53 protein-coding genes and 1 other RNA gene (1 of these 54 running past the window's edge) are annotated in these 57,671 nt (G+C 38.9%); 35 read left to right on the top strand and 19 right to left on the bottom strand.

The genetic code is table 11. From position 1 onward, the window contains the following. Window positions 1-582: the 5' end (the start) of a methionine synthase gene (gene metH, locus KIT27_05235; protein ID MCW5589051.1), read on the bottom strand. It extends 3,081 nt beyond the left edge of the window; the window shows 582 of its 3,663 coding nt (coding positions 1-582); the start codon lies at window positions 580-582; its stop codon lies beyond the left edge, outside the window. A gap of 203 nt (window positions 583-785) precedes the next feature. Between metH and KIT27_05230 the strand changes: the two genes are divergently transcribed. After that, entirely contained in the window at window positions 786-1,544 is a 759-nt protein-coding gene (locus tag KIT27_05230; protein MCW5589050.1) for an outer membrane beta-barrel protein, read from the top strand. A 129-nt stretch (window positions 1,545-1,673) separates the two neighbouring features. Further along, window positions 1,674-2,375, top strand: coding sequence for a hypothetical protein (locus tag KIT27_05225; GenBank protein MCW5589049.1), 702 nt, complete (start codon window positions 1,674-1,676; stop codon window positions 2,373-2,375). Window positions 2,376-2,631: 256 nt separating this feature from the next. Here the strand turns inward: KIT27_05225 and KIT27_05220 are convergent, their stop codons facing one another. The 3 genes from KIT27_05220 to KIT27_05210 form a co-directional block, all read right to left on the bottom strand. Continuing rightward, window positions 2,632-7,503 (bottom strand): hypothetical protein, encoded by a 4,872-nt coding sequence (locus KIT27_05220; protein ID MCW5589048.1) that lies wholly within the window; start codon window positions 7,501-7,503, stop codon window positions 2,632-2,634. A gap of 252 nt (window positions 7,504-7,755) precedes the next feature. Beyond that, a complete protein-coding gene (locus tag KIT27_05215; protein ID MCW5589047.1) occupies window positions 7,756-10,533 on the bottom strand; it encodes a hypothetical protein in 2,778 nt (925 codons plus the stop codon). Between the two features lie 165 nt (window positions 10,534-10,698). After that, window positions 10,699-11,817: a (Fe-S)-binding protein gene (locus tag KIT27_05210; GenBank protein ID MCW5589046.1), complete on the bottom strand. Its 1,119-nt coding sequence runs from the start codon at window positions 11,815-11,817 to the stop codon at window positions 10,699-10,701. Between the two features lie 20 nt (window positions 11,818-11,837). On the opposite strand from KIT27_05210, the gene KIT27_05205 reads away from it, so the two are divergent. Then, on the top strand, window positions 11,838-12,179 hold the full coding sequence (locus KIT27_05205) for an NAD(P)H-dependent oxidoreductase subunit E (GenBank protein MCW5589045.1): 342 nt from the start codon (window positions 11,838-11,840) through the stop codon (window positions 12,177-12,179). Here the strand turns inward: KIT27_05205 and KIT27_05200 are convergent. Continuing rightward, the gene (locus KIT27_05200) at window positions 12,176-13,297 is read right to left on the bottom strand and encodes a hypothetical protein (protein ID MCW5589044.1); all 1,122 of its coding nucleotides are present in this window, start codon (window positions 13,295-13,297) and stop codon (window positions 12,176-12,178) included. The genes KIT27_05205 and KIT27_05200 overlap by 4 nt on opposite strands. A gap of 222 nt (window positions 13,298-13,519) precedes the next feature. Between KIT27_05200 and rplM the strand changes: the two genes are divergently transcribed. The 7 genes from rplM to KIT27_05165 all read left to right on the top strand — a co-directional run bounded on the left by rplM (window position 13,520) and on the right by KIT27_05165 (window position 18,447). Further along, complete coding sequence (gene rplM / locus KIT27_05195) at window positions 13,520-13,957, top strand: 50S ribosomal protein L13 (protein ID MCW5589043.1); 438 nt, start codon at window positions 13,520-13,522, stop codon at window positions 13,955-13,957. A 2-nt stretch (window positions 13,958-13,959) separates the two neighbouring features. Next, complete coding sequence (gene rpsI / locus KIT27_05190) at window positions 13,960-14,406, top strand: 30S ribosomal protein S9 (GenBank protein ID MCW5589042.1); 447 nt, start codon at window positions 13,960-13,962, stop codon at window positions 14,404-14,406. 180 nt (window positions 14,407-14,586) lie between these two features. After that, on the top strand, window positions 14,587-15,216 hold the full coding sequence (gene petA, locus KIT27_05185; GenBank protein ID MCW5589041.1) for a ubiquinol-cytochrome c reductase iron-sulfur subunit: 630 nt from the start codon (window positions 14,587-14,589) through the stop codon (window positions 15,214-15,216). After that, window positions 15,213-16,427: a cytochrome b N-terminal domain-containing protein gene (locus tag KIT27_05180; protein ID MCW5589040.1), complete on the top strand. Its 1,215-nt coding sequence runs from the start codon at window positions 15,213-15,215 to the stop codon at window positions 16,425-16,427. The genes petA and KIT27_05180 overlap by 4 nt, the downstream gene beginning before the upstream one ends. Window positions 16,428-16,471: 44 nt before the next feature. Further along, window positions 16,472-17,203 carry a cytochrome c1 gene (locus KIT27_05175; protein MCW5589039.1) on the top strand — a complete coding sequence of 244 codons (732 nt, stop codon included), beginning with the start codon at window positions 16,472-16,474 and terminating at the stop codon, window positions 17,201-17,203. A 210-nt stretch (window positions 17,204-17,413) separates the two neighbouring features. After that, complete coding sequence (gene sspA, locus KIT27_05170; GenBank protein MCW5589038.1) at window positions 17,414-18,052, top strand: stringent starvation protein A; 639 nt, start codon at window positions 17,414-17,416, stop codon at window positions 18,050-18,052. Window positions 18,053-18,063: 11 nt separating this feature from the next. Further along, window positions 18,064-18,447, top strand: coding sequence for a ClpXP protease specificity-enhancing factor (locus KIT27_05165; GenBank protein MCW5589037.1), 384 nt, complete (start codon window positions 18,064-18,066; stop codon window positions 18,445-18,447). 36 nt (window positions 18,448-18,483) lie between these two features. Here KIT27_05165 and KIT27_05160 read toward each other — a convergent pair whose 3' ends face one another. After that, the gene (locus KIT27_05160) at window positions 18,484-20,616 is read right to left on the bottom strand and encodes a hypothetical protein (GenBank protein MCW5589036.1); all 2,133 of its coding nucleotides are present in this window, start codon (window positions 20,614-20,616) and stop codon (window positions 18,484-18,486) included. A gap of 345 nt (window positions 20,617-20,961) precedes the next feature. Between KIT27_05160 and KIT27_05155 the strand changes: the two genes are divergently transcribed. Genes KIT27_05155 through KIT27_05130 form a run of 6 tightly spaced genes read left to right on the top strand, consistent with a single transcriptional unit; the run spans window position 20,962 to window position 25,183 of the window. Beyond that, window positions 20,962-22,401 (top strand): oligopeptide:H+ symporter, encoded by a 1,440-nt coding sequence (locus tag KIT27_05155; protein MCW5589035.1) that lies wholly within the window; start codon window positions 20,962-20,964, stop codon window positions 22,399-22,401. Next, window positions 22,401-22,895, top strand: a complete 495-nt coding sequence (locus KIT27_05150; protein ID MCW5589034.1) for a GyrI-like domain-containing protein — start codon at window positions 22,401-22,403, stop codon at window positions 22,893-22,895. The genes KIT27_05155 and KIT27_05150 overlap by 1 nt, the downstream gene beginning before the upstream one ends. A gap of 16 nt (window positions 22,896-22,911) precedes the next feature. Further along, window positions 22,912-23,259, top strand: coding sequence for an Abi family protein (locus KIT27_05145; protein MCW5589033.1), 348 nt, complete (start codon window positions 22,912-22,914; stop codon window positions 23,257-23,259). Beyond that, entirely contained in the window at window positions 23,235-23,561 is a 327-nt protein-coding gene (locus KIT27_05140) for a hypothetical protein (GenBank protein MCW5589032.1), read from the top strand. The genes KIT27_05145 and KIT27_05140 overlap by 25 nt, the downstream gene beginning before the upstream one ends. A 21-nt stretch (window positions 23,562-23,582) precedes the next feature. Further along, window positions 23,583-24,500 (top strand): class A beta-lactamase, encoded by a 918-nt coding sequence (bla, locus tag KIT27_05135; GenBank protein MCW5589031.1) that lies wholly within the window; start codon window positions 23,583-23,585, stop codon window positions 24,498-24,500. Further along, entirely contained in the window at window positions 24,497-25,183 is a 687-nt protein-coding gene (locus tag KIT27_05130) for a hypothetical protein (protein ID MCW5589030.1), read from the top strand. The genes bla and KIT27_05130 overlap by 4 nt, the downstream gene beginning before the upstream one ends. 92 nt (window positions 25,184-25,275) lie before the next feature. On the opposite strand, the gene KIT27_05125 is transcribed toward KIT27_05130, so the two are convergent. Then, window positions 25,276-25,557 carry a HigA family addiction module antidote protein gene (locus KIT27_05125; protein ID MCW5589029.1) on the bottom strand — a complete coding sequence of 94 codons (282 nt, stop codon included), beginning with the start codon at window positions 25,555-25,557 and terminating at the stop codon, window positions 25,276-25,278. Between the two features lie 65 nt (window positions 25,558-25,622). Between KIT27_05125 and KIT27_05120 the strand changes: the two genes are divergently transcribed. The 7 genes from KIT27_05120 (at window position 25,623) to KIT27_05090 (ending at window position 33,195) form a co-directional block, all read left to right on the top strand. After that, entirely contained in the window at window positions 25,623-27,293 is a 1,671-nt protein-coding gene (locus KIT27_05120; GenBank protein ID MCW5589028.1) for an STAS domain-containing protein, read from the top strand. Beyond that, window positions 27,283-28,323, top strand: coding sequence for a GrpB family protein (locus KIT27_05115; GenBank protein ID MCW5589027.1), 1,041 nt, complete (start codon window positions 27,283-27,285; stop codon window positions 28,321-28,323). Before KIT27_05120 ends, KIT27_05115 begins: the two co-directional genes overlap by 11 nt. Window positions 28,324-28,385: 62 nt before the next feature. After that, window positions 28,386-29,510, top strand: coding sequence for a hypothetical protein (locus tag KIT27_05110; GenBank protein ID MCW5589026.1), 1,125 nt, complete (start codon window positions 28,386-28,388; stop codon window positions 29,508-29,510). Between the two features lie 337 nt (window positions 29,511-29,847). Continuing rightward, window positions 29,848-30,684, top strand: a complete 837-nt coding sequence (locus KIT27_05105) for a hypothetical protein (GenBank protein ID MCW5589025.1) — start codon at window positions 29,848-29,850, stop codon at window positions 30,682-30,684. Window positions 30,685-31,158: 474 nt separating this feature from the next. Beyond that, window positions 31,159-31,686, top strand: coding sequence for a hypothetical protein (locus KIT27_05100; protein ID MCW5589024.1), 528 nt, complete (start codon window positions 31,159-31,161; stop codon window positions 31,684-31,686). Continuing rightward, window positions 31,676-32,392 carry a hypothetical protein gene (locus KIT27_05095; protein ID MCW5589023.1) on the top strand — a complete coding sequence of 239 codons (717 nt, stop codon included), beginning with the start codon at window positions 31,676-31,678 and terminating at the stop codon, window positions 32,390-32,392. Before KIT27_05100 ends, KIT27_05095 begins: the two co-directional genes overlap by 11 nt. Continuing rightward, the gene (locus KIT27_05090) at window positions 32,389-33,195 is read left to right on the top strand and encodes a metallophosphoesterase (protein MCW5589022.1); all 807 of its coding nucleotides are present in this window, start codon (window positions 32,389-32,391) and stop codon (window positions 33,193-33,195) included. Before KIT27_05095 ends, KIT27_05090 begins: the two co-directional genes overlap by 4 nt. A gap of 196 nt (window positions 33,196-33,391) precedes the next feature. Here KIT27_05090 and ssrA read toward each other — a convergent pair. Beyond that, window positions 33,392-33,805, bottom strand: a transfer-messenger RNA (tmRNA) gene (ssrA, locus tag KIT27_05085). 131 nt (window positions 33,806-33,936) lie between these two features. Here ssrA and KIT27_05080 point away from each other — a divergent pair. Then, window positions 33,937-34,455 (top strand): hypothetical protein, encoded by a 519-nt coding sequence (locus KIT27_05080; GenBank protein MCW5589021.1) that lies wholly within the window; start codon window positions 33,937-33,939, stop codon window positions 34,453-34,455. Between the two features lie 8 nt (window positions 34,456-34,463). Here KIT27_05080 and smpB read toward each other — a convergent pair whose 3' ends face one another. Then, window positions 34,464-34,943 (bottom strand): SsrA-binding protein SmpB, encoded by a 480-nt coding sequence (smpB, locus tag KIT27_05075; protein ID MCW5589020.1) that lies wholly within the window; start codon window positions 34,941-34,943, stop codon window positions 34,464-34,466. Window positions 34,944-35,033: 90 nt separating this feature from the next. Between smpB and KIT27_05070 the strand changes: the two genes are divergently transcribed. Both KIT27_05070 and KIT27_05065 read left to right on the top strand, forming a co-directional pair. Next, the gene (locus KIT27_05070; GenBank protein ID MCW5589019.1) at window positions 35,034-35,483 is read left to right on the top strand and encodes a type II toxin-antitoxin system RatA family toxin; all 450 of its coding nucleotides are present in this window, start codon (window positions 35,034-35,036) and stop codon (window positions 35,481-35,483) included. Continuing rightward, on the top strand, window positions 35,476-35,745 hold the full coding sequence (locus tag KIT27_05065; protein ID MCW5589018.1) for an RnfH family protein: 270 nt from the start codon (window positions 35,476-35,478) through the stop codon (window positions 35,743-35,745). The genes KIT27_05070 and KIT27_05065 overlap by 8 nt, the downstream gene beginning before the upstream one ends. Window positions 35,746-35,847: 102 nt before the next feature. Here KIT27_05065 and KIT27_05060 read toward each other — a convergent pair whose 3' ends face one another. The 4 genes from KIT27_05060 to phoB form a co-directional block, all read right to left on the bottom strand. After that, a complete protein-coding gene (locus tag KIT27_05060; protein ID MCW5589017.1) occupies window positions 35,848-36,174 on the bottom strand; it encodes an outer membrane protein assembly factor BamE in 327 nt (108 codons plus the stop codon). A gap of 59 nt (window positions 36,175-36,233) precedes the next feature. Beyond that, window positions 36,234-37,067, bottom strand: a complete 834-nt coding sequence (gene ttcA, locus KIT27_05055; GenBank protein ID MCW5589016.1) for a tRNA 2-thiocytidine(32) synthetase TtcA — start codon at window positions 37,065-37,067, stop codon at window positions 36,234-36,236. Window positions 37,068-37,426: 359 nt separating this feature from the next. After that, on the bottom strand, window positions 37,427-38,425 hold the full coding sequence (gene phoR / locus KIT27_05050; protein ID MCW5589015.1) for a phosphate regulon sensor histidine kinase PhoR: 999 nt from the start codon (window positions 38,423-38,425) through the stop codon (window positions 37,427-37,429). Further along, window positions 38,415-39,152, bottom strand: coding sequence for a phosphate regulon transcriptional regulator PhoB (phoB, locus tag KIT27_05045; protein ID MCW5589014.1), 738 nt, complete (start codon window positions 39,150-39,152; stop codon window positions 38,415-38,417). Before phoB ends, phoR begins: the two co-directional genes overlap by 11 nt. Window positions 39,153-39,875: 723 nt before the next feature. On the opposite strand from phoB, the gene KIT27_05040 reads away from it, so the two are divergent. Further along, window positions 39,876-42,365: a hypothetical protein gene (locus tag KIT27_05040; GenBank protein MCW5589013.1), complete on the top strand. Its 2,490-nt coding sequence runs from the start codon at window positions 39,876-39,878 to the stop codon at window positions 42,363-42,365. Between the two features lie 142 nt (window positions 42,366-42,507). After that, window positions 42,508-43,020 carry a hypothetical protein gene (locus KIT27_05035; GenBank protein ID MCW5589012.1) on the top strand — a complete coding sequence of 171 codons (513 nt, stop codon included), beginning with the start codon at window positions 42,508-42,510 and terminating at the stop codon, window positions 43,018-43,020. A gap of 381 nt (window positions 43,021-43,401) precedes the next feature. Here the strand turns inward: KIT27_05035 and KIT27_05030 are convergent, their stop codons facing one another. Continuing rightward, a complete protein-coding gene (locus KIT27_05030; GenBank protein ID MCW5589011.1) occupies window positions 43,402-43,674 on the bottom strand; it encodes a hypothetical protein in 273 nt (90 codons plus the stop codon). A 248-nt stretch (window positions 43,675-43,922) separates the two neighbouring features. Here KIT27_05030 and KIT27_05025 point away from each other — a divergent pair, with 248 nt between their 5' ends. Further along, window positions 43,923-45,263, top strand: coding sequence for a hypothetical protein (locus tag KIT27_05025; GenBank protein ID MCW5589010.1), 1,341 nt, complete (start codon window positions 43,923-43,925; stop codon window positions 45,261-45,263). A 65-nt stretch (window positions 45,264-45,328) separates the two neighbouring features. Here KIT27_05025 and KIT27_05020 read toward each other — a convergent pair whose 3' ends face one another. The 3 genes from KIT27_05020 to KIT27_05010 are packed head-to-tail and all read right to left on the bottom strand — an operon-like array spanning window position 45,329 to window position 46,972. Beyond that, complete coding sequence (locus tag KIT27_05020; GenBank protein MCW5589009.1) at window positions 45,329-46,198, bottom strand: SDR family oxidoreductase; 870 nt, start codon at window positions 46,196-46,198, stop codon at window positions 45,329-45,331. Continuing rightward, the gene (locus KIT27_05015; GenBank protein ID MCW5589008.1) at window positions 46,195-46,425 is read right to left on the bottom strand and encodes a helix-turn-helix transcriptional regulator; all 231 of its coding nucleotides are present in this window, start codon (window positions 46,423-46,425) and stop codon (window positions 46,195-46,197) included. The genes KIT27_05020 and KIT27_05015 overlap by 4 nt, the downstream gene beginning before the upstream one ends. A 13-nt stretch (window positions 46,426-46,438) precedes the next feature. Next, window positions 46,439-46,972: a DUF2975 domain-containing protein gene (locus KIT27_05010; GenBank protein MCW5589007.1), complete on the bottom strand. Its 534-nt coding sequence runs from the start codon at window positions 46,970-46,972 to the stop codon at window positions 46,439-46,441. Between the two features lie 204 nt (window positions 46,973-47,176). Between KIT27_05010 and KIT27_05005 the strand changes: the two genes are divergently transcribed. From KIT27_05005 to KIT27_04990, 4 genes are all read left to right on the top strand, one after another. Continuing rightward, window positions 47,177-49,069: a sulfatase-like hydrolase/transferase gene (locus KIT27_05005; protein ID MCW5589006.1), complete on the top strand. Its 1,893-nt coding sequence runs from the start codon at window positions 47,177-47,179 to the stop codon at window positions 49,067-49,069. Window positions 49,070-49,182: 113 nt separating this feature from the next. Further along, on the top strand, window positions 49,183-49,428 hold the full coding sequence (locus KIT27_05000; GenBank protein MCW5589005.1) for a hypothetical protein: 246 nt from the start codon (window positions 49,183-49,185) through the stop codon (window positions 49,426-49,428). Window positions 49,429-49,526: 98 nt separating this feature from the next. After that, window positions 49,527-49,877: a type II toxin-antitoxin system RelE/ParE family toxin gene (locus KIT27_04995; protein ID MCW5589004.1), complete on the top strand. Its 351-nt coding sequence runs from the start codon at window positions 49,527-49,529 to the stop codon at window positions 49,875-49,877. After that, on the top strand, window positions 49,874-50,218 hold the full coding sequence (locus tag KIT27_04990) for an XRE family transcriptional regulator (GenBank protein ID MCW5589003.1): 345 nt from the start codon (window positions 49,874-49,876) through the stop codon (window positions 50,216-50,218). The genes KIT27_04995 and KIT27_04990 overlap by 4 nt, the downstream gene beginning before the upstream one ends. A gap of 33 nt (window positions 50,219-50,251) precedes the next feature. Here the strand turns inward: KIT27_04990 and KIT27_04985 are convergent, their stop codons facing one another. Further along, a complete protein-coding gene (locus tag KIT27_04985; protein MCW5589002.1) occupies window positions 50,252-52,450 on the bottom strand; it encodes an adenylate/guanylate cyclase domain-containing protein in 2,199 nt (732 codons plus the stop codon). Between the two features lie 394 nt (window positions 52,451-52,844). Here KIT27_04985 and KIT27_04980 point away from each other — a divergent pair, with 394 nt between their 5' ends. Further along, on the top strand, window positions 52,845-53,423 hold the full coding sequence (locus KIT27_04980; GenBank protein ID MCW5589001.1) for a glycerol-3-phosphate acyltransferase: 579 nt from the start codon (window positions 52,845-52,847) through the stop codon (window positions 53,421-53,423). Between the two features lie 37 nt (window positions 53,424-53,460). Next, window positions 53,461-55,095: an aminotransferase class V-fold PLP-dependent enzyme gene (locus tag KIT27_04975; GenBank protein ID MCW5589000.1), complete on the top strand. Its 1,635-nt coding sequence runs from the start codon at window positions 53,461-53,463 to the stop codon at window positions 55,093-55,095. Window positions 55,096-55,127: 32 nt separating this feature from the next. Here the strand turns inward: KIT27_04975 and KIT27_04970 are convergent, their stop codons facing one another. Then, the gene (locus tag KIT27_04970; GenBank protein ID MCW5588999.1) at window positions 55,128-57,509 is read right to left on the bottom strand and encodes a hypothetical protein; all 2,382 of its coding nucleotides are present in this window, start codon (window positions 57,507-57,509) and stop codon (window positions 55,128-55,130) included. Between the last annotated feature and the right edge of the window lie 162 nt (window positions 57,510-57,671).

Raw genomic sequence — 57,671 nt, 5'->3', positions numbered from 1 at the left:
AAGCGCAAATAACGCCGCTTTAGCATTTAATGTATCGAAAATAGTTTCGACTAATAAAATATCGGCACCACCTTTAATTAAGCCGTGAATGCATTCTTGATAGGTGTGAACTAATTCATCAAAACTGGTATTGCGAAGTCCTGGATTATTAACATCGGGCGAGAGGGATGCCGTACGATTGGTGGGACCCATCACGCCAGCAACAAATCGTGGTTTTTCTGCAGTAGAAAATTCAGCACAGGCTTTTTTGGCTAAGGCTGCGGCAGCGACATTTAATTCATAGGTAAGATTTTCACACGCATAATCACTTTGCGAAATGGCGTTGGAATTAAAGGTATTGGTTTCGATAATATCTGCACCAGCGATTAAATATTGGCGATGAATATTTAAAATAATTTCCGGTTGAGTGAGCGTTAAAATATCATTATTGCCTTGTAAATCGTGAGGGTGCTGTTGCAAGCGCGACCCATGAAAATCTTCTCGAGTTAATTTTAAATTTTGGATCATCGTGCCCATGGCACCATCGAGATATAAAATGCGTTGAGATAATAAGTGGCGTAATTCAGATCCACAAGAATTCATATGTTTTCCTTTGCATTCGATTGAGCGTTAACCCATATTTTGTCCGTGAAATTGTTACGATAGCGTTGCAATTCTTACGGCATGGGTTACTGCCACCAGGCTTAAAAATGCATTTTAAAGCAAATACTTTTGCATTACTATTTTCTGCCGCATCCTTGTGCTAGGATTAAGCCAATTTTCATGAATAAAGGGTAGGGTAATACATGGCACGTCAATATCAAAAAATTTTGTGTGGTTGCATATTTTCATTAATGAGTTTTTCCTCCACGGCTTTTGCACAGGTGGATGATTCTAGCAATATGTTATATCGTTCGCCGAGCGTATTTAATAACGGGCACTTTTATGTGCAAGTGGATGGCGCTTACGCATTAACGCTGCTCAGTTTTAATACCACAACGTCATTAGGTAGCTTAGATAAAAAATCACGGCGGGTGAGTAATTTAGCGGTGGATTTAGGCTTAGGCTATGCGTTTAGTCCGCAATTTGCCGCACCGATCCGCGTCGAGGCCTTATTCATTGGTCGACCCAGTAAAAAAATGACGTTTAATCCCTTCATTACGGGGGCAAGTAATCGGGCAACAGCCAGTTTAAGTACCACGCAAATTTTAGGAAATGTCTATTACGACTTTTTAAGCTCAGGGGATACTGAATTAATTCCTTATGTGGGCGGTGGATTAGGTTTTGCGAGCGGTAAAGGAAAGTTAAGTGTGACCGATGCCAATGGTAATGCCTTATACACCAATAGTTCCGCCAGCAAAAATCATTTAGCCTGGGATCTGGAAGCAGGTTTGCGCGGCGAATTAACCTCGTCGGTCGATTTAGGCGCTTTTGTGCGTTTTAATAATTTAGGTAATTATACCTTCGCCGCCACTCCTATCGCCGGCGGTAATCCCGTCTCCTTCAAAACCAAAAATGCTTATGCCATCGATTTAGGTTTCGGCGTCACGTTTAATTTTGGTTAAAACGTAGCCTGCTGTAGCCTGGAACGGAGAGCATGTAGCCTGGAACGAAGCGCAGCGTAGATCCAGGATCAGAGTTTTTTTAATGCTCCGATCCTGGATCTACGCTACGCTCCGTTCCAGGCTACATTCGTGTATAATTTATTAATTATTCAAACAGAGAGTGCGAGCATGGTTGATCACACAGATGATGATTTTGATCCAGAAACCGCAAACGATGAAAATGCGCAATTTTGGGAATCGCTCGGAACAGGCGGCAAACCGTTATCGGTTGAGCAAATTCGGAAATTTGCCCTAGAGCGTCCGATCACCCAAAATGATATTGATTATATTGTGGGAATGTATCCGTTTTTAGATATTTGCAATGCCGACTTAGCCAACGTGCCCGATAATTCCGTCAAACCCAAAATCATTACCGCACTCCACAGCCACTGGCAAATTCACGATCGTGGCGATAGATTAACCGCCGGGCCTGGGCGTTGTAATTTCGGCGCGTTTCGTTTAAATCGGTACAATGAACAAGGGGAAATGCTCGATGATGATGGCAGTGGCAGCCAATGGATCAATCCCGAAGGCACGATTGTAAAACAATATTACGACACCGCCGTGCAAATGATCGAAATCGCCGCCAGCCGCTGGACTTCCGCCGCCATTCTCGGCGGTTTTCGCTCTATGCAACGCGCTGCCTGGATGGCCGCCCAAACCTTTGGCTTTGCCATTAACTACGAACCCACTGGCGAAGATTTAATGATTTTCGCCGCCTTAAAAGCCAACGGCGGAGTAAAAGGCAGCGGCTCTTCCAGCAGCGGCTCACCCAAACCAAAAAAACGTTAACGTATTGCCGGGCTTGATGTAACTTAATGTAGTCTGGAATGAAGCGCAGCCGTAGCCTGGAACGGAGCGAAGCGGAGATCCAGGATTAGCACTATGAAAAAATACCGATCCTGGGTCTCCGCTTTGATGCGATCCATAATCGAAATATAAAAATGCTAGATCTGGGATCAGAGTTTTATTAATGTTCTGATCCTGGATCTCCGCTGCGCTTCGTTCCAGGCTACGGGCTGGATTTCGAGTTCGCTGTGCTTCGATCCTAGCTACGGTTTTTCTTGGCATTATTGGCGGATAATTCTTCTTCTGGATGTCCTAATACCTGTGCTTTTGTTTTAGCAGTGAGTGCAGTAAGAACATCATTTCGTAGAGTACCATTATGTGGAAGATGACCAAATATCTCTTGCTTTCTAGCTGGCGTAGCTTTGGAGTCTTCAATAATTTTTGCTATTTGATCCGCTGCTAAAATTGGGCTATTTATATCGATTTCTCTGTTTTGATCACCATCTGCCAGTTTATAAGGGGCTTTTGCAATTAACATTTCACGTAGAGTATCTAAACTATCCTTATCATCCCGATTGGCTAACTCAGTTAAAACCTCAAGAATTTTCTCTGGACTTGCATGCCATTTTTCATAAAGTCGAGCTAACATATGTTGAGCTTGCATAGCTTTAGTTATATTCCAATTATCTGGATCTCTGCCTTGACGAAAGTTTATGAGGAAGGTTGCTAAGTTACCAGAATTATACAACTCATCCATTTTATCATTGAGTAGCAATACTCGTTTCTGATAATTAGAAAGCGTTCGAACTGCTACTGCCATTTTGGCAAATGGAAGATGCTCAATAATATAGTAGGGTATCCCTTTTTTGGAAGCATAGTTATCTGGAGTTTGATCAATTTTCGCATTGTTATCATCAGTGCCTACGCCAGCTACCTTCCAGTTGTTAGTATGAAAAATCAATTCATCGGCACGTTCGGGTGTAATGTCGGGCGAGCTTAAACAGGCAAGAATGCGATCTGCTGATGCTTTTATTGAGGCTGCCTGGTCTGGATTAGCATTATTAAAATTATAATCATTTTCATTATAACTATGATCCACATCAAAATGCTCAATATTTCCACGCAAGTCAAGATTTTGTGTTGTTTTTGCTTGTTGTTTTGATGTATTTAAAACACCAAATAAAGTTTTTAGTACTCGTTTAGATAATGCGTTATTATTTTGTTGATGATAATCAACAAGCACATTCCAAATAGCATTTTGGCTATTGTCATCACGTGATTTAAAAATTATTTTGGCATTACGCTCTGCTTGAGTATACCAGCTAGCAGATACATTGTTATTAGGAGGGGTTAAGAGCGTTCTAAGAAAGGTAGCTTCACCATCCACTTGACTATTTAAGCCATTAGCATCTTCAGCGTAAGTTTTATATAAGGCTGATATAGCGGTAGAGTTAGACATGTTTGCCATAATAGTTGCTAGAGTATTCGCATTAATATTAATTAGAATTTCTTTTAAACGCGCTTCAATTTGAGTTTTCTTTGTAGGATCATGTTCTTTTTCTTTAATAAGATAAAGTTGCTCTAGGATTTTTGCCATTTCTTCCGTTGTTATTATTAATTCGTTATTAGCTGTAAAGAGAATGCTATTATTTATTTTGAATTTATTATGAATAGAAGCAATATCATCTACATGGTTATTGTCTACATTATATCCATTAGCAACTTCGCTATGTATCTGATAAAAATCTAGCAAAAATTGAGCAACAAGCTGGGGATTGGTTTTATTACCCTGTATAAAAGTTTGAGCGTGCAATAAATACTGTGTAGCTGCGGAATGATCCTTATCTGCGGCTTGATGTGACATGCTCTTACTGCAATTTTGTAAAGATTGATCATCAGCAAAATGACTTTTAATTGTATTTATGGCATCCAAAGCATCTTGCACGTTTGTTTGGTCATTAGAGTTTAATTTCTCCAAAATAATTGCTTTTTGTGTTAAAAAGTTTTCGTAATCAGTAATGACAGCTGCTTTTGTTGCCTCATCTGGGGCAAGTAAAATTGCATTGATATAGGATTCTCGGGCTTCATCGATATATTTTTTAATTATTTCTTTTAATTTTGTTACAGTAGGTTTGTCCCCATTATTCGCTTGCCAATTATTGAGCTCATTCTTATTAACAACATCTGTCCAGGTTGGCACATTATTATTGTTAGCAGTTAAATCCGCATGCAACTGATTCAAATGTTGTAAGGTACCCACATCTGCCCCATAACCATCAGCCCCTTCTGTAATTTTTTTATGCAGTGCCTTACTAGTAATATGACCACCTGTTTTATGAAGAATTTGTGCGACATTTTCACTCGCGTGAAGGTGTTGGATGATGGCTTTTCTGCGATCTTCATTTAACCGATGAAATAGTCCAATGATGGCAAGACGTTGGGTGTAGGTGTCGCTAGGTGCATTATATTCATCTTTACTCACTTCGCGTAATAAGTCACAAATTTGCGAGTCGTTTAAATTAGTAAATAATGCAGTTTGCATGGCAATTTGTGGAGTGATTTTTCCATTCTCATTGAGAAAGTCACTTAACAAAAGTAATTTTTGATTAAGAGATATCGTATTAAAAATAGTTTTAGCAGTTTCTTGATTTTTATTGTAGGCGGTTAATAAAATCTCAAGACTTTGGGATGAGTTATCAAAGACATAAAATGTCTTTAATAAAGTGATACCTGGATTTTGTATTGTTGTAGGAGAAAGCTCATTAAAAACATCATCCGGTAATTGAGCGATGTCAATTTTTGCCGATAATTCCATCTCACGTGTTGGTTTTTTAAGTGATTCGGTAAAACGCTCTTCAAAATATTCAGCATATTCTTTTTTAGCTTTTTTTCGACTGACTACAACTACGCTGAGAAGGCCATGACTCATTGTTTTATCGAGCAGTGTGAGGGCACTAAAAAAACGTTGAATTTTTTCTTTAGCGTTTTTATGCTCCGTTTTACTAAAGGGAATAAAGTCTTCAAAAAATGCTTTTCCACTATCAAGGTTATGGTTTGAATTAAATTTAACAAAATAAATACGGGCTAATGCTTCGGGTGTTAAATGTTTCGCAAGGTTTTTAGTGAATGGCGAGTCACTTTGGTTATTAATAAGGGCTGTTAGTGCATCCAATCTTAAACCTTTGGCTGCTAATATATTTATTCGATCTGTTGTTGAATTTGCATCTGAAAAACTTTTTATATCTCCTTCGGTCTGTAGCCCCATGAGCATTTCTGCTCGGCGTGCGAAGTCGGGTTCTGCCGTGTAAAGTTGTTTAAGTAGGGCATCGTTTTTGTTTTTATGGGCATAGTAAAATAATTGTAATCTTGTTTCAGAGCGCAGGGCACGCAGGATATCTGTAGTGCGTGAATTATTTGGCGAAAGATTTTGAATCAGTTGGGCTTGTTTGCTAGATATTAGCTGAGCATATTGAGTGGTTGCGGGATCAGTAAAATCAATTCCGGCGGAAATAAAATCGATGATTTGTGCTACTTTAAGATGCGAAGTATCCACAAATGAGTTTAATAATTTTTGTTGGCGTTCAGTGCTGATTAATTCACTCAGTAGAATTTCTGCACAAGCAACAGCCGGTGCTTCTTTAAATACCTTATCTTGTTCTGAGTCAGCAAGCTTGGCAAAATTAACTGGATCAGCTTGTTCATTAGGGGCTTCAAGCGTGCATTGGTCGATTGCGGCAACAAGAGTTTCTGGTTTGTTGGGATGGTAGTGTTGATGTTGGCGCACGGCTATTGTTTTATTTTTGATAAAATCTGCAGTTTTGATCGGTTCTTTGAGACCAGGTACCGTCTCGGGTAATTTTTCCAATAATTTTTCAAGTGGTGGGTCTAGCAAGTAGCCACAGTTTGAGGCAGCAATGATTAATGCAATTTTATCTTCATTGCTAAGTGGTTTTCCGTCAAGGGTGGATTTATCGACATGAACAGTTAATGGTTTTAATGGATTTTTTTGAAGATGAGGTTGATGAACGCGCCCAAGAAGCGCAGAATATTTACAAATGTCACGATTATACTGATGAATCCGTCCTTCACCACCTAACCAAGTGCGAGATGCCCACGACGCTCTTAGCTTGTCTAGGCCAAATAAACTACTGTTAAAGTCGGGACAGGAAATGGTATAAGAATTATTCTGATTGGCTTTGGTTTGAAGAGTCAGGGATTTATCGCCGCCTGCAGTACCACCACCTTTCGCTAGTAAGTGAGCTTGGTGATAATCTACTGCGTTAATGTTCTCTAACATGTCCCAAAGTGGAGTTGTTCCTTGACCGCCCACCGCTAGTTGTAAACCGGTAGATTTGGTACTCGATTTTAATAGATTTTGAAATTCAATGTGCGCAGATTCCTTATTCTCAGGATCTTCGTTCTGGATACGATGGATTGGTGAACGTTCAACAAATGGAATTGCTCGCACACTGTCCGCCACATCTGATAGACCGGTTTTTATCCAGCGTTTGATTGGTTTTCTAAATCCAAAGGCAAAATCCCATCCTGTATCTGACCAACGCCACTCACTGAGCTCAAGTCCTCCAAAAGCCGTGCAGTAAGCAATAGCCGTGTCAGCAGCTTCTTTTTGTAATTTTTCTTTTTGAACAGCGTAAGCTTTTTGAGCGGCGTCAATAGCACTTTGACGTTGTTCTTCAATAGTTTTTTTAGCAGCTTCTGTACGCTTTGGTTCTTTGGATTTAATGATTTCCAAAGCTCTATCCATATCCGCTTGAGTGTTTTTTAATGACCAGTTTAAATAGCGCTCCACCGCTTTTTTCTTTTTTGTAGCCGTGGCGTTTAGTGAGTCCAGTTCATGGCGAGTGTGGTAACCTGCTATAGAGTTGAGTCCTGAACAATCACTTAAGATTGTTTGGCGTTGTCTTGAAAGAGCTGTGTTAATTTTGGGATTCTGGGAAGGGTCAAGTCGTGCTAGTATTTCGGTTAATTCAACTTTTAATTTATTGTCGAGGCCGTTTAAAGCAGAGCCTTGAGTATTTAAATCAGCACATTGCTTGTATATTGCATCAAAGGCTTGTTGGTAATTACTGGTTAAATCAGGAACGGGGGGTAAAACATTAACAGCTGCCATAATTGATGACCTCGCATTTTTCTAACTTTTTCGTTATAACTTCTAGATTTCGTTCCTTGAAATGACCTTGTGTATACTCTCTTAGAACTTTAATTGAGTATAGTTTAGCTTAGATATAAGATTTATACAGTCTATCTATTCTAAAGAAAAAAATGTTTCCTATTAAAAATTTTATCACAGTTTATGGTCTTAGTCAGTAATATTTTGCTAATTTTATATCCACCTTTACCTCAAGCTAGTCAATTCTACTCCTCACTCCACCCCCAAAACCCGCTCCGGCGCGCTGGGTTTTGGCATTTCTGTTACTTCGGGTAACCGCGTTTGTTCTATCCGCAGAGCTTCCTTTTCCACCATTGCTTGAAAATGAGGCGTAGCGCGAAAACTGGCGTTGGGAATCGCGTCCCAATCGATGGGGAAGTTTAAGGCGCTGGCGTAGGCGCAGGCTACCATAATCAATTGTTGATTGTGGCCGCTAAAGCGAATCGATTTCCAGCCATTGGTGATCCCTTGATCGACCATTTGGCGGACGGTTTCGGCTAACTGTTGGTTATTAGCCGGTTGTTTGGGTAATTTAATATGATGCGTTTTTAATAGCACGTGCAATTTAGTATCGCTGTGAAATAAACGCCATTCATTGGTTAAATGTTTAGGATGGCAAAGCGGTGCTAATTCTGCGTGTGCCGATTGTTGATTGGGTTTGACAAAAAAATAGGTGGTGCTGGCTTGGCTTAAGCGTTTTAACTTAGTCAAACTTTCAATCAAACTCCGGCGGGTATGATCCAGTGCGTGTAAAAATTCTTGTAATTGTTGTGAGAGCTGTTGCCATTTACTGCGAGTTTTTAAGGTTTGTTGAATGTGTTTATGCTGATAATTTAACGGTGCATGCGCTAGTTGATCGGGATTAATGTTACCACCTGCGGAAAATAAAGCGTGATAAGCCTGTGCTTGATGTTGTTGAACGGTGTGCATGGCTTCGTTTAAGCGATTAATTTTCGTTAATAATAATTTCATATTCGCCCGCATTAATCGCCAATTATCGAAATTATAATAATTCGTGAGTAATTGTTCGGCGACATTGAGCCACGTTCTTAAGGTAACTTTAGAAAATTCATTTTTGGTTTGTTGACGTAGCGATTTTTCTATGCGCTCTGCCGTATGAAATGATTTGCGCAATTCATTTGGCGTTTCGCACTGATTAATGTGAGTGCAAGCACGTTGCTCAATATAATACGCTAATACTCGATTGACGGTAGATTGCTGTGTTTGCAATTGTAACAATAATTGTTTTAAACGATGTTTATCGGCCACTAACCAGCTCACCGTCGCCAATGAAGCTTGTGGTTGTAAACGTGTGCGATGCGCGCGTAATTCTGCAAATTCGGGTTGAGAAAAATGTCCGATGCATTCCCAATATTCGACTAATGTTTGTTGTTCTGCCATTAAATCTTGTTGCATTTGCCAAAGCGTTTCAGGAGCGATAGTTAATTCGCGTTGTTGGATTGCTTGTTGATATTGATTTAAAATTTTTTCGCGCACAGCCATTTGCTGGGTGATGGTGTAACAATCTTGTAATAACTGCTCGTGTTCATCTTGAGTTAATAGCAATTGCTGTTGTTGGTAATACCAGAGTTTTTGCGCTTGAATTTGTGCTTTGATATAAATTGATCGATCATATAAGGTTTGTAAGTCGGTTTGTAGTTGTGACAATTTTACTAATTCGTCTTGGCGTTGTTGCAACCGTAATTCATTCATACCTTCTAATTGCATTAATTCCTGTTCGGCGCGTCCTGCAAATAAACGAATTTGCCATTGTTCAATTTGGATTAATTGTTGATTTAATTCTTGTTGAACCTGTTGCAGTGAACGTTGATAGTGTTCTAAATAATGCGGTAATTGGCGAATAAATTGGGTTTTGGCTAACTCTGTGTGACAGCGTTGATAGTCTTCGGGTAAAGCATTGAGCCATTGTTCGAGTAAAGTAAGTGTTTGTTGATGTTGTGGAAATTGTTGCTGAACATTTACCAAGAATTCTGTATGTTGAGTGGATGTTAGCAAATTCGAGGGTGTTTTTTCGTAATAGTGTTGCCAAGTTTGCAGTTGAATAAATAACTCACGAATACGATGCAAATGGGTTAATTGCTGATGCAACGCTTGTTGGCGTTGTTGGAGTGCTTGTAACCGCTGCTGCGAATGAGCCGCTTTGGTGGATTGCGCCAAAGTTAAATAATTTTCTTGTAAATAATGATATTGTTGCGCAATATTGGCTTGCCAATGTTGCCAGCAGCTACGATGATAGGGCAATTTTATACTTAACTGACGTAATTCTCGTTCGATGTGTAAACGGCGAAATTCGCTATGAGTTTGCGGATTTTTAGTTAAAGCATCTAATTTTTGTAAATGCGTTACGCATTCTTGTTGCCATTCAGCGAGGCTTGGCAGCTCGCGCACAATCACGTGCGAGGCATTGTGTAATTCAATTTCCGCTTGTTGTTGCACTAAATGTTCTGGCGCACTAATGCCAATTTTTAATAACTCACGGGCAGCATCGCGTTTTAATTGCGCTAAATTCGCTTGAGGTGCGCTTGGTAAAGTAATATTGGGTAACAGTGGTGCAGGTTGGCGACTGTACCAATGAATTTCTTGTTGTTTAAAATAATCGATTAATGAATAAATTGTTTTTTGCTGTTGGCGTTGCGCGAGCACGATTTGTAATGTGCGCGTAATTTTTTTAGCAAGTTTATTAGGCAGTGCGGTTTGTTGAAATAAATCCTCTAGCGCTTGATGGATTTCATCGAGCGTGTTTGCACATGCTTGTGCTTGTTGGCAACAGCTTTGATTATATTGTGGTAAATTTTGCAATAACTTTGCTTTTGCTTGGCGATTATGCTGATTTAATTCTTGCTGAAACAGCGCATGGTTTTGTTGCAAATCGTTATTAAAATGCGAAAATTGCTCGATAAAATTTTGTAAACGAGTGTGTAATTCGTTAAAAATAGTAAATAAATTCTTTTCTGTGGTTGAGAAAGACATCCTTGCATTCCTCATAATGGTTGTGTGATTTCCGTATTCAAGCAAATAGGCGGTGCCAAATTTAGATTTTGCATTGACAGTCTTATTTTGCCCCAAAAATGTTGGCAACACAGCTTTAATTCACGGTGATTAATGTAAGTGATCGTTGATAGTTTATGTGCGCGATTATGGCGTGATAATTTGCTGTGCAAGTAAACTACTGGGGGTGATTATTTTTAACGATTTTGGCAAGAATTTTGCAAGATGTAATTGGCATCCTATATTCAAGGTGACAAAATAATCGCAGTGTTCGGGAAGCTTAGCGATGATTTTTTTAGCTAATGTTTTTGCCATGTTAGGGTGATTTAAGCTATTAGTTCCAGCAGCGCCACAACAATATTGGTGTGGAATTAATTGAATGGTTAATTCGGGAATTAATGTTAATAAAGATTCAATGACAGAGTGTGACGAAAATGTTGGGTGTGTGCTGCAAGGCAAGTGTAATGCAATGGTGGCTTTTAATGGCTTAAAAGCCAATTGCTGAATATTATGTTCGAATAAAAATTGATATAAATCTAAGGTTTTTGATAAATACGTGCGTAATTGCTGATGGCATGCTGGATTTAAAATGACAACGGGATAGTGTGAAAATTTTTGCAGCGTTTGTTGTTGATAGGCCTGATAATTTTCCATTAACCCCTGATGATAATCCAACGCACCACAACAAACCTTTTGAGGAATTTTTACTGAATAACCTAAGTGATTTAATAATTTAATTGCTGCAAACACAGTTTCGCGATCGAACACAGGATCAATGCAGTCTTGAAATAAAAAAATAAGATTATTTTTTTCTGGAACGGCGGGATAATATTCTTGTAAATTTTTCCAGGGTTTTAATGGACGTAATTGAAAATAATTTCCAAAATGGCGCGAAATACGCGCAGCATAAAATGCCAGACGTGGAAATTTTCGTAGCAATGAAATTAAAAAATGAATTTTTTTTGGATGGGTTTGTTGTTGCAATTGCCGAGTTAAGGTGATTAAGCTGTGATAATTAACATTGGATGGGCATTTATTTTCGCAGGCTAAACACGTTAAACAATGATCCAAATGTTGCGTGGTTTTTTCATCAAACGTAATTTCATCGTCCGCCAGTGCGCGCATCAGCGCAATGCGCCCGCGCGGATTTTCATTTTCTTGACGATACACGGTATAGGTGGGGCAATGTTCTACACACAATCCACATTTAACACATTGTTCACTCAGTTGCGCAATTGCGTGTTTTAAGGGATCATGAGCGTTCATTAGCAGTCCTAGGGTAAAAAATCATGGCCTATTATACCAAGCACTTATTCTTTTGTGTGAATCTACGTGAGGGTGGCAAAGCGTGTTGTCAGCTTCATGATGCAGAAAATATCTGTGCTTATGCCAAACAAGAAATTAAATCACGATTGCCGGCTGGTGCTGGCGGTATTCGAGTGAGTAAATCGGGTTGCTTAGGACGATGTCAAGAAGGCCCCAGTTTAGTGATTTATCCAGAAGGCACATGGTATCGCTACGCCAATCGGCAGGATATCGATGAAATTATTCAAGAACATTTAATTAATGGTAATCTGGTTACGCGTCTGCTGATGCCGGTGCAACAGGTGCCAGAGCAAAAAGGTTAATGCTCTTGAAGGAGCATTTTATATAACGGATTAATCAGCAAGAAGTGATGTTCGTGTTTTTGAATAAAGTCTTTTTCAATTAATTGTTCAATCGCTCCACGGATGGAACCAGGCGGTATATCCATAAGTTTTGCGGCTTCACTGGAATAGAGATTTGCTCCTCCTTGATTGGCAATGTGTTTAACAACCTTTTTTTGATTTTCCGGTAGGCTCAGAAAATCTTTGATTAAATCACTCGATTCTTCTTCGCTCACGCGTTGCCAGGCTTGGTGAATTGATTCAATTGTTTGCGGAGGTTCGGTAGAAGACCAAATTACATCACATAAATAATTCATATAATACGGATGACATTCACAAACGTTAATGATTTCTTGTACAAGTTCTGAAGGAAGTGGATTACCCCACATCTGTTTGGCAGCGTTGGTTAAGTGGACGTGGTAATGTTCACTGGAAATTCTGGGTAATACTAATTTGCGACACAGTTTATAAAGCGGCCGTCGTTCATCTTCAAACATGCGTTTGAGTAAATGCGGATTGCTGCCCGAAAAAACCATTGCCAGTTTTTTGGTTTCTTGAGCGGCACTGCGGATAGCACCCTCGATACCTTTTGCTTCTTTGATGGCGCCAATTTCTTGAAATTCATCCAGTAACAGTGCTGCCCGTTGATTTTTTTCGACGAGAAGGCGATCGAGCAATAGTAAACTTTCGGCAATATTTTCCGCAGGACTACTGGCATTAGTCACCTCTAATTCTAAGCGAACATGTTCGGATGAAAAAGCCAGTTTCGGAGTTAAATTTTTGACTAATTTTTTTATGGTGGCAATCAGTTTATCGACGGAACCAATCGCTTCACCAATGAGCCGAATCACTGCGTTTAGGATAAAACGTTCGATATCTTTTTCGGTTAGCGCTAAGTGAAAATCGATTTTCGTAAAATGTAATTGTGATTTTAAAAAGACTTGTTCGCAGAGACTGGATTTTCCATAACGTCTGGGAGCGACGATAAACGTATGTTTGCCATTGGTTAAATGGCCAATGAGTTGTTCAATTTCGTGTGAGCGATTACAAAAGGCATCGCCGTAAGCTTTGCCCAGTGGAAAAAGTTCGCGAGTGTTCATGCTCATCTCCTCAGACTGTTGCTTTGGCAACAATTGTAAAAACAACAATTATAAGTATAACAATTGTAAAAACAACAATCAAATTTTTGATGGCAAAATGCGAGGGTCATAAAAAAGTTCGAGGTGTTAGATGAAATTTTCTTGCCTTACGGAGGTAAACTCGGTAAAATCCGCGGTCTTTAATGACTGTACCAATAGATATAATTGTGGAGCAAACTTAAGATGGGTACCTTTGTAGCCAAGCCACTCGAAGTGACTAGAGACTGGTATCTTGTTGATGCCAAAGGAAAAACCTTAGGCCGTTTAGCAAGTGAAATCGCACGTCGTTTACGTGGTAAACATAAAGCAATCTATACCCCGCATGTGGATACGGGCGACTATATCATCGTCATCAATGCCAAAGATGTGCGTGTCACGGGTAATAAAGTTCAAGATAAAAAATATTTTCATCATTCAGGCTATCCTGGCGGAATTAAAGAAACCAATTTCCAAAAATTAAATGCCAAGTTTCCTGAGCGGATTATCGAATTTGCCGTCAAAGGCATGTTACCTAAAAATCCTTTGGGCCGCGCGATGTATCGTAAATTAAAAGTCTATGCCGATGGTAATCATCCTCATAGCGCGCAACAACCCACAGTTTTAGAAATAGCGGAAGATTAAGCATGACTACACAAGCACAAACCTATTATGGAACCGGTCGTCGCAAAACCTCAACAGCCCGTGTTCGCATTAATTACGGCGGCAAAGGCGATATCATCGTCAATGGCAAACCCGTTGATGACTATTTTGGCCGCGAAACTTCACGCATGGTGGTGCGTCAACCCCTGGAAGCGGTGAAGATGATCGATAAATTCACTATTCATGTCAATGTCGATGGCGGTGGTCCCAGCGGACAAGCGGGTGCTATTCGTCATGGAATTACTCGCGCATTAATTCAATATGATGAATCGACTACGGTAGGCAGTAACAGCGATGCTGCGGATGACCTGCAAACATTTCGTAAAGTATTGCGTGGCGAAGGCTATGTTACTCGCGATTCGCGTCAAGTAGAACGTAAAAAAGTGGGTCGTCATAAAGCTCGTAAAGGCACTCAATTCTCTAAACGTTAATCATTTTTTTCTTTTGTTGGTTGGATTGCGCGATATGCTCAGTCCAACCTTTTTATTTAAAGCTTGCCAATTTTCCCTTATCCAATAAATTCCGAAACCTACACTCTTGCGCTTTTCCTCAAGTTTTGTCATTATCAAACAACAAGTTGGCAGGTGCGCCAATTTTATAGGGGATAATGCATGGTTGCAAAGGATGGTCACGATAATAAACCTGGATCACTCATCGATTCAGGACGCCGACGTTTCTTAGTCGCACTTTCTTCATTCATGGGTGGAATTGGCGCAATTTACGCAGCCATTCCTTTTTTATCATCCTGGATGCCAAGCGCTAGAGCGCAAGCAGCAGGCGCGCCCGTCGAAGTCGATTTAAGTGAAATGTTGCCGGGCGAAAAGCGAATTGTCGAATGGCGTGGTAAACCAGTGTGGATTATTCGTCGTTCCTCTGACGATATCGTGCGTTTAAAAAAAGCCGAACATTTAGCGCAATTGCGCGATCCTAATTCCGCTGTCACCGAACAACAACCCGATTATGTCAATGCGCTTCATCGTGCAATCCACGAAGACTATTTAATTCTCGTGGGTATTTGCACGCACTTGGGTTGCTCTCCGACTTACCGTCCTTATCTCGATCAATTAGGCGACGATTGGCCAGGCGGATTTTTTTGTCCGTGTCATGGCTCCACTTTCGATTTGGCGGGACGCGTGTTTAAAGGTGTGCCAGCGCCGATTAATTTAGAAGTTCCACCACACATGTTTATTAATGATCATACCGTAATTATCGGTAAAGATACGACAGGGAAAGCAGTATGAGTCGTTTATTAGCTTGGATTGATGCGCGTTATCCTCTCACTAAATTTTGGAAAAAGCATCTCGCCGAATATTATGCGCCGAAAAATTTTAATTTTTGGTATTTCTTTGGATCGCTAGCCATTGTGGTATTTGCCAATCAAATTATTACCGGTATTTGGCTCGCCATGTATTATACGCCCACCGCCAAAGATGCGTTTGCCTCGGTGGAATTTATCATGCGTGATGTCAACTATGGTTGGTTATTGCGATATTTGCATTCAACGGGTGCTTCCTTCTTTTTTATTGTGATTTACGCGCATATGTTTCGTGGCGTTATCTATGGCTCCTATAAAAAACCACGCGAATTGGTATGGTTAATTGGCATGGCCTTATATTTAACCTTAATGGCAGAAGCTTTCATGGGATATTTATTACCGTGGGGGCAAATGTCGTTTTGGGGCGCGCAAGTGATCACTTCTTTGTTTGGTGCTATTCCAGGTATTGGCGATCATTTAGTGACTTGGATCCGCGGAGATTTTAATGTGTCGAGTGCCACGTTAAATCGTTTTTTTGCGATGCATGTGATTTTACTGCCGTTGATCATGATTTTTTTAGTGTTTATTCATTTAGTCGCCTTGCATGAAGTGGGTTCAAATAATCCCGATGGTGTTGAAATTAAAGATCATAAAAACGATCAGGGTATTCCCCTCGATGGCATTCCATTTCATCCTTATTACACCGTCAAAGATTTATTTGGTGTAATCGTTTTTTTAATTGTATTTTTCTTAGTAGTATTTTTCGCACCTGCCATGAATGGCTATTTTCTCGAACACGCGAATTTCATTCCTGCTAATCCTTTAGTTACGCCCGCTCACATTGCGCCGGTATGGTACATGACACCGTTTTATGCGATGTTGCGCGCCGTGCCCGATAAATTATGGGGCGTGATTATTATGGCAGCGGCCATTGCGATTTTATTCGTGCTGCCATGGCTTGATCGCTGCAAAGTCAAATCCATTCGTTATCGTGGACCACTCACCCGCATTGCCATAATTTTATTTGTGATTTCGTTTATTGTGCTCGGATTTTTAGGCGTGCAACCGGTTACTCCCGTCTATTCGTTTTTAGCGCGAGTATTTACCATTATTTATTTTGCCTTTTTTCTCTTAATGCCGATTTATTCAAAATACGATTCTACCAAACCAGTGCCATCGCGAGTGAGGGACCAGTGAAACAGCGCAGTTTATTAGGGATATTCATACTATGTTTACTGCCTATGATGTCGTGGGCAGCCAGCGAATCGACGATTGCTTTATTTCCATATAAAGCGAATTATCAAGATAAACTGTCTTTGCAACGCGGGGCAAAATTATTCATGAATTATTGCTCCGGTTGTCACTCGCTGGGCTATATGCGCTACAGCCAACTCGCGCAAGGTGTTGGTATTACCGATGATTATGGGGATCTGCACGAAGATTTAGTCAAAGATCATTTAATTTTTACTGAGGCTAAAATTCACGATCACATTCTTACCTCCATGAGTAATCAAGATGCCAATATTTGGTTTGGTACCGCCGTTCCCGATTTAACCTTAGTGGCACGCGTGCGTGGGGCAGCGTGGCTTTATACGTATTTGCGCACGTTTTATCGCGATCCCAATCGTCCGTGGGGAGCGAATAATTTAATTTTTCCCGATGTGGGCATGCCCAACGTTTTATTACCTTTGCAAGGCGATCAAATTGCCATTTATCGTGAAGAGGTTCATCAAGTAAATGGCGAAACCAAAACGGTGAAAGTATTTGATCAGCTTCAACCGCAAAATAATGGTTCAATGAATGCAGAACAATTCGATCAAGCGGTTAAGGATTTGGTGAATTTTTTGAGTTTTACTGCCGAACCCATGCGCGAACAACAGCATCGCATTGGCATTTGGGTATTGATTTTTTTAGCGGTATTTGCGGTCGTGGCCTATCTCTTGAAACGCGAATACTGGAAAGACATTCATTGATGTGAACTTTTTGCAGCTTGTGGCGAGATCATTGAGCGTGGTCATACCAATGATGCGTGCTAATTCATGTGCGCTATGCAAAATCATCCAGCAAAAATAGTCAAGAAATGAGTTCCGAGGTATTTTATTCGCACGAAAATAAACATTTGGGCTTCTCAAGTCCTATCTAAATCCCCTATAATGCACAGGTTTCATTAGGAGTGAGGTATTATGGCCGTGGTTGCCAATAAACGTTCAGTTATGACTCTTTATTCTGGTGCGCTCGATTTATATAGCCACCAGGTTCGCATTGTGCTGGCTGAAAAAGGCGTGACAGTGGACGTGTTGGATATCGATCCCGCACACCATTCTGCGGAATTAGCCGATGTTAATCCTTATCACACGGTGCCCACATTAGTGGATCGCGATTTAGTATTGTATCAATCGCCAATTATCATGGAATATTTGGACGAGCGTTTTCCGCATCCTCCGTTAATGCCGGTTTATCCGGTTGCACGCGCGCAATGTCGGTTAATGATGTATCGAATCGAACGCGATTGGTATCGCTTAGCGCAACAAATCGATAGCAATAATTTAAGCGCGTGTGCCAATATTCGTAAAGAATTGCAAGATAGTCTGGGTGGTATTGCGCCCATTTTTGCGGATAATCCTTTTTTCTTAAGCGAAGAATTTACCTTAGTCGATTGTTGTTTAGCCCCATTATTATGGCGTTTACCGCGATATGGAATTGAATTTGGCAATTCGGCAAAAGCCATAAAACACTATGCGCAACGTTTGTTTGATCGCGATGCGTTTCAAGCCAGCCTCTCCGAAACCGAGCGCGAAATCGCCGCGGAATCGTTAAAATAATGGTATACAAAATGACATCAACCAGACCTTATCTTATTCGCGCATTTTACGATTGGATTATCGATAATAAATGCACGCCTTATATCGTAATCGATGCCACCAAACCTGGCGCGCAAATTCCTGAAGAATACGTCGACGATGGTAAAATCGTTTTAAATATTTCACAATTAGCCGTGCGCGATTTATCGATCACCAATCGTCTTATCGAATTCAATGCGAAATTTTCTGGCGTGCCCATGCAAGTTTACGCGCCTATTCATTCTGTGGTCGCGATTTATGCGCATGAAAATGGACGCGGCATGGTTTTTTCCGAAGATGATATCGGCGAAGATGAACCACCGCCGCCACCACCTAGCAGTAAAGGCGGCAAACCTAAGCTGACCGTGGTTAAATAGTTTTGGGTGAGCGAGGTCATGATTGTTGAGTTGAAGTTATTTCAATTGCAATAAACTCGCTTGCACCGCTTCACTGGGCGCATAATTATTGGCAATGGTGTTGGCGCGCTTATGACCTACTAACACCCCCATTAACATCCCCTGATACAGCACACCGGCTTTCGCGCCTTTAATTCCACCCAAAAAGGCGCCAGTTAAACCTGTGAGAATAGCCCCAGGACCACTGACACTGCCAATGGCACAACCAATCACAAATCCTGTCACCGCACCGATAATAGTGCCAATTAATACCGATGCCAAAAGATTTAATGCTTGCACAAAGCGTTTTTGAATCGTGGGTTTTGGTGAAAGTAGGTGATGTTGAGTATGAAACTTTTCGATGAGTTTAATTTTTTCGTCAGGAGTTTTACCATTTAAGTCCTTAAGTAATACTGGAGTTTCATTCGCAATATTCACGGCTTTACTTTGGCTAATCTCAGCATAGGTTTTTCCTTGTTGAATTTGATATTCAATGTCGGCGTGTAAGGCTTTTTTTAAATTGACTAGGGCTGAAGATTGAGGGGAGGTAGGCGTTGAGTGAGTTTCAGTATTTGTGTTGGTTTCGTGTTGTGTTTTATTATCAGCATCAGCTTGGAGCTTATTATTGAATTCTGATTGGGTAGCATCACTTTCGCACGCTTCATCTAGCGTATTTAAATAAACCAGAGTTCCTAGTTTGGCAATGGCGGTTTGTAGAGCACGTAATGTTTTTTTGTCTAAGTTAGGCGAGCTAGCAGTTGATGATAGATTTTCTATTAAATTCTTTCTGATTTCATTTCTTTTTTTTGAATTGTTGAGCAAGGAATTAAAGGAATTGTCATCGATGTATAACTCTAAAAGTATTTTTTTATCGCTCTCATTTTGGGATAAATTCCACAGACGTAAAATTTCCATATTATATTCGCCCACCACATCATAACAATCGCGATGAAAGTTGGAGTAGGGGTGAGAAATAGTATATCGAGGTTTGATATTTTTAAGCTTTGCTAATCGTGCATGACGCGTATTAATGCAATTGATGTCTTCATCATTCGCATTCACCGACCATTTTCCGCCGAAGTGGATACCTCGGTTATATTTTGTGGAAAGCATTTGCGTTTTGAAGAGTGAGTGTTCTGATATTTGACGATAGAGCGCCACTTGATTATTAGTGTTAGTTTGCTCCAGATCGTCTTCTGATCCTTGGGGGTTATTTTGCACTGAGTTAAGCGCTTTATCTTTGAGTAATATTCCCAAAGATTTTTCGATTCCGAGTTTAAATAATAAGTGAGCGTAATGTTTTTTAGAAGAATTTTCATGATACCATGCAGTGAATTCAGGAAAATTTGAATTTGTTTTTAAAAATTCTATAATATCCCAACTGAATTTAATTAAGTCTTTATCACAAGCTTCCTTATGGGAAGATAATAATTTTTCTATTTCATGTTTGACGATTATATTGTTGGCCTTATCTTTATTTTCTTCTAAAAAATTTAATATATTAGCAGGGAAATTTTTTTTATAAATTTTTAAATGCTCTCTTTGCTCTTGTACCGCATGATCCCCAGGCAACGCCTCAATTTCCACTCGTGTATTCGCGGCAAAATTGGGAATTAAAACATCAAAATATGCTTTTGGTGAAAACCCTTCTTCAAAAAAAGTTAAATAAGCTTTATCCACAATCGTGCAATCGCTTAAATCTTTTACCTGATTCGCCAGCACTAAGGCATCGGGTAGGGCGGTGGTGATGGGTAAATTGCCCGGCACCGGATCGCGCAAATCGAGGGTGATTTTGACTTTCTTATTCAATCTTGGATCGGCTTGAATTTTTTTTACTGCTAATAAAGCGGCCAATGCTCCACGCGAATGACCAATTAAATTAACTCGAATTTCATTACTCGTAGTTTGATTTAATTTAATGTTTAAATGCTTAATAAACTCATCCGCTTGTTCCTCCACGCCAAAGCCAAATATTCCTCGAGTGATAGGTGCCGAAACATGGCAGCCATCGATGCCAAATAATTCTGTCCCACTATCTTCAGGAAAATGCTGTTTTAACGCCAAATACGCGTCATCGGGGATGTCGCTGTGTTCCGAAGCTTCAAGACCGGTGCCACAAAAGAAGGCAACAATGTTGTTATTATTTGGCATAGGGAAGTGACCTGTTGAATACGATTTCTCTTTATAATTATAATCTACGCTGACGATCTGTGGGTGAAGCTCGACAATTTCAAGCCACACTCGCGACGTAAATCTTGCCCAAAGTGTATCACAGTTTATTTCCCCAGAGTGCTTGTTTTTCCAGCGGTAAGCTGTTATAAATACGCGACAAATGCATAATTTTTATTAAAAGATAAGGTTTTATACGAATATAACCCTATAAAGTCCGAGCAATTTTTTAAAAAGAGTGGTAAACTCCTCGGCTGGTTTAAGTATTTACAACCTATCATACAATCGGTAAGGTGACACACGCAACTCATCTCGTGAGGAAAGGTAATGGAAATGACATTAGAGAACACAACATCGTCCACAAAATTCGGTAAACCTTTTTGGGTGGTATGGGCAGTCGAGTTGTGGGAACGTTTTGGTTTTTATGGCGTTCAAGCAATCATTACACTTTTTTTTGTGAAATCCCTAGGATACACCGAAGCGCAAAGTTTTTATGTGTTCGGATCATTCAGCGCCTTGGCTTATGGTTTTGTTTGGTTAGGCGGTTGGATTGGCGATAAATATCTGGGCGCCAGAAGAACTTTAGTTATTGGTGCGATTGTGCTAATGCTATCGTATGTCTTGCTCGCGCTTTCGAATTCTCACACGATTTTTTATGCGTTATCAGGAATTATCGTGGGTAATTCTTTATTTAAAGCTAATCCCAGCTCCATTATTTCTAAAATGTTTGCCAAAGATGCGCGCGCGCTCGATGCGGCGATGACGTATTATTACATGGCAGTCAACGTAGGTTCCATGATCTCCATGTCGATAACACCGATTGTGGCCGAAAATTATGGTTGGTCGAGTGCATTTTGGATTTGTGCGGCAGGTTTATTTTTAGGCTTAGGCAATTTTTTTGTTTCTTATAAAGCCCTAGATCCTTATAACACTGAGGTTGAAAATCGTCCGCTGAATAAGTTTAGATTAGGTGTAGTGATTATTGGCAGTATTGCTGCCGCTGTTATCATAGCACCGCTATTGCAATTCACGAATATTTGTAATGCCATCGTTTACACGGTGGTGACGTTAGCCTTTTTATACTATTTAAAAATTACGTTTTCGATGCAAGGAATAGTTCGTAAACGCATGATTGTTTCCTTTATCCTCATGTTGCAAGGCATTTTATTTTACGTCCTCTATAATCAAATGCCGACCTCGCTCACTTTTTTTGCGCTCCATAATGTGAATAATCAATTTTTTCATTGGCACATTCCCGCTGCAGAATATCAAGTCTTAAATCCGATTATCATCGTGATCATGTCCCCCATTTTAGCTTGGTGGTATCAAGCACAAGCCTCTACTCACGTTACTAAATTCTGTATTGGCATGACGCTTTGCGCCGGAGCATTTTTAGTGTTGGCGATCCCTAATATTTACAGCACCACCGGACTCATTTCTCCTAACTGGATGGTATTAACCTATTTCCTACAATCCACCGGCGAACTATTAATTTCAGGGTTAGGTTTAGCCATGGTTGCGCAATTGTGCCCAGAATACATGAGTGGTTTTGTGATGGGGATGTGGTGGTTAACCAATATGTTAGCAGGCCCCTTAGGTGCTTGGGTTGGCGCACTTACTGCCCCCACGGATATTTCCGCCATTCCTTCAGCATTAAGCAGTTTGCATGTTTACAGCCATGTATTTTTGGAAGTTGGCTGTGTGACGGCGGCGGTCTCTTTATTAATGTGGATGATGAGACCCACCTTAAACAAGCTTATTAATTAATGAAAACTGAAAAAGTTGAATTAGGGATTATCCAATTAGTCGGTTTAAGTGTTCGAACGAATAATCAAAACGAACTCGATCCTAAAACCGCTAAAATTGGCAAATTGATCCAACATTATTGGGAAAATCAATGCGCGGATCGCATTCAGCATCGCATTTCTCCCGGTGTTACCTATTCGGTCTACACCGACTATGCCAGCGATGAACACGGCGATTATACGTATTTTTTTGGAGAAGCCGTGGATTCTTTCACCGATCAAACTCTTTCTCAATTGAATACTTTAATAATTCCCGCCTCTCACTATCAAAAAATCACCACACAGCCAGGGAAAATGCCTGAAATAGTGATTACTATTTGGCAATCCATCTGGAAAATGTCCGAACAAGAACTCGGCGGCAAACGCCGCTATCAAGCCGATTTTGAAATTTACGATGAAAAAGCCGCAGACTTAAATCATGCAATCGTAGATATTTATGTGGGTGTGGTTGAATAAGCCCTAGAAAAATAAAATTGCTAAAAAATATGGTCTAAGTGATGGCGCAACACTTTCTAAATGGTTACGTAGTTTAAATTTTATTCGTAATGTTTCAGCTCATCACAGTCGTTTGTGGAATATCAATATATTGGAGATTTCACCGTGTCCAGCAACTTGGCCAGAGATGAAAAATAAGCGACCTTTTATGTATTTCGCTATGATGGCGCATTTGCTAAATGTAATTTGTCCTAACTCAAGTTGGATACGGAGAGGGGTAGAATTACTACGTAATTATCCGCTTTCCCGAAACAGTATATTAACGCTGGAGGACTTTGGAATTTGTGAAAACTGGGATCAATGGCTGCTTCAGAGGCAAAAATGAGAACTGACGCGTACACAAGTGCAGAGGCGTCAGTCATATTAATAATAAGTTTAGGACTGAGACAGAGTTTTGTCAATGCTATTTTTGAAACGGATGAAGACCGCAGTTATTTTTTGATTCGGTTACCAATACATGTTGGATTTGACGCTGACACCGTGATAACCGAACAAGTTACCCCCGAAGTCAAAAAGCTATTAACAATATTGCAAGGTGAGATGAGTCGAGCAGAGTTAATGGTGGCGCTGGGTTTGAAAGATGAAAAGCACTTTAGAGAATACTATCAACAAACTGCTATTTTATAAAAAATATTCAAGGTATTTAATATGTTGCAATTTTTAAAACGGCATTGCTTTTTAATCGTTATGATGACGATATTTTTTTGCGTTTCTGTATTTGCTAATACCCCAGTCATAACCTTAACAGCAACGCAAAAAAAATTTGAGAGGCTTGAAAAACGTTTGGATGGAAAAATCGGGGTTTATGCTATCGATACCAATACTAATCACATTGTTGCTTATCGAGAAAATGAGTATTTTCCTGTGCAAAGCACGGCAAAATTAATGGTGGTGGCTGCATTATTAAAACACAGCGAAAAATTTAAAAATCTATTAGATCAAAAAGTCATTTATTCAGCAAACGATTTAATGGCTTTTTCTCCAGTATCAAAAAAATATCTCAAACAGGGACTTTCGTTGCAAGCGCTCGCAGCAGCTGCCATGATTTATAGTGATAATACCGCAGCGAATCTTATTACCAAAAAGCTAGGTGGCCCCAAAGAGGTAACTGCTTTTGCTCATGCTATTGGTAATCTCTCTTTTGATATGGCGCATTACGAAGGCAGTTTAAATTCAAATCCCAATCATCATGAAGACGCTGCTACGCCTAAAGATATGGCGCTAACATTACAAAAATTAACATTGGGTGATGTTTTAACAGTGCATTTACGAACACAGCTCATGGCGTGGATGAGAAATAATACCACCAGCTATCGGCGAATACGTCAAGCAACACCACTGGGATGGAATGTTGCCGATAAAACAGGTTCGGGTAGTTACGGCGTTGCTAATGATCTGGGTATTTTGTGGTCGCCACTGTGTAAACCTATCGTATTAGCCATTTATACAGTACGAAACCATCATGATGAAAAATACCGAGATGATATTGTGGCTTCTATAACTCATTTTGTGTTAAATGAATTTTCAAAACAAGACCTTTGCTTTCAAGAAAATGCAACGGCTTGAAAAATAAATTTCATCATGAAATGCTAGTATCTTTAGCTAATGATAGCCCAATTATGATCGAAATTATCATCGATTTTCGTGAGAAAAATAATCAGATTGTTGAGTATCTGGAAAATGATATCCATATTAATCTGCGTTTTGAATTTCTCCCTCTGGGAGATTATCAATTTTTAGATACTATTCTTTTCGAACGTAAAACGTTGCGAGATTACGCGCAATCGATTATTGATGGACGACTTTTTAGCCAAGCACAACGTTTGGCACAATCCAAAAAACGAGGCATTTTTATTATTGAGGGCAGTGCATCACAACTTAATGAAATTGGTGTCAGTCGCGAAGCCATGCAAGGCGCCTTAATTAGTGTGAGTGTTATTTTGGGTATTCCCGTTTTGCGCAGTCAAACGCCACTTGAAACCGCAAAATTAATGCTCTATACCGCCAAACAAGCTCATTCCATTTCGAATCTTGCTTACGCCAGCAAAGTGCGTCGCCCGAAAGGCAAGAAAAAATTACAACTCCATATTTTACAATCGTTACCGAGCATCGGTCCTAAACGCGCGGAGCAATTATTAGCATCGTTTGGTTCTGTGGAAAACGTCATCACAGCAAGTATTGAGGATTTGCAATTAATGGCCGGTATCGGAAAAAAAACAGCGGAAAAAATTCAGTGGGCGGTTAAATAGACTTAAGGTAGTTTTAGAATTCAATTTAAGTGCGCACCTCTTGTTTTAAATCGTAGCTTATATATACTGTATATCGATATAGGTAGTAATGGTTATTTTTGATGGACTGCAAATGGTTTTACGCGCACATGAGTTTTCTGTGCGTGCCATAAATCCCAGTGCAACTGTAACATTAACCAATATTCAGGTGTTGTGCCAAGCGACTCCGCAAGAGATAATGCAGAGTCGGCGGTGATGCCGCGGTGTAAATTAATAATTTCATTCAGTCTGGCGTAACTCCAACCTAAATGCAGTGCGAGTTGTCTTTGTGAAATTCCCAATGGCTCCAAAAAATTTTTTAATAAAATTTCACCAGGATGAAGGGGAGTTTTCATAAAATAATTCCTTCGTTAGTTTTGCTATTAAATACATAGTGTATTGTATTCAGGATTTAAATACTATGATAGCCATTATTGAATCTTATAAAGCAGGATTACTGCAGTCCAAATATTTTTTACCTAATTTAATTGCCGGTATAATTGTAGGAATAGTGGCATTACCGCTAGCAATGGCATTTGCGATTGCTTCTGGAGTGCGGCCAGAGCAAGGTCTTTATACGGCAATTGTGGCGGGATTATGTGTGGGAATTTTTGGTGGTAGCCAAGTGCAAATTGCTGGACCCACGGGAGCGTTTATTGTCATTTTAGCTAATATTACCGCTCAGTATGGAGTGAGTGGGTTACAAATTGCAACGCTTATAGCGGGTTTTATTTTAATCGTGATGGGATGTTTAAAATTAGGCAATATTATTAAATTTATCCCAGATCCAGTTATTATTGGTTTTACCAGCGGCATTGGTGTGATTATTTTTGTTGGAGAATGGAAAGATTTTTTTGGTTTAACTGTTCACCTTCCACTCAATGCGCATTTTCATCAAAAATTAATTGGCTTATTACAAGCGTTACCACATTTAAATATTGTCACCACGCTCTTGGGATTATTAAGCATTCTATTAACCATCCTCACACCAAAACTTTTTAAACGACTACCAGGACCTTTGCTAGCTATGTTAGTAGTGACTGGAATACAATACTATTTTCATTTTTCAACTGTGGCGACTTTAGGTACGACGTTTGGCATTATTCCTCAACATTTACCGAATTTAATTATTCCACCAATTACGCTGACTCACACTTTTCAATTAATTGGACCTGCTTTTACCATTGCACTCTTGGGGGCGATTGAATCGCTATTATCTGCAACAGCAGCAGATACTATGGCGAATACACGCCACGATTCTAATCAGGAATTAATTGGACAAGGCATTGCAAATATTTTTTCACCCTTATTCGGCGGATTTGCGGCAACTGGCGCGATTGCTAGAACGGCTACGAATGTGCGAAATGGAGGTAATAGTCCCATTGCTGCTATAACTCATTCAGTGTTTCTAATTCTGACATTAATTTTATTAGCGCCATTAGCGAGTAATATTCCTTTATGTTGTCTTGCTGCTATTTTATTTGTGGTCGCATATAATATGAGTGATATTCCGCGGATCACTTTCCTAATTAAGAAAGCACCACATTATGATCTTATGGTGTTAGGCACTACTTTTATCTTAACAATTTTTACAGATTTAGTGATTGCGGTGAATGTTGGTGTGATTTTAGCCATGTTATTATTTGTGCGTCGTGTTTATCAAACGGTGAGTGTGGAAGCGCAAGCTTATTCTACTGAGCAATTTAAATCTTCTGTTAATAATTCGCCTCTTTTTCCCACTGATTTATTGATCTATACAATCACCGGCCCTTTATTTTTTGGTGTAGCCAAAAAAATAGAACGTGAGTTAACACTTAAAACCTCTGTTCCTAAAATTGTCATTTTTCGTTTACAAGAAGTTCCATTTATGGATATTACAGGAATGGAAATGTTTTATGAAATAATTAAAAAATATCATCAGCTCAACATAAAGATTTGTATCTGTGAGGCAAATCCTAAGGTCAGTGCAAAATTAAACAGAATGGATCTGTTACCCTTTTTAACCAAACAAAGTATTTTTCCCACGTTAGCAGATAGTTTAAAAGAGTTATCCATTTCTCTTGAAGAATTGGTAGAGCACTATGATAAATAGAATAATTGAACTGGTACCACCGAACTCGGAGTGGATCACCCAATTTAAGCTGGAAGCCGCAACGTTACATAATAGTGTAGCCAATCATTGTCTCGCGCTTCATCATATCGGCAGTACGGCCATCCCTGATATTTACGCCAAGCCTGTGATTGATCTCTTAGCGATTGTGAAAGATTTATCAGCGATTGATAAGCTCAATTCAGTGTTTGAAAACTTAGGTTATGAGTGCCGAGGTGAATTTGGCATTCCTGGTAGACGATTTTATCTTAAAAATAAAATAGTACGAACACATCATCTTCATCTATTTGAGCAAGGACACCCAGAAATTAATCGGCATTTAGCATTCCGAGATTATTTGCGATCGCATCCGAATGAAGCTAAAGCCTATTCATGGATTAAACGTTGCCTCGCTGAGCAATTTCCGCTGGATATTGATTTTTATAATCAAGGCAAAGAATCTTTTATTCGTACTATCGATTATCGCACAGGTAATGCAAAATCAGATCAACTACAAGCTCACGATCAAATTATATTAGAGCCTTATGATCCCAATTGGAAAAAATTAGCCGTTGCTGAAATTAATGCCATTAAACAGGTTATTCAATTACCGTATTTAGCCCTAGAGCATATAGGCAGCACCGCTGTAACAGGATTAAGTGCGAAACCGATTATTGATATTGTTATTGCGCTAGAAAATAATCACGAATTCAGCCATTGGACTGAATCCTTACAAGCGATGGGTTATGTAGATTGGCCTGATAATCCCGATAAAACCCACGCGCGCTTTTTTAAAGGCATGCCACCGTTTGGTATCAAGCGATCACATCATCTTCATATTATGACGATGGGTAATGAATTCAAACATTATGTGGCGTTTAGAGATTTGCTTAATCAAAATGCCCGTTTACGTGAGCAATATAGTAAACTCAAAGAAACATTGGCCGATCGTTATAAAAATGATCGTGAAGCATATACCACAGCTAAAGCTCAGTTTATCCAAATGGTTTTGAAAAAAAACAACACGACTTGACGGTGCCTCATGTTTAAGGTAAAACACATCCTATTGATAATAGCAATTTATTGAGAACTATTTTGAAACAATTAACCACGATTCAAGCAGGCGTTAATGTATCAACCCAACAACTATCATCTGCTCAAAAAAAGTTTAACCGTCTCACCAAAGGTATTCAACGTACTAAAGAACAGTTACAAGATTGGTTAAAAATTGATGATGAAGTGAAAAAATTTTATGCGAGTCGAATTTTACCGTTATCCAAAGAAGTCAGTGAACTACGTTTAAAGCTATTAATTCAACTGGATAAATGGTACCAACATAAATCCCTGACCACGATCCAAAATCAAAAGTTGTACTCTCTCATTCAGGAATTATCTCATTACTGTGTCAATAATGATGAAAGCGAGGAAGCAAAACGAATTTACAATTTTTATCATAATGAAAATTTTGATGATAATAAAAAAGAACATTATGCTCAGCTTCAAGCTGAGATAGAAGAAGTGCTAGATGTCGATTTAGGTGATCAATTTGATTTTAATTCCGAATCATCAATTGATGAATTTATCGCCATGCTAAAACAACAAGCCGAGAAACAACAATCTGAAGAGCCTGCGCAAAAAGCCAAGAAAAAACCAAGTAAAGCAGAAAAAAAACAAGCGGAACAAGCTGCCGTGGAAAGCCAATCGATAAAAACGATATTTCGGCAACTTACCAAAGTACTTCATCCCGATAGAGAAATGGACGAGCAAGAAAAACAACGCAAAAGTGAACTCATGCAACAAGCGAATATTGCCTACAAAAAACAAGATTTACTATCACTCTTAGAGTTGCAAATTACTATAGAGCAAACCAATCAATCTGACATTGATGCTATATCAGATAATCACTTGCAATCCTACAACCGCGTATTGCAACGACAATTAAATACACTTCAAGAAGAAGTTTACTGCATTCAACAACAAATTAATTTCCATTTTAATATTCCGCCTTATTACCGCGAGCCACAACAAATAGAATGGTTTATGCGAGAACAGCAGGTTGAGTTAACTCAAATAAAAAATACTATCAGTAAAGATTTGGCAACATTTTCGGACATCAAAGCCTTAAAACTCTGGCTCAACCGGCAAAGCAAAAGAAGTTCCTTATCGAAACATCATGCCAAGAATTTAAATGAGGTATTGGCTGAATTATTTGAATATTAACGTTTCAATAATTGATGCTCTCATGTTAGGGAGGTTTGACCCATTGAAGTAACCCTTTTTGGGGCGCCAAGGCATTCGACAGGCTTGACATTGCTTATCCGTTAACTCTGCAACATGCAGGAAAAACCAGTCATCAGCGCATCATGAAGGCTAATATTTATCTTCGTCGGTTGACGCCACTCGGTTATGCTTCGAAATGGTTTTGATACCGCCTCTCGTAGGCTACTAAAACTTAAGTGAAGCAAAAAGCACTATTTCTTCGTATTTGGTTGATTCAAAACAATGTAAACTGTGTTTTTAGCATTAATTAACTAACGGTCAATGACATGGAGCCCACATGAAAACCAACCTAGCCATTTTTGAAGATTACCAAATCCGTCGTATTTATGATGAAGAAACAGAAACCTGGTTTTTCTCAGTTGTTGATATTATTCAAGCGTTGACTCAGCAGCCGGATTATCAAGCTGCCAGAAATTATTGGAAGGTATTGAAAAATCGACTTAAAAAAGAAGGTAGTGAGTCGGTTACAAAATGTAACCGACTGAAATTAGAGGCTGCGGATGGCAAAAAATATCTTACCGATGTGGCAAGTGCTGAAACATTATTACGTTTAGTGCAATCAGTCCCCAGTCCTAAAGCTGAACCCATTAAATTATGGCTAGCAAAAGTCGGTTATGAACGCATGCAAGAAATGGCTGATCCCGCGTTATCACTTAATCGCGCTCGCGAAACATGGCAGAAACATGGGCGCAGTGAGAAGTGGATCCAACAACGCATGATGGGGCAAGAAACCCGCAACAAATTAACCGACTATTGGAAGGATCATGATATTAAAGAAGGTGAAGAGTTCGCGATCCTGACGAATATTATCCATCAAGAATGGTCAGGCATTAGTGTTAAAGATCATAAAAAATTGAAAGGATTGCAAACTCAAAATTTACGTGATCATATGAGCGAAGCAGAATTAATTTTCACTGCACTCGCTGAACTTTCAACACGCCAGATTGCAGAAAGCACTGAAGCCACAGGAATGGAAGAGAATAAAATTGCTAGCAAAAAAGGCGGTAATATTGCTAAGAAAGCAAGAGTAGAGTTAGAAAATAAAACGAAAAAGAAAGTGGTCTCAGCAGAAAATTATTTACCATCTTTGCCCAAGGGAAAAAAAGATAAATGATAAGTTGATGGCGTGTAATTTAAACGGTGTTGCCTCGTTAAAGCTCCTCAGTTAAGTATTTCAATAGACACACCTTTGTATTTTTAACTCGGCGCCTCGCCTAAAATCCAATTGTTTTGAGTATACATGGTTGTGTTGGGCTAACTTTGGATTTAAAGGATATCGACGAATCCTTATAATTGACGCTTATTCTTTCGAGAGCTGAATTTGGGGTTTTTGTATTATTATGCCGGTTATAGCGCCTTGGGAGATGGATGCAAAAGCATTTTTAACCACTTGTCAGCAAATGAATTTGCTTGCCGCACTGGAAAGTTCACGATATGCTAATTTTTATTATTAATCAATTTGTTACATCTTTATAATAGAAGTGTTCCTATGTAAATCGTTCGCGGTTCGCAAATTGAGAACGTTCTGTGTTCGCGAACTTAGATCAATTGTGCTAAGCTTAAGTTAATATTATAGAGGTACCGTATTATGCTTAAACCCCAAGACTGTGTGGTATTCATAAAACTTTTGGCCAATCCAGACGTTCATTGGTCACAGCGCCAATTGGCTGAAGCATTAAGTATTAGTTTGTCGGAAATAAACGGCGGTATTAAGCGGTTAGAAGAAGCGAGCTTATTAAGAAAAAATAAACAAGGACAGCTTTTTCCAAATATCAATGCAGCGGAAGAATTTTTAATTAGCGGTATTAAATTTTTCTTTCCAGGAAAACTAGGAGAATATACGCGAGGTACTCCCACAGCAGTCGCTGCTCCAATATTTCAAGGTAAAATTGTGTTGGGAAATGATCCAATTCCCGTGTGGCCTGATCCACTAGGAGAACACAGAGGTGTAGCGCTCAAGCCTATCCATCCAGCAGTAACAAAAGCAATTCGAGAACATCCAGATCAATCTTTTTATGAATTGTTAGTTTTAGTCGATGCTATTAGAGCAGGACGAGCACGAGAACGTAATTTAGCTACCGTACTTTTAAAGGAAAAATTGGCACATGCAAAATAAATCATCTGCTATATCTTCTAATATTAAAACCCTCGAACTTATAGCAATAAGACTAGGTGAAATATGTAAAGAAGTCGTTTTTGTAGGAGGTTGTACTACGGGTCTTTTAATCACCGATAAAGCAGTTCCTGATGTTCGATATACAATAGACGTAGATTGTATCGTGGATGTTATTTCTTTAAGTCAGTATCATCAATTAGAAAAGAAATTAACTTCGAGGGGATTTAAAAAATCTTTAATGGAAGATGTGATATGCCGTTGGTTTTACGATGAACTAATTTTGGATATAATGCCGACAGATGAAAAAATTTTGGGATTTGGCAATCAGTGGTATAAAGAAGCAATCACGGCATCAGCTATTCATCATTTGACAGGCAATATGACTATAAGGATCATTACTGCACCTTATTTTCTTGCAACTAAGTTTGAAGCCTTTAAAACAAGAGGAAAAATGGATTTTTATGCTAGCCATGATTTTGAGGATATTATTTCCATTTTAGATGGACGCACTGAAATAGTAGATGAGATTCTCGCTTCTGATGAAAAGTTAAAAAATTATTTAATTATGATATTGAGCGAGATCAGTGATAATCGTGCATTTCATGGGGCAATTCCAGGGCATTTTGTACAATATGGTGGTTTAGCGGATTCACGAATTGAAATACTCGAACAGAAACTTAAAGATATCATTAAAGAGCACAAATGAAACTAACTTGGTTAACAGACATTCATCTCAATTTTTTGGATAAGCAAAAAAGGAATAATTTTTATTTGACAATTACTCATGAAGATAGTGATGCTGTATTGATCAGTGGTGATATTGCTGAAGCACCCTCTATAAGTTTTCTACTCAAAGAGATGAGTGTTGCGCTCAATAAACCAATCTATTTTGTATTAGGCAATCACGATTATTATCACGGCCAAGTAGATGAAGTGCGTCAAGAGATGGTAGAGCTGACACAGGCAGAAAAATTACTCTATTGGTTACCCGCAGTTGGCATGCAAGTATTAACCACGAATATAATACTAGTGGGTCATGACGGTTGGGCTGATGCGCGTTATGGTGATTATGCCAATAGCAGAATAGTATTAAATGATAGCCATTTAATCGCTGATTTATTTCAGGCTAAAATTATTGGGAAATTTCAGTTGCTTAATAAAATGCAGCAGCTTGCAGAGAGGGATGCATTGCAATTACAAGAAAATTTATTATTGGCACTCAAGCAGCACCCAAAAAATATTATCGTGTTAACTCATGTGCCACCATTTAAAGAAACTTGTTTGCATCAAGGAAAAGTTAGTGATGCTAATTGGCTTCCTTATTTTGGATCAAAAGTTATGGGAGATTTGTTGCTGCGAGTAGCTAAGGATAATCCTGCAGTAGAGTTTTTAGTCTTGTGTGGTCACACACATAGTGCTGCGCATTATCAGCCATTAGTTAATTTACTCGTTAAAGCTGGTAACGCTGAATATTATCAGCCAGGGCTGCAGGAGTTAATAAACATTTAAAAATCCAGTTAGGGCATGTTGACAATTCTACTCTGCTGGCCGTATCTTGCTGATTTTTTGTGCTCCGCTGCTCATTTACTTCGTGTAAACTGCGTGCTCCGGTGCTCAAAAATCGACACTTTCTGACTCAAGCTTGGAGATTTTGAACAGGCTCTAAGGGGTTTTGGACATTTTGGGATTTCATTGGAAGTTCAAATGGTGGAGGCGGCGGGAGTTGAACCCGCGTCCGCAAACCCTCCGCCCGCAGATCTACATGTTTGTCCCTATCAATTGCTTTTAATAACCACTGTTCTCGATGGGCAGAGATGAATGGTTACGAGTCTTAAAGGTTTAACTTAATTGGGCAAGACAACCAATCAAGCGAGTTTGTGAGAAATGACCCCTGCTTTACACCCACAAACAAGTGTAGGCAAAGGGACGGGCCTTTTTTGTCGGCCAGAAAGAGTGGTTAACTCCGACTGCGATTAGGCAGCTAGAGCAACTTCTCCTTGTGCGTCATCATAGTTTACATCGTTTGCAACTATAAATTTGTAACTGGTTTTACGAGGGAAGTTACATCCTCGACATGCACCTTGGGTTTTGCAATCCGCGTCGAAGCCAAATCGCCCCCATATTCAAGTTTAGCAGAGAAGTATATCATAATTTTGGGAGAAAGGTATTTTTTTTCTGTGCAATGTCGGGTATACTTCAGCATGAATTGAGTTGAATATTTAATCAATAATAACAAATAGGAACCTTGTAATGTCTAATAATACTCATAATAACCAAACAGATAACCAAACAGATAACCAAACAGATAACCAAACAGATAACCAAACAGATACTCATTCAGTTTTGTTCGCTCGGTTAAATTTTCCTCAGTATAGTAATGACTTACCAAATAATGATCTGGATACTATATCTCGGCTAGACCCAATAGGTTTTGCTACACTAGAACAAGATTATCTATCCTATGCTCTAACTATACTAAGAAACTTAAATTATATACATGCTACTTCAAACGATCTCCCAACTCGCCAACATTTAATTTCGCAGTTCAATTCTTCTCCGCCTATTAATCCAATATATATTGGGTCGAATACTACACCTCAAATAAACACAATGAGTAGTCTGAATAATGATGAAGATAATAGCATTGAATCTGTTAATACAATAGAAGTGGTAAATGCTGAGCATATGGGTTCATCAAATCAATCCTCTGAACAAACTGATGATGATTACAAATCCGCTGAAGGAAAAAGAAATAAATTTCAAAATTAGCCTAGAATTTAATACCGACTCCGCATTAAACGCTCTTTATCGCGATTCCAATCGCGTTCTTTTTCGGTGGCGCGTTTATCGTAAAGTTTTTTACCTTTAGCCAGGGCAATATTTGCTTTGACTTGTTGCTTTTTCCAATATAACGATAACACCAGCAACGTATAGCCTTTACGTTCGACAGCGCCAATAAGTTTATCGATTTCAGCCCGTTGCAATAATAATTTGCGGGTGCGCGTGGGATCGGTTTCGACGTGGGTGGAGGCGGAGTTAAGCGGGGTGATGTGCGAGCCAAGCAGCCACAATTCACCGTCGCGAATTAACACGTAACTGTCGGTGAGTTGCACGCGGCCTGCGCGCAAACTTTTCACTTCCCAGCCGCGTAATACCACGCCTGCTTCAAATTGTTGTTCAATAAAATAATCGTGACGCGCTTTTTTATTGAGCGCGATAGTTTTATTGTCATCTGGGGTGAATTTATGTTTACTCATAGCGCACGAATTATATACCGATTAGGCTTAAAGATGCGAAATAAATTTTTTCTTGTTTTCAAGGAAAAAATCATCGACAATGCGCGCGTTATGCCAGAAATCAGTCGTCAAGCCATTGTTCCCTATACCTGTGCGGAAATGTTCGATCTCGTAAATGATATCGAAGCCTATCCGCAATTTATCCCATGGTGTCAATCTAGCACCCTTCATTCTCATAACGAACATGAAATTCAAGCCAGTTTGTGTTTTGCCCGGGGTGGGATCAGTAAATGTTTTACCACATGTAATCGCATGCAACGGCATAAAATGATCCAAGTCAAATTAATCTCAGGGCCATTTAAACGCTTAGAAGGTTATTGGCTTTTTGATGCGCTGAATGAAAAGACGTGTCGAGTGTCATTGAATTTAGAATTTGAATTTGCGGGAAAATTAATTAGCTTGGCGTTTGGTCCGTTATTCCAACAAGTGGCTAATACGCTGGTGGATTCTTTTCGCAAACGGGCTATCGAAGTCTATGGTAAACGAGAAACCCATGATTAACATCGAAATTGTTTACGATAATGTCGAGCGTCAAGAATTTATAGGGCTGAAAATTCCAGCAGGTACTACTGCCGAGGAAGCCATTATTCAATCGGGGATAATAGAGCGTTTTCCAGAATTAAGCCTTGCCACACTGTGTGTGGGTATTTTTAGCAAAAAAATTAATTTAAATCACGTCTTACAATCAGGCGATCGCATAGAAATTTATCGACCCTTGCTTATCGATCCGAAACAGGCGCGGCGCGTGCGTGCGCGAAAATAGCGACAATAAGCATTAAGAGCCTGCTCATTGAGTTTGGATAAATTGTATCCTATTGCTCAAAAACAACGAACTCCGTCTGACCGAGTGAATTGGTAATATGCCTTAGTTGGTGACAATAATTTGGCTTACCCGCGAAGCTTGGTCAAACACAATAGTAACCCGTTTTTCAAATTTAGGTTGGCCAACATTATCCACCGTATACACATAATCCCAGCGATTGGGACGGAAGGTATTATTTAATACGGGAGTTCCCATAATCTCTTCGACTTGTGCTTTAGTCATTCCACGGTGAAGTTGTGGCACCATTTGTGGGGTAATGACATTACCTTGTTGAATGTTTACTAAATGAATTTGCGATAACAGTGGTTTACAGCCGCTTAATAATAGGGCGGCTAGGCCACTGATAATAACGCGAGTTAATCTCTTCATTCGTCTATCCTTTGCTGATACTGGACGTCATGATAACGAAGTGCTAAGGGTTTGTGAAGCTATTCCCAATCATAAACGCAATTTTCTACCTCATCGACTGTGGATTGATTTTCTGTGGTTAGCATGTCCTCTAAGCCAGCAAAATCAAATAAATTGCGATCCATTAATTGACTTGGCTTCACGCTTTGCAGCGCGTGTAACATATTGCTAGGAATTTTGGGATTGTCTTTAGCGAGTTGTTGCAATAAATTAGCGATGCGTTGACGCGCTAAATTCGTTTGCGAGCCACATAAATTGCAGGGAATAATCGGAAATTGTTGTTCCTTGGCATAGACAATAATATCTTTTTCTTGGCAATAACTTAAAGGGCGGATCACAATGTGGCGTTTATCGTCGGTTAAGAGTTTGGGCGGCATCGAGCGAATTTCGCCAGAATAGAATATCGACATTAATACGGTTTGAATTAAATCATCGCGATGATGTCCCAGCGCTATTTTATTAAACCCATGTTCTTTGGCGTAACGATAAATAATCCCGCGCCGTAAACGTGAGCAGAGTGAGCAAAATGTTTTACCCTCAGGGATTTTTTCTTTGACGATGGAATAGGTATCGCGGGTTAAAATGGTAAAAGGAATACGATGCTGAGTAAACCACGCCCGTAATTGGCTGTCGTCCCAGCCGGGTTGACTTTGATCTAAGGTAAATGCGTGTAATTCAAATTTAACTTTTGCGCGTAATTGCAATAGATAGAGCAGGCAAAGTAGCGTAAAAGAATCTTTCCCACCCGATAAACACACCATGACCCGATCACCGTGTTGAATCATTTTATAATCATGAATGGCCTTGCCGGTATAATGAAGTAATTTTTTTTCAATGGTTGAATGGGTAAACATAATTTTAAATGACCAATTAATTGCAAAAGCGCGAGTATAACATTTAAAATGAAGACGACATATACCCAACGCACTTCAAGAGGCAGCTGAAGACAAAATCTAGAGTTAGAGATTTTCACTGATTGTCGAAGTGATTTATCTTAATAAATACCTATTTTTCCTCTTTTTTTGCGAAAGCTTAGCGAACGCACTTATTACCTAAGGCCTGCGACTTAATCTCCGACTCCCCGCATCTTCATTGGCGAGCGGTATAGAATGAATATATGCTTCTGTAGCTTTAGCTCAACCACTAAACTTTAAACGTCAAGCATAAAGAATTTAACCTATCTCATGGATTTTTTCACGAGCGCTGGCGAATATTACCGCGGAAAATCGCAGCGAAACGTGCTACCTACCTTGGGTGTGCTTTCAATATGAAGTTTGGCGTTATGCCTGAGTAAAACGTGTTTTACGATCGCAAGTCCAAGACCCGTACCGCCGCGAGCATTGGTGCGTTCATTTTCCGCGCGGTAAAAACGTTCGGTTAAATGCAGTAAATGTTGCGGATCAATGCCAACGCCGGTGTCGGTAACACTAAAATGTAAACCCTCGTTATCGGCATACCAACGCAATAAAATACTGCCACGCGCCGGCGTATAATTGACAGCGTTAAACACTAAATTAGAAAAAGCACTGCGTAATTCCATGCGCGATCCATAAATCGTTTTTCTCGTATCAATGCGTAATTTAATATCATGATGATTTTGATTACTTAAGGCGAGCGCATCTTGTAAAATAGAATGTAATAATTCTGGCATATCAATTTCAGTGCTGGATTCAGGTTGCATGGTATTGGTTTCCATGCGCGATAATAATAATAAATCTTGGACAATTTGTTCCATGCGAATGGCTTGCTTTTGCATTTTGCCAATCATATCTTGCCAGAGTGTCGGACTTAGGGGCACATTTGGATGGCTTAATCCTTCTAAATAGCCTCGGATCACAGTCAGTGGGGTGCGCAATTCATGTGAAACATTCGCGACAAATTCTTTGCGCATTTTTTCTAATTTTTGAAAAGACGAAATATTGTCGAGATAAATAATTTTTTGATCGGTTAAAAAAATAATCGAGAGTAAAAAAGTTGCAGGTGGACGCAGTTTTCCATCTAATTCAATTTTTTGGTGTGATATCGGAGTGTTGGCTGATAAATATTCGCTAAATGCTGCATCGTGAATTACCTGATCAATAGGCTGATGCTGATGACTATCGTTTAACAATAAGGCCGTTTGCGCAGCACGATTAAACCAGTCGATGGTATGATCGAGGTTGACCATAATAATCGCAGTAGGTAAATAATTAGCAAATAATTTAGCATCCATTATTGTCTTCATTGAGTTTTTGTTGCGATTTTTTAATTTTAACTGAAAACCGATAGCCACTGCCACGCACCGTTTGAATTAAATCTTGTGCGCCACTTTTTTTCATCACGTTACGTAAACGACGAATTTGCACATCCACCGTGCGTTCATCAATATAGGAATTCGTTCCCCAGACATGATCAATAATTTGGGCACGCGTATAAATTCGGTCTTGATGGATCATAAAAAAATATAATAAGCGATATTCAGTTGTGGTTAGTTTGAGCAGTTCTTCATTAATTAAAAGCGTTTGATTGGTGGTATTTAAACAGAGCCCAGGTAAGCGAATTAAACCCTGTTCATCTTCGGGAGTGACGCGTCGGAGCACCGCTTTAATACGGGCAAGTAATTCTCTTGGAGAAAAAGGTTTAATCATATAATCATCGGCGCCAAAATTTAAGCCGCGCACGCGACTGTCTTCTTCCGCTTTGGCCGATAGCATAATAATTGGAATTTCTTGAAAAGGCGTGGTACTGCGAATACGACGAATAATTTCGACCCCACTTTTACCGGGCAACATCCAATCCATTAAAATTAAATCGGGTTGGCGATCGTTGAGTTTTTTGATGGTGCTTTCTTCGTCTTCGGCTTCAATACAATCAAAGCCTGCGATTCTGAGATTAAAGCAAATCATCTCGCGGATGGCGGCTTCATCATCGACAATGAGAATAAGTTTTGTTTGATTCATGGCATTTTTCTTCTGGTTGAATGAAATTCGTTCATACTCGCCAATATTTGACGTGTATATGACAAAACTCAGTTTAAAAGGATGATTATACCCTATTTTGTCATAATTGTGCAGAATTTTATCAAGGGGGAGGGGGTGATCTCATTAAAATTTAGCTAAAACTACTATAGCGATAGAGGGGAAAGCCTCTCATCACCGGCTTTTTGATGGAGACAATAAAGCAAAGCATAGGGTTACTGCTTTTGTTAGTATCTGGCATTGTATTTGGCTTGTTGAAGTCAATGACAAATATTAAAAAAATAGTTTTGAATTTACTGCAGATAGTGAAAAAGCTATGAAGCGAATTAGTTTAAAACGGCGACGAAAGCTTGCTGGATGGGATAACCCATTTTTAACATGGCACTAAGTGCTAAATTTTAATGAGGTGATCCCCGGTATAAAAAGTTGACAAAAGTACAGTTTCAAGAGAGAATTGTGCGTTTTATAATAAAAAAATAAAAAAAGTAAACGCTCAATGAAGTTTAAGCTAAATTTAAAATAAAAAAAATAATTACGAGGTTATTTTCGGTGCATAGCAGCTACTCAACAAAAACTTACACAGATGACAATAAGACTAATCAGGAAGAAGATGGATGCGATCTTGAGGACACAGTTTCTAATTGCTCATCCTCATCCTCATCCACTTGTTCTTCAGTAGCTCAAGATTCATCAAAGCCTAGACCTATGCAGCAACAGTCAAAACTAGTGACACAAAACTCAGAGGTTCTGAGTGGCTTAAATGCCTTAAATTCATCAAGTTTTCCTATACACTGGCAATTAGCCACCGCGATTACGACAACCATCTTAAGAATTACCATTCAATTTCGTGAAGAATCATTAGGAAAAAAAATCCCTCAAACTAAAAATGCTTATTATCAGTTTTCAACATTTCCCAAACCTATCATCGTGACGCAAAAGAGTGTAGCCAATGCTATTTTCTTTAATGAATTTCCGCAAAATGCATTATTATCACGTATTCGCCATGATATTCCTGGAAAAAAAGCAGGACCAGAATTATTAATTTCCGACTTACCAATCCCCAAAGGATTAAAAGCGATTCAAAAAGAATTGTCCTTCGCTGAATTTTGGGAGGCTGTGGAAAACGGTGATATTACTATTACTGCAATTAACAATCAGACAATTGAATTTCGCTATCCTGCTTGGAACAAAAATATAAATGCCTGCGAAGATCATCAGAATACTGATATTACTTTTATACTAAACTTTGAATCTGAAGCGAACACTAAAAATAATCAATTACGCAAATTAATAGCTGAGCATTGCAAAGATGAATTTCCTCCTGAGGCAACAATATTAAGTAGAATGCAATCCTCTCAGAATTTACCTGATAATTTTAAAGAACCCCTGAGAGTAATCTATGAATTTTTAATTAAACACAAAACTTCACATTCTGGTTTTCTTTTATCGATGCGTGTCACACAGAACAATGAAACTCCATATGTAGAGCCCGTTACCGTTCTTGCACATAAAAGAACAGGGTTAATTATTCGCTCAGACTGCGATTTTCAAGGGATTAGTTGTTTTAAAACTCCATGGAGAGAATTCGCTGAAAACCCCATTTCTTTATTAAAAGAAAATACGGATGAAGTTAACAAAAAAGCACAAGCGGATATTGTTAACGCAATCAAACATTTCTGGAAAATCAGCAAGAAAAAATTATCTCTTCATGAACCAGATGAAATAGTTAATTTTAGAAATAAAATACTTGAAGCACTTAAAAATGATATTTTGCAGGATTTCCATACAACCACTAGAAATCGATACGTGAGCTTAGATGACAATGATGAAGAACTTACTAAATTAATAGCAGAACATTTTTATTCTCGATTTACTCATGGTTATAAACCTGGAGTGGGTTCTCCTTTATTAATATTTGCTGCTGTCATCATGGAGTTTTTATATCGAACACTTTTATCGAAAAAATATCCTGCATTAATAAAAGAATTGTCACCCGATCAACTTAAAATTGCGTGTAATTTAGGACAGCATCAAGCCGATGATCAATTTAATGCCGTTAATACACAAAAAGTCAAAGCCAGTCCACCAGAAAATATTTCAGCATGGCTTCCCAGAGCAACAGCACAACAAGCATTATTGCCAAACCATGAATTTGATAAATTTTTTTCATCATTAGCACACGCTGACACACTTCTATTGCAACGATTTATACGTGGTCTGGTTATGCCGTTACGTTTGATAACACATCAAGCAGTAATTACTTGCAATGCATGGATGGAGCACACGGATAACATGGTTACTAGTGGGCAACGCTTTTCAGTGAGTAATCGTTATATGAATAGCGCCGCAAACACGAGCTCGTCTTCCTCTGCATCCTCTGCAAATACTACCGATCTTGATTTAACAAAAAAGGATTGGTCACGATATTTTAGTCATGTTACACCTACTCGACCAACCCCTTCTACGCCTAGAGGCACACATTTGCAAGAACCCACTCTCCCATCAACCTCTTCAGTGGAGGATTATGTTCATATTGCGATGCGCTGGTTAGTAACCCATGGAAATGATATTTTTAATACGGAAAAAGATTTTTTTGTTAATGGCGTAGATTCTTACGAAGCAATTGCAAAACAATTATCAGCCATTCAGGTATACAGTCAAAATACATCTTCTGGCATGACTTCAGCACCGCCAACTTCACCCGCAACACCCAGAAGAGAAGATCTTACTGCTAGCTCTACCAGTACAAATAATAGAAAAGTCCGGTTACCTCCTATCAACGGGGGAAGTAAAACCTTGCTTTCCTCTCAGCAAACACAAATAGTATCTTCAAGTTCAACTGCTCATTCTTCCTCAAGCATCAATGCTTCAAGACGTGTTTTACGATCCAGCACTCACAGCCCAAGTGGTACGATAAGTACTCCTAAACCACCTTGTGATTCCACTTCCGTTACTACATCTGTTGCTGCTCAATTTTCGAGATCATCCGCATTAACTCCGGTGAGAGTCGTTTCTTCGGGATTCCTCCCTCCCTTATTTTTTAATCAAGGGAGTACTTCCGATCAAGGAGCCTCCTCAACTTCAAATGTAGATAATTCATTCGCTGCAACTCCACGTAGGAAGCAAAAAAAAGATGGACAAACACGTCCAAATGCTGAGCATACTTTAACTCCTCGTCGGAAGGAAAAAGGTTAAAAAATTATTTTCAAACAGGTCTTCCGCTGGTGGGAGATTGGGTGTACAATTTTATACACATAGAAGCAATAAACTTAGTGTAAAATTTATGTGCAACTGTGTGGTGTAACTGGTTAATTTGAAAAGATTTTGGAGAATAATTATGGCAATGGGAATGAGTCAGGAAGAATTAAAAAATAAATTAGAATTAGCACACAAAAGTTTGCGAGACAGCGTTGAAAAAGTTCAAAGCGGTTATTTAAGCAGCTGGCAAGCCTTTTTAACAATGTATAATCTTTTTAGTTCTCCTCAATCTAATCAGTCTGCTCCAGATAACCTGTCTGGCTTAGAAAAAAGCTTCAATAACTTTAGTAACGAAGATTTTTCAGACGAACAAGACATTATAGACGCTATCACAGAATTTCGATCGGTTCTTAAGCAATACCAAGATCAACTTCAAGCAGTTGAAAAAGCATCACATGCAACACACTCTCTACCATCTTCAACACCTGCTCAAATGGCCAGTATGGTTGGTAAATTTGGCAGTAAAAATTCTTCTCGAGCCGCGCTTGGCACTCTTGCAACGAGAAATCAAACTGCAAATGCACTACCAGTGTCTGGTAAGCGAGAACAAAACATCGCTCAACCTATTGGCCAGAAAAAAAGAAAGGTTTGACGAAGCATCTTCCCGCGATTTAATAGCATGAACTCTCAGATATGAAAACTAGATTCACGTCTGCGCGAGAATAACGAGAGTTGCTTCTCTGGTAAGGTATACAGTGCAGAGTATCAGTTGGGATTAATTTACGCTTATAATCGTTACTATGAAAAATTCATTGACTTTAAACATGTTGTGCTTGGTTTCTTTGCTAAAATAGATGCCCACCAACAGAAAGTCATTTCAAGAATTACCGATAAATTTCGATCATTGGTTTTACCCTTGGCCGCATCTTCATGTCCGTTGGGTATATAATATTGGCACAATTCTAGCGTCAAGATCGGCAAGCGCCACAAGGGCGCTTAGGTTAAGAAATTCTTAGGTCAACTCAGGAATATCTCAGGTTTCATCATCAAGAAAATCGCTGATATTATCTTTGAAAAATTGTTCCTGTTTTATGTGATCTTCTACGGCGGCTAAAAAAATCATAGCATAATAATCCGGATTAATATTTCTAATTAATTCACTTTCGTGAATGATAACGGCAGGTGATTTTTTAATAATTTGATTAGACTTATGATCAAGTAATTCGATTAGACTATAGGGAAAGCAGGGTAATAGAGTTTGTGCCATAACTTGGTAACGAAAAATATCGACATTCATTTTCTGCATAATTTTCTCCTTAATCAGCAAAAATAGAGTTTGGTTATTACCTCATGGGCAAATGAAAATGATTAATCACTCTCAATGCTAGGAAATTTTGTTCTCACTAGACCTGTATTACAAGTAGGATTTTTATAGGTTGACTACAGGTGTTGGCTACACTAAACTCTGTTGACTTGTAATTAGGAAAATAATGCATTGAGTTGATAATGAAGGGAATACAGAAAAGTTTTAGACCTAGCATGAACGTATTGTTAATGACGAATCTGATTTTAATGATTGGATATATTACGTTTAAGATCTCACTCTCCGCCTATTTAGATCATGATGGTTACAGCCTCAATCAAGCCTACTCTTTGGCAACAACATCATTATCATTATTTGCAATTTGTTGTGTGATTTGGGGGTATTTAAATAGAAATATTGAGCAACGTAAAATTTTTATATTAACGTCTTTGTTTATTCTTGCGATTTCATACCTATTCATTTTATCTTCAATTGAAAAAATTCAATTACTGGGAATAACATTTTTTGTTATAGGAGGGAGTCTTTATAGTACCAATATTACTTTGCTGGTCAACGAACAATTTGATGATGTTGCTTTACGCCATCAGGGAAATCAGGCTATGCAGTGGGCATTAAATTTTGGATGCCTCTTTGGTGTTTTTGGTTTAAGCATGGCTCCCACCTATATTACGTTTAAATCCTTATATTTATTCAGTGGCATATTTGTTGTATGTTCATTTATATTTTTGTATTTTTTTAAAAAAAATATTCAAGAATCCCATGCAAGAAAGTTAACAATAAAAAACCATTTTTCATTAATAATAAAATTAGCCTGGCTATCGACTCTAGTATGTGTTCTGCTAAATCTACCTTCTTTAACACGATTACTGTCGATAATGTTATTTATAGCATGCGTGATATACGTATTATTTTTAAGCTTTAAGGAAAAAAATCAAAAATACTTCCAATTTGTAATCATACTAATTCTATGCATATTTGTGTATTGGTTGTCATTTTCGATATTTTCCAGCCAGTTTGCTATCTTTTTGACGAGTCATGTGGAAAATAAAATTATGGGAATTACGGTATCACCGCTAATACCGCTTATTTTCGATCCGCTGGCTAATTTGATTTGTGGTGGAGTTATCTACTATATTTATAAATTAAATGCAATTAAAGAAACTAAAATGCTGATTGCCAGTTTATTCTTAAATTTTTTAGCATTTATGCTACTTTTTATGTCAATCAAATTACTCAGCAGCAATAATAAAATTGAAATTTTTTGGCCTATAGTGTGTATTTTTTTATATGCAACGTCAGAGTTTTTGCTCATTACTACCACGCAAGCACAAATTAGCACGCTCATAGAAGACAAAAAGCGACAGGGGTTATTTGTTGGGGTGCAACGTTTATGTGCGGCATTTAGTGCTACCGTTGCCTACTATCTGATCCACCATACCAATTCTAATGTAGGCTTTGGGCTAAAAAATATTCTCAGCTCGAAAAATTTGTATTGTTCAGTGATGGTAATTTCTCTAATTGCCCTTTTTCTGCTTATTCTATTTAGAAAAATTGGGATATTTAAATTATGAATAATTCAATACTCTGCTCAAAAATCGACATTTTCTGAGTCATTCTCAGAAATTTTAAACATGCTCTAAGAAATCGTCGTACTTTCATCTTGATCACATAAGTTGTTTAAAATAGCCTGATAACCCGCATGAAAATCGGGGTAGAGCATTTCGTAGCCGGTTTCGAGTAAACGTTGATTGCTGACGCGCTTATTGCCGCGTAATCCATGGGGATCGTCGGTTTGAATTTGGGTGTTTAAAATCGGTTGGTTAAGCATTTTTGCCAGCCATGTCACCACTTCATGTTGGGGCGTTGGGCAATTATCGGTAGCGTTATAAATAGTGTGCGCCAAGCGCGTTTGCGAAATTAAATGAAGAATAATATGCGCTAAATCATCGGCATGAATACGATTAGTATAATGATTAGCAAGTATTATTGTTTGGTTACGAATTTGTTCGATGAGGTGTAAACGTCCTGGCCCGTAAATTCCCGCTGCGCGTACAATGATATGATCGACTGCCGCTGCTTGTAAAAGAGTCTCGGCGCGCAACATCATCCTTGCGGGAAAATGCTGAGCACCGAGGGGGGAGTTTTCGTCTACCCAGCTTCCATCGACTTGGGGGTAGATCGATGTGCTTGAAGTAAACGTTAGGGAGGGACTTAACTTTAGTTTGCTAAAAAACTCTAAACAATTTTCTAAACCGCGCACATAAATATCCTCGTACGCAGTTTCAGTGTGTTGATCGGCACTTGCACAATACACCACAGTGTCGATGTCAATGGGCAAGCGATTAATTTGATTTTTATCGGTTAAATCGATGGAAATACACGGCACGTTATCGGGGATCGATTTAATATTACGACGCACGGCCATAACCTCGTGGCCTTGTGCAAGTAATAATTTAGCGAGACGCACGCCGATATCACCACATCCTAGAATAACGACTTTTTTCATGTGGCGACTCCTTCCACTTCAGTTTCCGTTTGAAATTCTAAAATATCCGCGGGTTGGCAATCGAGATATTGGCAAATTAATTCTAACGTCGAAAAACGAATAGCACGCGCTTTACCCGTTTTTAGAATGGATAAATTTTGCGAAGAAATTCCAATTAATTGTGCTAATTCATTTAATTTCATTTTACGTTTCGCCAACATAACATCCAAATTAATAACGATGGGCATGGTTTTATCATCCTTAAATGGTGAGTGCTTGCTCTTCTTGCAGTTGACACGCACGCCCCATCACCCACGCCACCACAAAGGTGACGAGTGCAATAATGACTACTAATACATCCGAGGGACTGAAATACACCCAAATAAAACGTTGTGCTTGATTAGGATTGGGTAGTGTTAACACCAAGCTAATCGCAATTTGGTAAAAAGGATAAATTAATTCTGAGAGCAGCAAACCCACGGCAATGCGCTTAATGCAACTGACATTTTGCAGGGTAAAGATAATATCGTTAGCATATAGTTTAAAAAGTTTGGATAAATGATAGAGAATAAAAACCATGATCATTAAATTTGGGAGACTCACAAAGACGGCAAGTAATTTGGTTTTCCACGTGGGATTATAATACACGGGTAAATTGGGGGTTAGTAATTGGAACCAATGCGCAGAAAATTCATGCTGGTGACTGAAGGTTGCCCAATAAGACAAAATTAATGCGGGTAGCACTAGCATCATTAGCATGAATAAAATGGATAATGTTTTACAAAGCGCTTTCATGGCGGTTTGAAACCCCTTACTTAAATCTGTGAGTTATTATAACGCGAAACCTAACTTATTCAATAAAAAAATCACGATAAACATGAATTATTTGGTGTTAATCATGGTTATATATGTACTTAGTAGTTTAGTCAGTAATAAGTCAGGTGCATTTCAAAATAGATTATGTAAAAATTCGACAATCTCAACTTATCGTTTTTTCTCATGAAATTGCTTTCAATCATAAAGTTTTTTGGTAAATTGCCTGACGCGTTTTATCTGCGTTTTTATTTATGCAACTTAGGCTTAGCCTATTTAGTAGGAACACGTTATCTTGCTCACTTAACGTATACCGTGGGAATGAGTGGTGAGGTGGATGTAAGTTTAAAAATACGTGTGTGGGTTTTAGCCATTTTAATCTATTTAGGCCAACTGGCCTTATTGACACTGATCCCCCTGTTCGGCATCTGGGTGCTTTGGATAGTAAAAATACCCGAGCGGTTAATAAAGGGTATAGCCGTTATAGGTTACTCGCTATTTATTTTATTTTTAATTATCGATACTCAAGTTTATGCGTTATATCATTATCATATTAATGGTGTCATTTTTCATTTAGTGTTTGGCGGAGAGTTTAGTCAAATTTTTGTTTTTTCCTGGGCAGAATGGATAAGATTTTTTTCCTGGATCATCTTGGTTTTTAGTTTACAACTAGTGGCGGCTTGGTGGAGTAATCAGCACTGTAGGCAAAAAATGAATTCTTGGATCATCATCAGTATTTTTTCAATGGCCATGCTATGCTGGATGACCTCAGTATTAGCTTATGCCACGGCGGCGATGAAGGGTGCACGAATATTTATGGATGTAGGACGTGTGCTGCCGTTTTACGAAACCATTATTTATAGTTTAATGCCCACGCAAAATATTCTGCAAAAACTCGTCACCAAAAATGCACCGTATTTTTTGCAAGCCCCGCAAGCGACACATCGCCTGAACTATCCATTACAACCCTTAGTCTTCCATACCCCAAAACACTTACCGAATATTTTATTTATCGTCATTGATACTTGGAGATATAATACCTTAAATTCAGAGGTCACTCCCAATATTCAGGCATTTTCACAAAAAGCATGGCGTTTTCAACAGCATTTTAGCGGAGGAAATTGTACAGGACCTGGAATTTTTTCATTATTTTATGCGCTGCCTTATAGCTACTGGTCGTCGGTTAAACAAGAAAAAGTAGCCCCATTATTCATTCAACAGTTATTACATGATCATTATCAACCGGCAATTTTTGCGAGTGCCTCGTTAAAACTACCCGCATTCAATCAAACCGTCTTTTTAACCATTCCAAATTTAAAAGTCGAAACACCCGGCAAGCACAGTTATGATCGGGATGCGACTATTAATCAAGAATTTTTAAATTTTTTAAATCATCGTCATAAGAACCAACCTTTTTTGGGATTTTTATTTTACGATAGTGCTCATGCCATAGAATTTCCACCTAATTTTCCTGCTCGATTTAAGCCCTGGTGGAAAAAAATTCGCTATACCGATCTCACCAACCAAACCGATCCAACGCTTTTTTTAAATCGCTATAAAAACGCCGTATATTATGACGATAGTTTAGTAGGAAAAATTTTACACGCCTTAAACGAACAACATGTGCTTAATAATACTGTAGTAATCATAACAGGTGATCATGGGCAAGAGTTCAATGATACTAAACGAAATTATTGGGGACATGCGAGCAATTACACTCATTATCAAGTGCAAACCCCGCTTATTATTTATTGGCCGCACCATGCGCCGCGGATCATCAATTATCGTACTACTCATTATGATATTGTGCCTTTTTTAATGGAAAAAATATTGGGTTTGCAAACGTCGAGCGCGGCCTATGCAGTTGGAAATTCCCTGTTAAATAAACAAGATCGCAGTTCTTTTTTAGTCGGGAGTTATATTGATTTAGGTGTGATTGATAACACAGGCTACACCACCATTTACCCCACTGGAAATTATCAAGTATATGACCCAAATGCAAAGCCATTGCCTTCTGCACCATTAAATCTACCCGCGCTCAAACAGGCTTTTGCTCAAATGCGACAATTTTATCGCTGAAACTAGGATAATATTTGACAGGAGTTTTGTACTTGCGCGAAACTCCTATTCGATTGAATTTTTACTAAGCTTGCGCTAATAATATCAAGCAACACTGTTTAAGGAGAAAAGTTATGAAAATTTGGAATATAGTATTAAGTGCCGTGGTAGCAACTCAATTGGTAGCTTGTGCGAATTATGTCGAACAAAAACAAGCAGCAAATTGTTTTCCAGGTACGCAATGTTATCAGCAATTACCGAAAAATTTGCAGCAAGCCAAACGTCAACAATGGTTAGCGCAGCGGCAAAATCAATTACAAGACCAACGTCAACAACGCAATGGTTCTTTATGGGCCGTTAAACCTGTGAGTGAGTATTAGCACTACAATTACAGAACAACGACAGTACCGCGTCAATTTTATTCTAAAACTAGAATATAGCCTAATTTTGGGCTATACTACCTAGGAGCTAACTTGATATGACCACACTACAACCACTAATTTGGATAGGCTCATCTCGAACAGATTTAAAAAGTTTACCTTCTGAGGTTCAAGATGATATCGGTTATAGTCTATATCAAGCACAGTTAGGCTATTTTCCTGATCAGGCAAAATTATTAAAAGGTTTTAGTGGGGTGGTAGAAATTATTTGTAACCATAATAAAAATACTTATCGCGCTATTTATGCTACTAAAATTGAGAAAAAAATTTATGTGTTACACGTATTTCAAAAAAAATCAAAACATGGAATAAAAACACCTAAAGAAGATATTGAACTTATCAAACGCCGTTTGCAAACGGCACATGCAATAGCAAGAGGTCAGTTATGAAAAACCAATCCATTAATTCCGACGAAATTTGGGAGCAGGGTTCCGAAAATGTTTTTGCCGACCTTGACATGCCTGATGCTGAAGAAAAGCTAGCTAAAGCAGAGCTTGCATTTAAAATTAATCAACTACTTAAAAGAAAGAAACTTAAACAAGCAGAGGCAGCAGAAATTCTTCATGCCGATCAATCTAAAATTTCCTTATTGAATCGTGGGCGATTATCTTCATTTTCGATAGAGCGCTTAGTGCGATATTTGAATTTGCTTAATCAAGATGTTGAAATTGTGATAAAACGCTCGAGCAGTCGAAAAAAACAAGGAAAATTGCGAGTAGTTTATTTGTGATGATGCTCGAATAAACTAGAAAGTAGTTATTATTTATTTTTCACCCCGCTCATAAGCCCCGTCCCAATTGGGCGGGGGAGGGTTAATTAAATAATCATTAATACGATTGAGCATCAATTGATAAAGTATTTTTTGAGGATGATCTTGATTCAGTTTTTCAAAAAGTTCATTAGCCATGTGCCATTGTTGCGAAAAATAATATTCCAAGGCTTGTTCGTGGAGCGTGATTTCTTCGCTTATTGCTGGAGTAAGATTGTTTTGGTGGCAAATTAATTCAAACACTTCTACCGCAGTATGTTTACCTTTTACTAGCACGCGATCTAATTTCCGAAAGACATAGTCAGGAGATTTTTTGCGGGTTTCAGCGCCAACTGCGATTTTAACTCCGTAATATTTAGTGGTACCCTCAATTCTTGAACCTAAATTGACGGCATCGCCCAATACGGTGTAAGACCGCCGAAATTCCGATCCCATATCACCTACATTCATAATCCCGGTGTTAATACCAATACCAATATTAAATTCAGGAAGATTGAGTGCGCGAAATTCTGGTTTTAATTCATTGGATTTTTCAATCATCGCTAAGGCAGCTTGACAAGCGTGTTGGCGGTGATCGAGATCTTCCACGGGTGCACCCCAAAAGGCCATAATCATATCGCCCACATATTTATCAATAGTACCACCACAATTAAAAATAATTTCCGTCATCGGGGTAAAATATTTATTAAGTAATTGACGTAATTGCGCCGCAGCTAAATTTTCTGAAATGGTGGTAAAGTTACGAATATCGGCAAATAATACGGTGAGTTCGCGAGATTCTCCTTCAAATCCATAGGCAGAGGGATTTTCAGAAATGCGTTTTACATGATCAGGCGGTACGTATTGTCCGAAAGCTTCGCGCAACGTGCGACTTTTTCGATTCGCAAATAAAAATCCATATAACATATTTAGGGATGCTAAAGTAACGATCATTAGAAGAGGAATGCTGGTTGAAAGTAACCAATGTTTAACATTCCATAGCCAAAGATCACCACCAATGACCAATGCAACGCTGAACAATGCTACTAAAGATAGCGTTAGTGGACCCAAAAATGGTAACAAAAAAGTTAATATCAATCCCAAAGTTATTATTGTTAATAGCTCAGCACCTTTATTCCAACTGGGTTCGTAAGGAAATTGTTGTTGTAAAATACCGTTGGCAATGTTGGCATGAATTTCTACGCCAGGATAAACAGGATCAACAGGGGTGGTGTGGAGGTCGCCCAATCCCAAAGAAGTGGTGCCAATAAAAACTAAAGTATTTTCCAATGCCTGTGGTTTTAATTTTTTTTCTAACACATCACTGGCAGAGTAATAGGGGTAACGTCCTTGTTTGCCTTGATAGGGCACAATGACTTGGCCATGAATATCGGTGGGAATAATTTGTTTGCCTAAGGCAATAGACTCTAAACCGATATAATCATCAAGTTTAATAAAATTAGGGATAATCTCGTCGCTTAACAAATACGCTTTAGCAGCAGATAATCCTAATGCCGGATATAATTTATTTTCATAGCGAATCACTAGCGGCGTACGTCGAATCACTCCGTCGGTGTCGCGTGCGGTGGTGAGAAATCCATGAAACAGTGTTTGTTGTTGTAAGGTGGCAATGTTGCTGGTATATCCTGGAAATGAAATTAACATTAACTGATTAGGATTAAATTTTTCAATAATAAAAAAACTTTCCGGTAATTGCCCCTGCGAAAATTTTTTATCATGATGAAAAATAAACCCTAATACAATATCATTATTTTTAGCAATTACATCACTGAGTCTTTTATCATGATCAAAATGTTGAGAAACATTTTTAAGAGAGTTTTGTAATTCTTGATCGGTAATTTGATTACTGTTTAATATGGTTTCTGTGACATTACGTTCCTCTTCAGAGAATATAATGTCAAAGGCAATAACAATAGCTCCATAGTCACGCAAATTTTCAATTAATTGTGCAATTTTATGACGTGGCCACGGCCAGCGTCCTTCCCGACTTAAGCTTTTTTCATCAATATCAATAATGGCGATGGGCGTGGGAGCAGGGGAAGAGGGCAACGTGAGGCGCACGCGTAAATCATACATTAAATAATCTAAACGATGTAATACGTCACGCACGATAGGGTTAGGAGTAATCGCCGCCCACACAGCAATCACTACCACAATTATTCCCGCGATGAGGGGATACATTTTTTTGGTCAAGCGAGCTATTAACACCTCAGCGCTCCTGCGTCGTGTTAGCTTATCAGCGTGATGTGACTTTATTCCCCGAGGCTTGTCTCGGTTACAAAGCCTTGGACTTGCCAAAGGGGGAGAAAACCTAGTTCTTCCCTTTGATCACTCAGCGCATTTTCATACCGCGTTGAGCGAAATTAATTGAATTCTTTTGAAATTTCCCTTCCTTAAACTGAGTATAGTTCATCCTAGATGAAACGTTCGAGTTATAAACAATAGCTTGCGCAAAATCTCTGAGCTTGGGTTAATTTGCATAGGTTCTGCGTAATGTTTTGAATAAAATGTCGTGTGCAGCGGATTGAGCAAGGAGTGTAGAGCAGTATATAATGCGGCAATATTTAAAACCGTCGATTAAAAATTCATGTTAATTCATACTCTGATTGGTATTGTCTGCGCTTATGGCATCGGTTGTTGTTCGACAGCCTACTACGCCGTGAAATTTTTACAAGGAAAGGATTTGCGCCAACTAGGCACGGGGACGTTGGGTGCTCGCAATGCGAGCCGTGTGTTGGGAAAAAACTGGGCGTTAGTCATTTTTTGGCTTGATATGTTACGAGGAATGCTGGCGATTGCAGTCGCCTATGGATTAGGTTTAACCGACTGGGGCATGGGAAGCTGTGTGGTGGCGGTAATTGCTGGCCATATTTGGCCACTGCACTTGCGATTTCAGGGCGGCAAAGGTATTGGCGTAAGCTTAGGCGCCTTACTGGTGTGGAATTTTCCGGTGATGTTATGTTTTGGTCTGTTGGGGGTTTTAATTTATTTAATTACTCTGCGCTTTAAGCTAACGGGGTTGATTACCCTACTTTTTTTACCCATTTTTTCCGTCTTGTTATTGCAGACCCCCGCACATTATATTATGTTACTCGCGATTGTGGGGATGCTAGTGTTGGCGCATTGGGAGAATATCCAAAAAAACCCTTGCGCGACTTCCCATTAAAGCTATCGTTGAGTCAAGGAACTGAGGTAATTGTATTGTGTCAAATAAAGAAGTGATTTTTAAATTTGCGAATGAAGATTGGGAATTTGAACAAATTCATCGTTTGAACTACGCCGCATTTGTCGAAGAAATTCCGCAGCACGAACGCAATCCCGAAGGCAAATTAATCGATAAATTTCACGAAGAAAATCGCTATTTAATTGGCATTTGCGATAATCAAGTCATTGCCATGGTTGCCTTCCGCGATCAACGTCCATTTTCACTCGATTTCAAAATGGATAATCTCGATAGCTATTTGCCTAAAAATGCCAAACATAAAAAAATTGTGGAAATTCGCTTATTAGTGATTAAGCAACAATACCGTTTTTCCCGTATTTCCCACGAATTATTAATGCAATTGATGATCCATGTTTGTCATCATTATGATTTTGTCGTCGTTTCAGCGACAACGCGTCAGCAAAAACTCTATGAACACATGACCTTCAAACCGTTTGGCCCAATATTAGGTGCTGAGGGCGCACAATTTCAACCGATGTATGCGTGGGTGCAGGAAGGCTTGGAACGCATTCCCCAGTTACGGGAACGTTTTAATCAATCACGCCAAGAAACGCATAAAAAATCGCAAATTCTTTTACAGCCTGGTCCGGTGATGGTGAATCCCGCGGTACGGGTGGCGTTGGTGGCTCCCAGTATTTCACATCGTAGCGATTCCTTTCGACGGATGATGGATGATTGTAAACGCGCATTGTGTCATTTAGTGAATGCTGACGATCTGGTATTTGCTATGGGATCGGGCACTTTGGCTAACGATATTGTGGCCGGCCAGTTAGCACAATTGCCAGGACGTGGTTTAATTTTATCGAACGGAGAATTTGGCGATAGGCTTGCCGATCACGCACGCCGATTACAATTAAATTTTTCCGTCTGCAAGATTGAGTGGGGTGAGTGTTTCACCCACGAAAAAATTGCAGCAAGCCTATCTGCTCATAATGATTGGGGATGGTTGTGGGCGACGCATTGCGAAACTTCCACGGGTATTATTAACGATTTGGATTTATTAAAATCCATCGCGCGTCAATATGAGCTGCAATTAGCGCTTGATTGCATCAGCTCGGTAGGATTAATTCGCGTGGATTTGGAAGAAGTGTTTCTCGCCAGTTGTGTGAGTGGCAAGGGTTTATGCAGTTATGCAGGCTTAGCCATGATCTTTCACCGCGAATTACCCGCGCAACACCGTCCCTTACCTCGCTATTTAGATTTAGATTTTTATATTAAACACAAAGGTATTCCTTTTACGTCGTCTTCGCATTTAATGCGTGCTTTAAAACAAGCTTTATTCAGTGAAGATTATATGAAACGCTTAGGTCGTCTGTGTGAATTAACGGAATGGTTAGAAGCGCAATTAAAAATCCTCGGCGTGCAAATTATTGCGCCTAGCGCGGTGCGTAATCCTGCTGTTCTGACCTTTGCTCTCCCCACCGATATTAATAGTCAATTGGTGGGCGATGCGCTCGCGCAGGCAGGCTATTTATTAAGCTACCAGAGCGGCTATTTAGCCGAGCGCAATTGGCTACAAATTTGTTTATTCGGCGGGCATTACGATAAAACCATGTTTAATCATTTATTTGAAATTATCCAACAGCATTTGGAACCGCAGGTGGTGGCGTGTTGAGGGTCATGGCTATTATTTTATCGGCTTGCACTTTAAGATCCTCTAAGTCTGAGGCTTGATGCCGCATACTCAAAGTCAGATGTATTTCCGGCCTGAACTTTTGGTTGTGTATGTTGATCTAGAGAAGGATTTGGTTCCTTTTGTTGATATTCTTTGGGTTGAGGAACAGCCGTATTATTATTATGGTTAGATTTGGTTAGTTCAACACTTGAACTTTTATTATTATCGTTATTTACGCATAACTGCTGATTTATAATAGCATGAGAAGTCTGATCTGTTTTTGATAGCTTGTCGTATTTCTCAAACTTGTCGTGTTCGTCAAAAACGTCCTCCCAGCTTAATTCTTGCGATTTTTTTAATTCTTGCAAATTCTTTGCAGTTTTCGATTTTTGTTTTTTCTGAATAACTGCGATGAAAACAAAAGCTATCGTCGTAAACGCACCAATGAGGGCAACAAGTCCTAGTCCCAGTTTCTGAGCAAGATTATATTTTTTCTTGGTAGCTTTAGAAAATTGTTTTAATGGTTTATCCGCAGCTCTGGCGGCTGGTAAAAAATTAGCATGAACATCGGATAATTTGATTAATGCCACGTGATAAGACATCGCATTGCGATGATGACCGCGATTTAAATTCTGGATAATTCCATCATTAAGCCTATTCCAATCACTCATGGCGAGCGGATCGGCTAACAGGGTGGCTACAGCCGCAATGACTACGGCTGCGCGATCGCGATTGCTTTTACATCCCACGGCATTCAAACTTTGCTGCCCTTGCGCTAACTGCGCCAATGCTGCGCGCATAATGCTGCGTTGATAGGAAGGTAATTGTGAAAAAGTGGGATCGCCATTTTGTAAACGGCGCAATTGCACCGATGCTCGCAAACGAGTGGCAATTTCACTGTTTAATTCTGCTGGAAGTGCTGTATTATTAGATGATAAAAATTTTTTATTATCAAGTTCATTTAAAAAATTCATATAATTTTTTGGAAGGATATTTTTTGAATTTTTAATAAAATCTAAAATTTCTGTAAGCTTTGTATTATCATTGTCATCTGAAAATTTAATTTTTGTAGAAAAAGAATTATACGTAGAGAGTAGTTTTTCATGAATAGCTTCATCATCTATCTCGTAATTAATAATCGACCCATGAACAAAATAACCCGTATTGCTACGGACATCGTTTAATTGATTAACGGCATCGTTGGTGTGAAAAAAATAAATAGGGATAGTGGCGTTTTCTTTGTTAACATAATTTTCTGGATTGCTAGAGTAGTCTTTTTGCACCGCGGCTAAGGCTAGTTTCGCAGTTTCAACAAAATGGGTATTATTATCTTTTTGCCCATGGCCATCATACCAATTGGGTGATAATAAATTAATATGATTGGCATAAAAGGGTTGTTCATTAGCAAGATCACCATATAACATTTTATATTGTTTGATTGCAGAGTTGAGTTGTGTTTTAAAAATTTCTTTGTAAATATCAACAGCAAGATCGAATTGAATTTCTTTAGGTAATTCATAGCAAACCGGTGTACCGAGTCGAATAATGGTACCGGCTTGACGAGTGATGACTGAGTCATTAACGTTATTGGATGATGAACTACTGGAAGAGTTTGGGTTATTATATTCATAAACAATCGAGTGTTTATGAACGTTAGCAGGCAAAGGCAGCCATCGCGCCGAAGGTGGGGCAGATAAGCCATTTTTTATTATTAGCTCTTTATGATTTTGAAAAAACTTTGCAAGCCAGGTATTTTCAGGTTGAGATATTTTTTTGCCACAAATTTTTTGATTCGCAGCTTGAAACCATTTCTGGTTAGTATCGAACTCCGCATTACCTGGATAATAATAGCGTTGGTAATAGTCCTCGCTAATTTTAAGCAACTTGCTATTTTCCGCGAGTGTATCATTACCGATAAATTTACCCCTAGTACTAATTTCTTTGTTTTGTTGTAACATCAACGCACAATCGCGCGCAGCAATTAATTGCTGTTCAGCTTCTGTTCTGTTGAGCTTGAGTTGTGTTTTGAGAAGTTTAACGCATTCCTTTTTCAGTGCAATGGCGTCATTAATAGTAAAATTCTTAGTTTGATTATTTAATTTATTAGTGTATTCCAAAATAAGTGTATCAAATTTGGCTATCGTGCTATCGGCTTTAATAATCAACAAGGCTGATAATAAATTATAAGCTTGGATCTTAGCGGTACATGTATCTAACATATCATCTAGTTTAGGTTTATTACTTGATCCGGAAGCTTGTGTATACTCAGTCGTGCTAGATGAGGTGCTATTTTGAGTGCCTTTTGAGGTTAATAGCGCTTGTGTTGTGTCACTATACTGTTGTTGCAGCTCAAAAACCTTTTTATTGAATGTCTCGATAGTCGGAACTTCAGAGGTATTTGGGGCGCTATGCATATCATCCTCACTTTCTAATTTATTGTTATCTATTGTAAGCATAGACTAGGATACAAATTTTGCCATTCACCCACTGAATAGGTCTAAAAGATTCTTTATCGGTTTAGAAATGAAGAGCAGGGAGTGAGATTTTAAGGATATGAGGATTTTATGTATAGGTGA

The organism is Legionellales bacterium, assembly GCA_026125385.1.
Classification (GTDB): Bacteria; Pseudomonadota; Gammaproteobacteria; order JAHCLG01; family JAHCLG01; genus JAHCLG01.
The sequence above is the reverse complement of the archived record's forward strand: the minus strand, read 5'-3'. Positions and strand labels throughout refer to the sequence as shown.

Bases quoted from the DNA above. Each gene is read 5' to 3' on its own strand.
- KIT27_05230 (MCW5589050.1), top strand. From the start codon at position 786: ATGGCACGTCAATATCAAAAAATTTTGTGTGGTTGCATATTTTCATTA.
- KIT27_05220 (MCW5589048.1), bottom strand. From the start codon at position 7,503: ATGGCAGCTGTTAATGTTTTACCCCCCGTTCCTGATTTAACCAGTAAT.
- KIT27_05215 (MCW5589047.1), bottom strand. From the start codon at position 10,533: ATGTCTTTCTCAACCACAGAAAAGAATTTATTTACTATTTTTAACGAA.
- KIT27_05210 (MCW5589046.1), bottom strand. From the start codon at position 11,817: ATGAACGCTCATGATCCCTTAAAACACGCAATTGCGCAACTGAGTGAA.
- KIT27_05200 (MCW5589044.1), bottom strand. From the start codon at position 13,297: ATGAACACTCGCGAACTTTTTCCACTGGGCAAAGCTTACGGCGATGCC.
- rplM (MCW5589043.1), top strand. From the start codon at position 13,520: ATGGGTACCTTTGTAGCCAAGCCACTCGAAGTGACTAGAGACTGGTAT.
- rpsI (MCW5589042.1), top strand. From the start codon at position 13,960: ATGACTACACAAGCACAAACCTATTATGGAACCGGTCGTCGCAAAACC.
- petA (MCW5589041.1), top strand. From the start codon at position 14,587: ATGGTTGCAAAGGATGGTCACGATAATAAACCTGGATCACTCATCGAT.
- KIT27_05180 (MCW5589040.1), top strand. From the start codon at position 15,213: ATGAGTCGTTTATTAGCTTGGATTGATGCGCGTTATCCTCTCACTAAA.
- KIT27_05175 (MCW5589039.1), top strand. From the start codon at position 16,472: ATGATGTCGTGGGCAGCCAGCGAATCGACGATTGCTTTATTTCCATAT.
- sspA (MCW5589038.1), top strand. From the start codon at position 17,414: ATGGCCGTGGTTGCCAATAAACGTTCAGTTATGACTCTTTATTCTGGT.
- KIT27_05165 (MCW5589037.1), top strand. From the start codon at position 18,064: ATGACATCAACCAGACCTTATCTTATTCGCGCATTTTACGATTGGATT.
- KIT27_05160 (MCW5589036.1), bottom strand. From the start codon at position 20,616: ATGCCAAATAATAACAACATTGTTGCCTTCTTTTGTGGCACCGGTCTT.
- KIT27_05155 (MCW5589035.1), top strand. From the start codon at position 20,962: ATGGAAATGACATTAGAGAACACAACATCGTCCACAAAATTCGGTAAA.
- KIT27_05150 (MCW5589034.1), top strand. From the start codon at position 22,401: ATGAAAACTGAAAAAGTTGAATTAGGGATTATCCAATTAGTCGGTTTA.
- KIT27_05140 (MCW5589032.1), top strand. From the start codon at position 23,235: ATGGCTGCTTCAGAGGCAAAAATGAGAACTGACGCGTACACAAGTGCA.
- bla (MCW5589031.1), top strand. From the start codon at position 23,583: ATGTTGCAATTTTTAAAACGGCATTGCTTTTTAATCGTTATGATGACG.
- KIT27_05125 (MCW5589029.1), bottom strand. From the start codon at position 25,557: ATGAAAACTCCCCTTCATCCTGGTGAAATTTTATTAAAAAATTTTTTG.
- KIT27_05120 (MCW5589028.1), top strand. From the start codon at position 25,623: ATGATAGCCATTATTGAATCTTATAAAGCAGGATTACTGCAGTCCAAA.
- KIT27_05115 (MCW5589027.1), top strand. From the start codon at position 27,283: ATGATAAATAGAATAATTGAACTGGTACCACCGAACTCGGAGTGGATC.
- KIT27_05105 (MCW5589025.1), top strand. From the start codon at position 29,848: ATGAAAACCAACCTAGCCATTTTTGAAGATTACCAAATCCGTCGTATT.
- KIT27_05100 (MCW5589024.1), top strand. From the start codon at position 31,159: ATGCTTAAACCCCAAGACTGTGTGGTATTCATAAAACTTTTGGCCAAT.
- KIT27_05095 (MCW5589023.1), top strand. From the start codon at position 31,676: ATGCAAAATAAATCATCTGCTATATCTTCTAATATTAAAACCCTCGAA.
- KIT27_05090 (MCW5589022.1), top strand. From the start codon at position 32,389: ATGAAACTAACTTGGTTAACAGACATTCATCTCAATTTTTTGGATAAG.
- KIT27_05080 (MCW5589021.1), top strand. From the start codon at position 33,937: ATGTCTAATAATACTCATAATAACCAAACAGATAACCAAACAGATAAC.
- smpB (MCW5589020.1), bottom strand. From the start codon at position 34,943: ATGAGTAAACATAAATTCACCCCAGATGACAATAAAACTATCGCGCTC.
- KIT27_05070 (MCW5589019.1), top strand. From the start codon at position 35,034: ATGCCAGAAATCAGTCGTCAAGCCATTGTTCCCTATACCTGTGCGGAA.
- KIT27_05065 (MCW5589018.1), top strand. From the start codon at position 35,476: ATGATTAACATCGAAATTGTTTACGATAATGTCGAGCGTCAAGAATTT.
- KIT27_05060 (MCW5589017.1), bottom strand. From the start codon at position 36,174: ATGAAGAGATTAACTCGCGTTATTATCAGTGGCCTAGCCGCCCTATTA.
- ttcA (MCW5589016.1), bottom strand. From the start codon at position 37,067: ATGTTTACCCATTCAACCATTGAAAAAAAATTACTTCATTATACCGGC.
- phoR (MCW5589015.1), bottom strand. From the start codon at position 38,425: ATGGATGCTAAATTATTTGCTAATTATTTACCTACTGCGATTATTATG.
- phoB (MCW5589014.1), bottom strand. From the start codon at position 39,152: ATGAATCAAACAAAACTTATTCTCATTGTCGATGATGAAGCCGCCATC.
- KIT27_05040 (MCW5589013.1), top strand. From the start codon at position 39,876: ATGCAGCAACAGTCAAAACTAGTGACACAAAACTCAGAGGTTCTGAGT.
- KIT27_05035 (MCW5589012.1), top strand. From the start codon at position 42,508: ATGGCAATGGGAATGAGTCAGGAAGAATTAAAAAATAAATTAGAATTA.
- KIT27_05030 (MCW5589011.1), bottom strand. From the start codon at position 43,674: ATGCAGAAAATGAATGTCGATATTTTTCGTTACCAAGTTATGGCACAA.
- KIT27_05025 (MCW5589010.1), top strand. From the start codon at position 43,923: ATGACGAATCTGATTTTAATGATTGGATATATTACGTTTAAGATCTCA.
- KIT27_05020 (MCW5589009.1), bottom strand. From the start codon at position 46,198: ATGAAAAAAGTCGTTATTCTAGGATGTGGTGATATCGGCGTGCGTCTC.
- KIT27_05015 (MCW5589008.1), bottom strand. From the start codon at position 46,425: ATGCCCATCGTTATTAATTTGGATGTTATGTTGGCGAAACGTAAAATG.
- KIT27_05010 (MCW5589007.1), bottom strand. From the start codon at position 46,972: ATGAAAGCGCTTTGTAAAACATTATCCATTTTATTCATGCTAATGATG.
- KIT27_05005 (MCW5589006.1), top strand. From the start codon at position 47,177: ATGAAATTGCTTTCAATCATAAAGTTTTTTGGTAAATTGCCTGACGCG.
- KIT27_05000 (MCW5589005.1), top strand. From the start codon at position 49,183: ATGAAAATTTGGAATATAGTATTAAGTGCCGTGGTAGCAACTCAATTG.
- KIT27_04995 (MCW5589004.1), top strand. From the start codon at position 49,527: ATGACCACACTACAACCACTAATTTGGATAGGCTCATCTCGAACAGAT.
- KIT27_04990 (MCW5589003.1), top strand. From the start codon at position 49,874: ATGAAAAACCAATCCATTAATTCCGACGAAATTTGGGAGCAGGGTTCC.
- KIT27_04980 (MCW5589001.1), top strand. From the start codon at position 52,845: ATGTTAATTCATACTCTGATTGGTATTGTCTGCGCTTATGGCATCGGT.
- KIT27_04970 (MCW5588999.1), bottom strand. From the start codon at position 57,509: ATGCATAGCGCCCCAAATACCTCTGAAGTTCCGACTATCGAGACATTC.